The sequence below is a fragment of the Roseateles sp. genome, assembly GCF_965229315.1.
Taxonomy (GTDB): domain Bacteria; phylum Pseudomonadota; class Gammaproteobacteria; order Burkholderiales; family Burkholderiaceae_C; genus Pelomonas.
The window spans coordinates 1-57,671 of the sequence record NZ_CBDDJA010000001.1; the positions used below are offsets into that span (position 1 = coordinate 1).

Consider the following 57,671-nt stretch of genomic DNA (forward strand, 5'->3'; position numbering starts at 1 on the left):
ACGCTGTTCTTCGAATTCCACGGCAGCGAGCCCGAGGTCGCGCACCAGGTGAAGGTGGTGCGCGAGATCGCGGCCTCGCACGGCGGCCAGGACTTCGCGTGGGCGCACCGGCCCGAGGACCGCAGCCGGCTGTGGCAGGCGCGGCACGACATCTGGTGGGCCAACAAGGGCCTGCGCCCCGGCGCCGAAGGCCTGCCCACCGACGTCTGCGTGCCGATCTCCGAACTGGCCGACCAGATCGAGGCCGCACAGCAGGACGTGCGGGCCGAAGGGCTGATCGCGCCGATCTGCGGCCATGTCGGCGACGGCAACTTCCACCTGTGTTTCATGGTGGACCCGTCGGACGCCGCCGAGATCGCGCGCGTGAAGGCCGCCTATGCACGGATGATCCGGCGCGCGCTCGCGGTCGGCGGCACCTGCACCGGCGAGCACGGCATCGGCCACGGCAAGGTCGAGTTCCTTCGCGAGGAGGCCGGCGGCGGCTTTCGCGTCATGCAGGCGTTGCGCGCCGCGCTCGATCCGCTCGGCATCCTGAACCCCGGCAAGGTCACCGGGTTCTTCTGAGTTCATCGACCCCCTCAACCCCTGGAGATCTTCCCATGATGAAACGCCCCTTCCGGGTGGCGCTGCTCGCGCTCGTCCTCGCTCCTTTCGCCGCGCTGCCGGCGCACGCCGCCGATGCGCGCGTCAGCGTCACGGCCATCGTCGACCACCCCGCGCTCGATGCGGCGCGCCAGGGCATCGTCGAGGAACTCGCCGCGGCCGGTTACGTGGTCGGAAAGAACCTGCGCCTGGACTACCAGAGCGCGCAGGGCAACACCGCGACCGCGGCCCAGATCGCGCGCAAGTTCGTCGGCGACCGGCCCGACGTGATCGTCGCGATGTCCACGCCCTCGGCGCAGACCGTGGTCGCGGCGACGCGCGAGATCCCGATCGTGTTCAGCGCCGTGACCGATCCGGTCGCCGCGAAGCTGGTCAAGTCGTGGGAGGCCACGGGCGGCAACGTCACGGGCGTGTCGGACCTGCCGCTGCTGGACAAGCACCTGGCCCTGCTGCGCCAGGCGCTGCCGGCCGCCAAACGCATCGGCGTGGTCTATAACCCCGGCGAGGCCAACTCCGTCGCCGCGATCGCGCAGCTGAAGAAGCTCGCGCAGCCGGCCGGCCTGAGCGTGATCGAGAGTGCCGCGCCGCGCACCGTGGACGTGGCGAGCGCGGCCCAGAGCCTGGTGGGCAAGGTCGATGCGATCTACGCGCCGACCGACAACAACGTGACCTCGGCCTTCGAGGCCCTGGCCAAGGTGGCGGACCAGGGCCGGGTGCCGCTGATCGCGGCCGACCCCTCGCTCGCGGCGCGCGGCGCGGCGCTGGGCATCGGCACCAACTACCACGACCTCGGCCGCCAGTCGGGCAAGCTGGTGGTGCGCGTGCTCAAGGGCGAGTCGCCCGGCAGCATCGCCTCGCAGGTGAGCCCGACGCTGGAGCTGCTCGTGAACCAGGCCGCGGCGCGGCGGCAGGGGCTGGCGCTGTCCGACGCGCTGCTCAAGTCCGCGACCCGCGTGATCGACTGAGCGCCGGCCGGAGCATCGATGTCCCTCATCGCTTTCCAGGGCTCGCTCGAGGTGGGCCTGATCTTCGCGCTGGTCGCGCTCGGCGTCTTCATCTCGTTCCGGGTCGTGAACTTTCCCGACCTGACCGTCGACGGCAGCTTCCGCGCTCGGCGGCGCGGTGGCCGCGACCCTGCTGGTGGGCGGCTGGCATCCGCTGGCCGCGACGGCGGCCGCCTTCGCCGCGGGCGCGCTCGCGGGCCTCACGACCGGCTGGCTGCACGTCAAGCTCAAGATCATGCAGCTGCTCGCGGGCATCCTCGTGATGATCGCGCTCTATTCGATCAACCTGCGCGTGATGGGCAAGCCCAACGAGCCCTTGCTGGGCGCGTCCACCGTATTCAACACGCCGCCGCTCGAGGCGCTGCCCGGGCCGTGGACCACCGCGCTGGTGCTGCTGGCCGTCACCTTGGCGGTCAAGTTCGCGCTCGACCGCTACTTCGGATCGGAGGCCGGCCTGGCCATGCGCGCCACCGGCGGCAACGCACGGATGGCGCGCGCGCTGGGCGTGTCGACCGACCGGCTGTCGCTGTTCGCGCTCGCATTGTCCAACGGCATCGTGGCGCTGGCGGGCGCGCTGTTCGCGCAATCGCAGGGTGGGGCCGACGTGTCGATGGGCATCGGCACCATCGTGATCGGGCTGGCGGCCGTGATCATCGGCGAGACCCTGCTGCCCATGCGCAGCATCGCCTGGGCCACGCTCGGCTGCGTGGTCGGCGCGGTGCTCTACCGCATGCTGGTGGCGCTGGCGCTCAACAGCGACTTCATCGGCCTGAAGGCGCAGGACCTCAACCTCGTCACGGCCGTGCTGGTGACGCTCGCGCTCGTGATGCCGGCCTCGAAGCGTTTCCTGGCCCGGCGGCGCGGTGCCCTTGGCGCATCGAAGAAGAAGGAGGCCGGCGCATGCTGAAGGCAATGGACCTGCGCGTGACCTTCCATGCGGGCACGCCGATGGAGAACCGCGCGCTGCGCGGGCTCGACCTGAGCATTCCGCGCGGCGAGTTCGTCACCGTCATCGGCTCGAACGGTGCCGGCAAGTCGACCCTGCTCAACGCGCTCAGCGGCGACCTGCTGGTCGACAGCGGCCGCATCTTCATCGACGAGGTGGAGGTCACGCGCCTGAGCGCCTGGCAGCGCAGCGGCCTCGTGGCGCGTGTGTTCCAGGACCCGATGGCCGGCACCTGCGAGGCGCTGACCATCGAGGAGAACCTCGCGCTGGCCTGGCGGCGCGGCGAGCGGCGCGGGCTGCGCGCGGCACTGCGGGGCGAGCTGCGCCAGCTGTTCCGCGACCGGCTGCGCAGCCTCGACCTGGGCTCGAGCAGCGGCTGAACGACCGCATGGGACTGCTGTCGGGCGGGCAGCGGCAGGCGGTGAGCCTGCTGATGGCATCGCTCAAGCCCTCGCGCATCCTGCTGCTCGACGAGCACACGGCCGCGCTCGACCCGAAGACCGCGGCCTTCGTGCTCGCGCTCACGCAGCGGATCGTGGAGGAGCAGCAGCTCACCGCGATGATGGTCACGCACAGCATGCGGCAAGCGCTGAGCCATGGCTCGCGCACGCTGATGCTGCACGAGGGCCGCGTCGTGCTCGACGTGAGCGGGCCGCAGCGCGCCGGCATGGGCGTGCCCGACCTGCTGCAACTGTTCGAGCGCACGCGCGGCGAGGCGGTGGCCGACGACGCGCTGCTGCTCGGATGAGCCCCGCGCGCATCGGGCTTTCGCGCGTTGCCGGCGCGGCGCATGAAACATGCCGCGGCCGCCTCGACCCAGCCCAAAGCGCCATTAAATATGCCGGCTGGACGGCTTAATATTTTTCGTTCGACCATGAACCACTACCTGCAAGCGCATTGCATCGACGACTTCCGCGAACTGGCCCGGCGCGCGCTGCCGCGCATGGTGTTCGACTACATCGATGGCGGCGCGGGCTCCGAGTCGAGCGTGCGCGGCAACCGCAGCGCCTTCGACCGCATCCGGCTGCTCGGCTCCGCGCCGGTCGACGTCTCGCAACGCAGCACCGCGATGCAGCTGTTCGGCCGCTCGTGGACCCTGCCGCTGATCATCGGGCCCACCGGGCTGGCGGGCGCGGCCTGGCCGGGCGCCGACCGCTGCCTGGCGCGGGCCGCTCGCGCCTTCGGCATTCCCTTCGTGATGAGCACGGCCGCCACCGCGACCATGGAAGCCGTGGCCGAGGCGGCGCAGGGCAACGCCTGGTTCCAGCTCTACGTGTTCCGCGATCGCGCGATGAGGCGCGCGCCTGATCGACCGGGCGCGCGACCTCGACTTCGCGGCGCTCGAGGTGACCGTGGACAACCCGGTCGCGGGCCGGCGGCTGCGCGACGAGCGCAACGGCTTCAGCCTGCCGCTGCGCTGGACCCGCGCAAGCTCGCGAGCGTGCTCGCGCGGCCCGGCTGGGCCTGGCGCTCGCTGCGCGCCGGCGCGCCGCGGCTCGAGCTGATGGCCGGCGAGCTCGGCCTGCGGGCCACCCATACCATCGCGCAGACCATGCAGGCCCAGCTCGACCCGTCGCTGGGCTGGGACGACATCGCCTGGGTGCGCGAGCGCTGGCCCGGCAAGCTGATCGTCAAGGGCCTGCTCGATCCCGCGCAGGGCCGCCGCGCGCAGCAGCTCGGCGTCGATGCCATCGTGATCAGCAACCACGGCGGGCGGCAGCTCGACGGTGCCGTCGCGCCGATCGAGATCCTGCCCGAGTTCGCGAGCGAGACCGGTGGCCGCCTGCCGCTGCTGCTCGACAGCGGCGTGCGCACCGGCAGCGACATCGCACGCGCGCTCGCACTGGGCGCCACCGCCGTGCAGATCGGGCGGCCCACGCTCTACGCGGTCGCCTCGGGCGGGCGAGCCGGCCGTTGCCAGGGCGCTGGCCCTGCTCAAGGAGGAATCGGTGTTGCTGCCCGTGCTCAGCCGTGCGGCGGGCGCGGGCGCCAGCGCACGGCTGCAACTGGTCGTGCAGCAGCTCGAATCCTGCGACGGCCGCAAGCATCCGGAGGTGGTGCACCACAGCGCCGGGGGCCGGCTGGCCTGGCACGGCCAGGACGCCGCGCGCCTGAGCCTGACGCTGCACGCCCCCGCCACGCCGCCGCCCGACCCCAAGCTCGGCCCGGCCGGCATCGGCCATGGCGAGCCGCCGGATGCGCAGCGCGTGGCGCTGGCCAGTTGCGGCGTGCGCAACGCCGGCGCACCGCTGGGCAGCCTGGACATCGGGCTGCAGGTGCACGCCGCCACGCAATGCCTCGTCGAAGTGCGGCACGGCACACAGCCCGCGCTGGCCTGGCCGGTGGAGGGCGAACTGCCTGCGGTCAACGCGGCCGGCACGGCCTGCCGCCTCGAAGCCGACGGCCAGACGCAGCCTGTGCCCGTCTGGCTCAGGGCCTGGCAGGGGCTGCAGCCGCAGTCGCGCGCCGGCCTGGAGAAGCTCTTCAACGCCTGGAGCCGCCAGATGAGCGGCACCAGCGGCCGGCTGGAGGCCGAGCTGTCGCCGATGGTGGGCCAGGCCGGCGTCGCCTGGGGCTGGCAGCACGAGGCGGACGGCGCCATCGCCGTGCGGGCGCAGGGCACGATCAACTTCGCCGCGCTGGTGATGGACCTGCGCCTGACCGGCGAGCTCGACTGGGCCGGCAGCCGCGCCCGCGTGCAGCTGCGCGCCCAGGGCCGCAGCGAGTGGCGCATGACGCTGGACCAGCGCGGCGCGCAAGCCGCCGAAGGCCACGGGCTGGATCAGGCCAAGTGCAGCTGGCGCCATCCCTTCGCATTGAGCATCGAGGCCATCGCCACGGGCGACCCGGCGCTGCTGTCGGCCGGCCCGCTGGCCGAGCCGCTGCGCGGCGCCGTGGTGGGCAGCTGCGGCCTGCGCCCGCGCCCCGATGGCCGCGGCCACCAGTGGTTCTACCGCCTGGCCGTCGAGCCCGTGCACGTCAACCTGCTGAGGCAGGACCCCGCCGGCGGCACGCAGGCGCAGCGCCGCGAGCTGCTGCCGGCCATCACGCTGATCGACTGGAGCGCAGGGTGATGGGCCCCTCGTCCCACGCGTACGTGGGCCGGTCCCCCGAGGGAGCGGCGATGCTTGCCGGTTCGACCGCCAAGCACATCGCCCAGGGCGGGCCGGCCGGAGCGCGGCCCGCAACACGGGAGGCGCGCTGATGGACCGCGTCATGTGCCTGCATGTGCAGACCAGCGGCGAGCCGGTGGAGGTGCACGTCAACGGCGTGCCGGTGCTCAGCCTGCCGGCGGGGCCCGGCAGCCAGTCGGTCACCGTGCACGAATACCTGCAGAACGGCAGCAACCGCATCAGCCTCGTCATCGCGCCGCCGCCCATCGCGATGGCCGTGGCCGCACCCGACGCGCCGGCCCAGCCGCGCATGGCCTCGCGCGCCGCACAGGCCCGCGCACGCCTGGTGCTGCTGCGCCAGGGCAAGAGCCTGGCCGACGAGGCCGTGCGCGTGCTCGCCGAGGTGAACTGGGCGGTGGAGGAAGGCACCCCCTTCGAGGCGCCCACGACCGTGCACCAGGACCTGGAGCTGCCGGTGGGCTTCCCGCGCTGGCGCTGGCTGGACGCGCCGGTGCTCAGCCCGACACCGCAGGGCCGCCAGACCGTGCTGGCCCTGATCCAGCGCATCGCCTACGACCTGTCGCGCGGCAACCCGGACGCCTGGCTGGCCGCCTGCCGGCTCAAGCTGGAGGAGCTGGACCATGCCTATCAGCGCAACGCCGGCCACAGCGCCGCCGCGCTGCGCGAGCAGGTGCAGCGGCTGTGGCAGGCCGGTGTGCTGGCCACGCTGCAACCGCCCACCGCCGAGACGCTGATGCTGCGGCCCGTGGCCGGCGGGCGCCTGCTGGCCTGCGTCAACCCGCTGGGCGCGCCGGTGCTGAGCAGCGCGAATGACGACGTGACGCCCGGCAACATCGCCTGGCCCTTGCGGCTCACGCTGATCGAGGGCAAGGTCTATGTCCTGCGCTGAACACTCGCACTCACGAAGACACTACGGCCCATGATCCGCCTCAACGTCACCACCTTCAACGGCCTGCCGCTGAGCCCGCCGCTGTCCGCCCAGTTCGACGAACTCGGTGGCGACATCGGCCGGGCCGACACCAACCAGCTCGTGCTGCCCGACCCGGAGCGCACGATCTCTCGCGTGCATGCCCGCGTGCTGTTCCGCGCCCACAGCGGCTTCGGCATCGTCGACCAGGGCAGCAACGCGATCAGCGTCAACGGCGTGCAACTCGGCAAGGGCCGCGAGGCGCCCATCAAGCCGGGCGACCGGGTGCAGATCGGCGGCTACCTGCTGGTGGTCGAGGAAGGCGCCGCGCCGGGCAGCGCTGCGGCCGACCCGTTCGCCGACTTCTTCGGCATGGCGCCCGCCGCGGCCGCCACGACGCCCGGCGTGCGCCGCGAAACGCTCGCCGCCGACCCGCTCGGTCTCTTCGGCGCCGCCACGCCGCCAGCCGCCGCGCCGGCCTTCCCGCCCGCCGCCGCGCACGCCGCCTCACCCTTCGCCGCGGCACCGCCCCCTGCGGCCCTGGGCGGCATCCCGGCCGACTGGGACCCGTTCGCGCCCGCCGCCGCGCCCCGGCAGTCGCAGGCAGCCGCCCCTTCGGCCGGCGCCCGCGCGCTCGGCCTGGACCTGGGCGCCGGCGCGCCGGCGCCCCTCATCCCCGACATGCCCACCGGTGGCGGCCGAGGCGGCGGCGGCGATTCCCTGGACGCGCTGTTCGGCCTGGGCGCGCCCACACCGGCCGGCAACCCGCTGGCGAACTCGCTGCTCGGCGAGGCCATCGTCGCACCCAACATGGCCGGCCATTCAGACCCGATGCAGGCGCTGCGCATGCTGCCCGCCGCGGCCGGCCAGGCCATGGCGGATACGACGTCGGAACTCAACCGGCCCTTCATGCCGCCGGGCAGGCCGGCTGTCGCGCCGCCACCACCGGCTGCCGTGGAGCCACCGCCGGATGCGATGGCTGCGCTGAACAAGCTCGACCCGACGGACACGCTGCCGGGCGCCGTGGTGTCCTGGAGCGACGGCGCCGCCGAAGGCCGCACCATCATCCGCGCCGGCCGCAAGGCTGCAGCCCCGGCGCCGGTGTCCGAGTCCACCGTGGCGCCTGTACTGCCAGCGCCAGCGCCGCCTGCGGTCGCCATGCCTGCTGCCGCGCCGTTCTTCGCACCTGTGTCTGCACCGCCAGCCGCGGCACCTGCGGTGCCGCAGGCCGCCGTGCCGGGCGGGCCGGCCGACCAGGCCGCGCTGCTCGCCGCCTTCCGCGAGGGCCTGGGCATGCCCGACCTGCCCCACAACCTGGCCCAAGGCGGCCTGACGCCCGACTTCATGCGCCTGCTGGGCCAGCTGATGCACGAGTCGGCCCGCGGCACCGTGGACCTGCTGGTGGCGCGCGCCGCGCTCAAGCGCGAGGTGCGGGCGGAGTCGACCATGATCGTCGCCAAGGAGAACAACCCGCTGAAGTTCTCGCCCACCGCCGAGGTGGCGCTGGGGCATCTGCTCGGGCCGGCCGTGCGCGGCTTCATCCCGCCGCAGCAGGCCATGCGCGATGCCTTCGACGACCTGCGCGCCCACCAGCTCGCCTTCCTGGCCGGCATGCGTGCGGCCCTCGAAGGGCTGCTGCAGCGCTTCGACCCGGCTGCGCTGGAATCGCGGCTGAGCCAGAAGTCGGTGCTGTCCAGCCTGCTGCCGTCGGCGCGCAAGGCACAGCTGTGGTCGGTGTTCCAGCAGGAGTACCAGCAGATCGCCGGCGAGATTTCGGATGACTTCCACCAGGTCTTCGGGCGCGAGTTCCTGCGCGCCTACGAAGCCCAGCTCGACGCGCTGCAGTCGGGCCGCACCGAGAAAACATAAAGGACCCTTGTGCAGATCGAGCTGGCATTGATGTCGGAGCGCGGCGGGCGCGACTACAACGAAGACGCCTGCGGCCATTGGCACTCCGAGCGCTACCTGTGCTGCGTGCTCGCCGACGGCGCGGGCGGGCATGGCGGCGGCGACGTGGCGTCCAAGCTCGCCGTCAGCCACGTGCTGCAGGGCTATGCCAACTCGCCGGCCCACCACCCCCAGGCGCTGCAAGCGCTGCTGCTGGACACGAACCGCGAGCTGCTGGCCCACCGCGCCGACAACCCCAAGCTGCGCAACATGCATTCGACCGTGGTCGTGCTGTCCATCGACCTGCGCGACCGCCAGGCGCTGTGGGGCCATTGCGGCGACTCGCGCTTCTACGCCTTCCGCGACGGCCAGCTCGTGCAGCGCACGCGCGACCACAGCCTGGTGCAGTCGCTGATCGATGCCGGCCTGCTCGACGAAGCCGGTGCGCGCGCTCACCCGAAGCGCAGCGAGCTGTACTCGGCGCTGGGCACCGAAGGCAGCGACCTGCAGATCAGCGTGTCGCAGGCGCCCTTGCCGCTGTCCGGCCGCGAGGCGCTGATGCTGTGCACGGACGGCCTGTGGGAGTGGGTGCCCGACGAGGACATCCTGGCTGCCCTGGCCGCCGCACCCGAGCCACAGGCCTGGCTGAACGACCTGCAGCAACGCGTGCTGCGCGCGGCCGAGGGCCATCCGAAACACGACAATTTCACCGCCCTGGCCCTCTGGCTGGGTGCGGACTGAGGAGTTGCCACCATGCCCCAGCATTGCTGCACCGGCGCGATGATGACCTGCCCCTTCGGGGTGGCGCCCAGCACGCTGAACGTGCTGCCGAAGAACAAGATGCTGACCAGCAACATGGCGGCGGCCAACATCATGGACAACATCCCGATGGTGAACATCCCGCCCTTCGGCATGTGCAGCAGCCCGTCCAACCCGACGGTGGCCGCCGCCACCGCCGCGGCGCTGGGCGTGCTCACGCCCATGCCGTGCGTGCCCGTGTTCCCCGCACCGTGGGCGCCCGGCACGCCCACCGTCATGCTGGGCAACATGCCCGTGCTCAACAACACCTCGACGCTGAACTGCGCCTATGGCGGCGTCATCACCTTCAGCATGCCGGGGCAGATGACCGAAATGACGCCCTGACCCGGAAGGCAAGAAGTCGCCACTCGGGGATCCAGCCAGGCTTGCGCGCGTTCAGCGCCGCAAGACCGGGCAAGGGGCTTCAGTTCCTGCCGATCTCCACGCGACGGTTCTCGTCGGCATTCGGCTTGGCGGCGTTCTTGGGGTCGCTGGCGCCCACGCCCTCGACCACCAACAGCGCCGGATCGGCGCCCTTGCTGACGAGGTAGTTGCGCACCGACTCGGCGCGCTTGACGGACAGCGCCTGGTTGGCCGCCGGTGTGCCGGAGGCGTCGGCATGGCCGATGACGCGCACCTTGCGGTCGCTGCTCTTCTTCGTCTTGAGCACGTCGGCAAAGACGTCGAGCTGGCGCTTGAGCACCGGCGGCAGTTCGGCCGAACCCACCTTGAAGGCCGTGGCCGGCAGCGAGTACTTGAGGGCCGGCTTGAAGCCCATGCACTTGAAGCCCGAGGCTTCGAGTTCCTTGCACTTGTCGTCGGGGAACAAGCCTTCGGCGATGGCTTCGGCCGTGGGCACCGTCTTGCCCAGGTCGATGGCTTCGGGGGCTGAGGCGGCGGGGTCAGGCGTCTGCGCGGCCACCCAGGAATTCAGGGCAAGCCCGCACAATGACAGGGCGACAAGGGAGCGAAGCTGCTTCATGACGGGCACTCGGGTCGGCGGATGAGTCAATCGCTCGTTGAGTGACCGCCAGCGCCGAATGGTTCCCGACGGGACCGGGAACCAAGCCGGGGTCGCAGTCACTCACTGTCTGATCGCACGCCGCCAAGGCTGCTCCCTGTCCGTTTTGCTTTGCTCCCTTCGTTCCCATGAGGCAATCCCATCCATGACCTGGCGTGACCGAGTGATCTGGACGGAGGGCATGTTCCTCCAGCCGCAGCACTTCCAGCAACATGACCGCCACTGGGAACACCAGTGGCGCCAGCGCCTGCAGCAGGCCGTGGCCTATGGCTGGGGCTTCGCGGCGCTGAGCCTGGACGAGGCCTCGCTGACACTGGGCAAGGTGGCGCTGGCCTCCGCGCAAGGCCTGCTGCCCGACGGCACCGCCTTCGCCGCGCCCGGCAGCGACGCGACGCCCGCCGCGCTGGACATCCCGGCCGACGCCCGCAACGAGATCGTCGTGCTGGCCGTCACGCTGCAGCGCCCGGGCGTCGTCGAGACCGATGCTGAGGCCGCCGCCAGCGCCATGGGCGCGCGCTTCGTGACCGCCGAGGTCAACGTGGGCGACAGCAACTCGCAGGTCGACCGCGACGCCGCGCTGCAGGTCGGCCGCCTGAACCTGCGCCTGATGCTGCAGCGCGACGCCGGCGAGGGCTTCGCGACGCTGGGCGTGGCCCGCGTCGTCGAGCGCCGCGCCGACAACCGCATCGTGCTGGACCCGGCCTACGTGCCGCCGCTGCTGCACGCGCCCGCCCACCCCGTGCTGGACGGCTATGTGCGCGAGCTGTGCGGCCTGCTGAACCAGCGTGGCGAGGCGCTCGCCGCCCGGCTGGCAGCACCGGGGCGCGGCGGCGTGGGAGAGATCGCAGACTTCCTGCTGCTGGAGGCCGTCAACCGCAACCAGGCGCTGTTCAACCACCTGCGCGCCGTGTCGCTGCTGCACCCGGAGCGGCTGTACAGCACCTGCCTGTCGCTGGCCGGCGACCTCGCCACCTTCCGCGACAGCCGCCGTCCGTCGGCCTATGCCGACTACGTGCACGACGACCTCGCCGCCACGTTCAAGCCCGTCATCGACGACCTGCGCCAGTCGCTGTCCATGGTGATGGAGCAGACCGCCATCCCCATCGAGCTGCAGGACCGCGCCTACGGCATCCGCGTGGCCCTCATTCCCGACGTGCAATTGCAGCGGGCGGCCACCTTCGTGCTGGCCGTCTCGGCGCAGCTGCCCGGCGACGCGCTGCGCGCCCGCTTCCCCACGCAGGTCAAGATCGGCCCGGTCGAGCGCATCCGCGATCTCGTCAACCTGCAGCTGCCCGGCGTCACGCTGCGCCCGCTGCCGGTGGCGCCGCGCCAGATCCCGTACCACGCGGGCCACAACTACTTCGAACTCGAAACGCGCGGCAACGACCTGTGGAAGCAGCTCGAAACCTCGGGCGGCCTCGCCATGCACATCGCCGGCGAATTCCCGGGGCTCGAACTCGAGTTCTGGGCCATCCGCGCCTGACGCGCCCGACCCCACCTGACCGGTCCGCCCCATGAGCGATCCCAACAACGACGATCCCTTCGCCGCCTTCGGGCAGGACCGCACGGTCATCAAGCCCAGCGCCGGCCGCCCCGCCGCGGCAGGCCAGCCCCAGCCCGGCGCGCGGCCGGCGGGGATGCCTGCCGGCCAGGCGCCCGCGGGCCTGCCCGCCGGCCCTGCCGGCAAGGAAGCGCCGATGGCGCTGGACGCGCTGACGACCGCCAGCATGAACCCGCTGGTGGCTGCCGCGATGCCGCTGCTGTCGGCCGCGCCGCGCATCCGGCACAGCGCCCAGCATCCCAACCCGGCCGGACTGAAGGAGGCACTGGCCGAAGGCATCCGCGCCTTCGAAGCCAAGGCCCGTGCCGAGGGGCTGCCCAACGAGCAAGTCGTCGCCGGCCGCTACATCCTGTGCACGCTGCTGGACGAATCCGCCGCCAGCACGCCCTGGGGCGGCTCCGGCGCCTGGGCCGCGCAGAGCCTGCTGGTGCAGTTCCACAACGAGTCCTGGGGCGGCGAGAAGGTCTTCGCGCTGATGGCCAAGCTGGCCGAGAACGTGCCGGCCAACCGCAACCTGCTGGAGCTGCTGTACGTCTGCCTGGCCTTCGGCTTCGAGGGCCGCTACCGCGTCATGGACAACGGCCGCGCCCAGCTCGACGGCGTACGCGCTCGCCTGGCGCAGATGCTGCGTCAGGGCAGCAACCCCGACCCGGCGCTGTCGCCGCGCTGGCAGGGCGCTTCGGCCCAAGAGCGGGGCCTGCGCCAGCGCCTGCCGCTGTGGGTGGTCACGGCCGCTGTCGCGCTGCTGCTGATGACCGTCTACATGGTGCTGCGCTTCAGCATCAACGGTGCGTCGGACAACGGCTTCGCGGCGCTGCGCGGCTTCGACGTGAAGACCGCCGCCGTCGCCGCACCCACGCCCCCGCCGGCCGCGCCGCGCCTGGCCGGGCTGCTGGACCTGGACATCAAGGCCGGCCTCATCCAGGTCAATGACCTGGCCGACAAGTCCGTCGTCATCATCAAGGGCGACGGGCTGTTCAACCCCGGCAGCGCCGAGGTGTCGTCCGAGCTGCGCCCGCTGGTGCTGCGCATCGGCGAGGCCATGCAGCGGCTGAAGGGCTCGGTGCTCGTCACCGGCCATACCGACAACCAGCCCATCCGCTCGCTGCGCTTCCCGTCCAACTGGCATCTGTCGCAGGCCCGCGCCGAGGCCTTCCGCAACCTGCTGGCCGAGCGCGTGGAGATCGGCCGCGTGCGTGCCGAAGGCCGCGCCGACGCCGAGGCCGTGGCCGACAACGCCACGCCCGCCGGACGCGCCAGGAACCGCCGCGTCGAGGTGACGCTGATGGTGCAGGACCGCTGATCATCATGAAGAAATTCCTGTCCATCCTCTTCCACCCGATCACGCTCGCCGTGTTCGGCCTGCTGGTGATCTCGGCGCTGGTCTGGTGGGTCGGCCCGCTGATCGCGTTCGGCGAATGGCGTCCGCTGGACACCAGCCTCTCGCGCTGGATCGCGCTGGCCGTCGTCTGGCTGCTGGGCGTCCTGCGCCTGGCATGGGTGCTGGTGCGCCGGCGCCGCATCAACGCCGCGCTCGTCAAGGGCATGGGTGCCGGCCCGTCGGCCGCCGCCAAGGAAGACGCGGTGCTGCAGGAGCGCTTCTCGCAGGCCATCGGCCTGTTGAAGAAGTCCCCGGGCGCGAAAAAGGGCTTGTTCAGCGGCGGCACGTCGCTGTACGAGCTGCCCTGGTACGTCTTCGTCGGCGCGCCGGGCTCGGGCAAGACGACGGCGCTGCTGAACGCCGGGCTGAACTTCCCGCTGGCCGACAAGCTGGGGCAGGCCAGCGTGCGCGGCGTGGGTGGTACGCGCAACTGCGAATGGTGGTTCAGCGACGAGGCCGTGCTCATCGACACCGCCGGCCGCTACGCCACGCAGGACTCCGACAAGGAGACCGACGCGGCCGCGTGGGACACCTTCCTCGGCCTGCTGCGCAAGGCCCGCCCGCGCCGGCCCATCAACGGCGTGCTGCTGACGGTGAGCATCCAGGACCTGCTGGCCCTGCCGCCCGACCAGCGCAAGGAGCAGGCGTCGCGCGTGCGCGGCCGCATGCAGGAGCTGCAGCAGCGCCTGGGCGTGCGCGCGCCGGTCTACGTGATGGTCACCAAGTGCGACCTGCTGGCCGGTTTCAACGAGACCTTCGGCCCCATGGGCAAGGAGGAGCGCGACCAGGTCTTCGGCTTCACGTTCCCGCTGGCGGCGCAGCCGGGCGAGGAGGTCATGACCAACTTCGGCAGCGAGTTCGCCTCGCTGGAGAAGCGCCTGCGCGAGCGCCTCATCGAGCGCATGGAGGCCGAGAGCGATCCGCTCAAGCGCGCCGTCATCTTCGCCTTCCCGCAGCAGTTCGGCGGGCTGCGCGGCCTGCTGGGTGGCTACCTGGAGACCGTGTTCGGCGGCGGTGGCGCGCTGGACGAAGCCCCGCGCCTGCGCGGTGTCTACTTCACCAGCGGTACGCAGGAAGGCACGCCCATCGACCGCGTGCTGGGCGCGCTGGCGCGCACCTTCGGCGTCGAACGCCGCCTCACGCCGCCAGCCGCGGCCAAGGGCAAGAGCTACTTCCTGCACCACCTGCTGCGCAAGGTGGTGTTCGCCGAACAGGGCCTGGTGGGCCACAACGCCCAGGTCGAGCGCCGCCAGGCGCGCTGGCGCCTGGCGGGCCTGGCCGCGCTGGGCCTGGTCACGGTGACGCTGCTGGTCGGCTGGGGCTTCAGCTACTTCGGCAACCAGCGCTACATCGCCGACATCGAGGCCAAGCTGCCGGCGCTGAAGGACACCGTCGCCGCGCTGCCGCCCACCAGCGGCAGCGACCCGTCCGCGCTGCCCGAGGCGCTGGCCGCCATCCGCGATGCCGCCCAGCCGCCGGGCTTCGCGCTGAACAACCCGCCGCTGTCGCTGGGCTTCGGCCTGTTCCAGGGCGACAAGCTGGACGCCGGCGCGCAGGTCTCCTACCACCGGCTGCTGCAGCGGGCACTCGCCCCGCGCGTGGCGGCCCGGCTGGAGGAGCGGCTGCGCACCGCCAACCGCGACAACCTGGAGTTCGCCTACGAGTCGCTGAAGGCCTACCTGATGCTCTACACGCCGGAGCACCTGGACGCGCCGGGGCTGCAGGCCTGGGTGGGGCTGGACTGGGACGCCAACCTGGAAGGCAGCCTGGGCGCCGAGAAGGTCGCGCTGCTGAAGAACCACCTGGACGCGCTGCTGTCGCGCGGCGCCTTCGAGGTAGCGCAGCCGATGGACAAGACGCTGGTGGCCAGCGTGCGCGAGATGCTGGGCGCCTACCCGCTGGAGTACCGCATCTTCAGCCGGCTGCGCCGCGCGCAGATCGACGGCGACCTGCCGCCCTTCACCGTCGCCGCGGCCGCCGGCCCGCAAAGCCCCAACGTGTTCGTGCGCGCCAGCGGCCAGCCGCTGACACAGGGCATCCCGGGCATGTTCACCAAGGACGGCTACAAGAAGGCCTTCCAGACCTCGGTGGACCGCACCGCCAAGCAGCTCGCCGAGGAAGAGGCCTGGGTGCTGGGCACCAACCCCGCCACGGCCAAGCGCCAGGCGGCCGACAAAACGCTGGTGGAGCGTGTGCGGCGCCTGTACCTGGAGGAGTACGTCAAGGTCTGGGACGCCTACCTCGCCGACGTGCGCCTCGTGAAGCTCACCGGGCTGGACCGCGGCATCGCCGTGTCGCGCCTGCTGTCGGCGGTGGACTCGCCGCTGGCCGCCTTCCTGCGCGCCGCGTCCAGGGAGACCACGCTGATCGACCCGGTCAGCAACGACAACACGATCAACAAGGAACTGAACAAGCGCACCGACGACGCCGTGTTCGCCAAGGGCGGCGAGCTGGCCCGCCTGGCCGGCAACCAGGCCCGTGCGCCGGCGTCCCTCTCGCGTGACGGCCCGCTGGAGAAGATCGTCGACGACCACTTCGCCTCGCTGCGCCGCCTGGTGACCGGCACGCCGCCGCCGCTGGACGATGTGATGAAGATGTTCAACGAGGTCTACGTGCAGCTCAGCGCCGTGCAGGAGGCGCTGAAGAGCAAGTCGCCGCCTCCGGCCGGTGGCGGCGGCGGCAAGCTCAAGGCCGCGGCCGGCCAGCAGCCCGAGCCGCTGCGCGGCGCGCTGGAGACGCTGGCCGACGCGGCCGACAACCAGAGCCGGCTGGTGGAACGTCAGAGCCTGACCGGCGAGCTGCAGCCCGTCAGCGAGTTCTGTGCGAGGGCCATCGCGGGCCGCTATCCGGTGGCGCAAGGCTCCAAGGTGGACGTGCTGCCCGAGGACTTCGGCCAGTTCTTCGCGCCCGGCGGCGTGATGGACGACTTCTTCACCCGCAAGCTCAGCGCCCTGGTCGACGTGGGCACCAACCCGTGGAGCTTCCGGCCCACGGGCGACGGCACCAAGCCGGTGTCGCCCGCCGCGCTGGCCGACTTCCAGCGCGCCACCCGCGTGCGCGAAGTCTTCTTCCGCGGCGGCGGCAAGGCGCCGGCCTTCCGCGTCGACGTGCGGGCGCTGGAGCTGAGCGACGGGCTGAAGGAGCTGACGCTGGACATCGACGGCCAGGTCAGCAAATTCACGCCGGGCAGCAACCAGGTCGTCAGCCTGCAGTGGCCTGGTGCGCGGCTGAGCTCGCAGATCAAGCTGACCGGCCAGCCGGGCGGCACGCCCATCACCTTCGACGGCCCGTGGGCGCTGTTCCGGCTGTTCGACCGCTTCGAGGTGCAGGGCTCGCCGCAGCAGCCCGAGCGCTTCATCGTCGTCATGAACCTGGACGGCCACCGCGCCCGCCTGGAAGTGACGGCCAGCAGCGTGTTCAACCCCTTCCGGCTGCGCGAGCTGCAGCAGTTCCGCTGCCCGGGGGCGCTGTGATGCCGTCGCCCGTGTTTGCGCGGGCCGAGCGCTGGGCCGCTCCCGAGCCGGCCCGTCTGGCGATGTGCTGGCGGCTCGAAGCCACCAGCATCGCCGTCCCCTCGGGGGCTGAGGCCGGACACGGCAAGTCCTGTGGACTTGTCGTGCCTGCCGAAGGGCAGCGGCTCTGTCCGCTGCGCGGTCTGCAAGACCGACCGGCGTACCCACCGGGCGAGGGGCTCACATGATTGCGGGGTGGTACGGCAAGCTGCCGGCTCTCGGCGACTTCGCGTCTCGCCGCCTGGCACCGGAGTGGATCGCGCAATGGGATGGCTGGCTCGCCGCCGGCCTGCACCAGTTGCGCGAGGCCGCGCCCGACACCTGGCTGGACGACTACCTCGCCAGTCCCGCCTGGCGCTTCGCGCTGCTGCCGGGGTCCTTGCCCGATGGCTCGGGGGACGGGCTGCGCGTGGGCGTGCTGGTGCCGTCGGTGGACCGCGTGGGCCGCTACTTCCCGCTCGTCGTCGTCAGCGCCCCGCTGCCCCGGCCGGCCGACGGCGTGCACGTCGCGGCGCTGTGGCAGTGGGCCGGCCAGATCGAGGAGATCGCCGTCCAGGCCCTGCAGGATGACTGGAGCGCCGAGGCGCTGGACGCGGCGCTCGCCGGCATCCAGCCCCCCGCCGCGCAGCCGCCGGCCACGGCCGTCCCCGCGGCCCTGACCACGCTCATCAGCCAGGCCGCCTGGGACGGCCTGCAGGGCTGCAGCCTGTGGCTGCATGCCGGCAGCGGCCCCAGCGTGCAGCCGGCCCTGCCCCAGGGCGCTGCATTCGCCGCGCTCTTTCGACCGAACTGAGGATTTCGCACCATGGCCCACAGCGACTGGACCCCCAACTACGGCGAACTCGACGCCACGGCCCCCACCTGGGCGGCCAAGCGCCCGGTGCGCATCGCGCTGCTCGGCGACTTCGGCGCCGGCGCCGCGGCCGGCCGGCTGGACACCGGCGACGACCTGGCGCGCCACAAGCCGAAGTCCGTCGAGTTCGATTCCCTGGAGGACTGGCTGGGCCAGCAGGACCTGACGCTGACACTGCCCATCGGCAGCAAGCGCGGCGGCGTGAAGGTGCCCATCACCGACCTGGAGTCCTTGCACCCCGACACGCTGTTCCGCGAGCTGGACCTGTTCCGCAAGCTCAACGACCTGCGCAAGCGGCTGAACAACACCGCCACCTTCGACAAGGCCGCGGCCGAGGTCGCCAAGCTGGCCGGCGTGAAGAAGAAAGCCTCGCGCGCCGGCCGCGGCGTGCGCGCCCGGGGTTCGGCACCCGCAGCCGGCGCCAAGCTGGACGACTTCGCGCGCCTGACCGGCCGCACCAGCGTGCCGGCCAGCGACGGTGGCATCGACGCGCTGCTGCGCGACGTCATCGGCCCCTTCGTCGTGCCCTCGGCCAAGCCCGAGAAGGTCGCGCTGCTGAAGACGCTGGACAGTTCCATCGCCGACGGCATGCGCGCCGTGCTGCACCAGCCCGACTTCCAGACCACCGAGTCGCTGTGGCGCGGCGTGGACTTCCTGCTGCGCCGCCTGGAGACCGGGCCGATGCTGCAGGTGCACCTGATCGACATCAGCGCCGAGGAGTTTGCTGCCGACCTGAGCGCCGCGGACGACCTGACGGACAGCGGCCTGTACCGCCTGCTCGTCGAGCAGCCCAGCCAGTCCAAGGACGGCGGCTACACCTACATCGCCGGCCTCTACGAGTTCGAGGCCACGCCGCCGCACACCGAGCTGCTGGGCCGCATGGCCAGGATCGCCGACGCGGCGGGCGCCACGTTCTTCACCGCGATGGCCGTGGACGACCTGGCCAACCCGAAGAAGCCGCCGCACCCGCTGGTGGCCGACGCCTTCGACGCGCTGAAGGCGCTGCCCGCGGCCAAGCGCCTGAGCCTGCTCGGCCCGCGCTTCATGCTGCGCCATCCCTACGGCAAGAAGAGCGACCCGATCTCGTCGTTCGCCTTCGAGGAGTTCACGGCGGCCGACGGCCTGGCCGGCATGCTGTGGGGCCACCCGGCGCTGCTGGCGCTGACGGTGCTGGCCGGCCAGGGCGGCACGCCCACGGTGAACGACCTGCCGTTCCACCACTTCGTCGATGCCGACGGCGACAGCACGGCGCTGCCCAGCACCGAGCGCTTCATCTCGACGGCCGCGGTGTCGGCGCTGGGCGGCTGGGGCATCGGTGCGTTGGTGGCGCACAAGGGCGAGCCCAGCGTGCGGCTGTCGGGGCTGGGCAGCATCGCCGCGGCGGGCGCGGCGTCCAAGGCCGGCGCGCGCGCGGGCATCGAGATGAGCGTGCGCGCCAAGCTGGCCGAGGATGCGGCCCAGCCGGCCAAGCGCGGCAAGTCGGCGGAGGCCGACGAATCCGGCAGCGACAACGCCGGGGCATCGTCCAGTTCGGACGAGCTGGACTTCAGCAGCAGCGACGACTCGTCGTCGGGGTCCAGCGACGACACCGACCTGGACGCGCTGCTCGCCGGCCTGGGGGGCGACGACGACAGCAGCGGCGACACGCCGTCCGACGACAGCGCGTCGTCGTCCTCGGATGACGACATGGATCCGGAACTGGCGGCGCTACTGAAGTCGCTGGGCTGACGCGGGCCCGTCCTGCGCGCCAATCACCCGGCGATCCGGGCGCTGCGATGGCGCACGTCGCCCTGTCATGTCGTCTGTTGAAGCAGCGGCTTCGCGAACGGCCCTGAAGCGATGCTGCGCTGGAACCAGCGTGGCGCGTTTGCCACCAAGGAACGACGCGATCAGGGCATGCGCCGCGTGATCGCATGCCGACCCGCTGCAACCCAACCCAAGAGCACAGCGATGAAACTCACCTTCGACGACACCTTCAACATCTCGGCCTACGGCGGCAAGCTCTTCCAGGCGGACCCGCTGAAGCTGGACTACTCGCTGGACATCCCCGACGTCGAGACCGCCACGCCCGAGGGCAAGGAGGTCCAGAAGCTGGTCAATGCGGCCTGGTCGGCCAAGATGGCCGCGTGGAAGAAGGACAAGGAGAAGGAATACAAGGACATCCTGAAGCTGACCGAGAAGGCGCTACTGGAAACGGCCAAGAAGAAAGGCCCCGAGTTCCTGAAGGCGGCCAAGGGCGACAAGACCCTGGCTTCGAACAAGCTGATGCAGTGGCTCAGCGAAGAGGCCAAGGGCGCGAACGTGATGATCAAGAACGCGCTCTCGACCTTCGAGGGTGTGTGCCAGAAGTACATGCTCGAGTTGTGGGCCAAGGTGGGCGCCAGCATCGACAAGAAGTTCAAGACGGCGATCACCAAGGCCAAGGTCAAGGCGGTGCTGAAGATCGTCGGCCTGTCCATCGTCATCGTGGCCGCTGCGGCGCTGACCATCGCCGGTGCCATCCTGGCCGCCTTGGCCGCGCCGTCCGGCGTCGGCATCATTGCCGGCCTGGGCCTGGCAGCGGGCGGCATCGCCACCATCGCCAGTGCCGTCGGCCAGATCTACGGCGTCGTGGACAAGACCTGGCCGGACCACAAGAAGGCGGCCAAGAACGTGCGCGACAAGCTCATCGTGCTGAAGGATGCGCTGGTCTATGAAGAGGCCAAGATGGACAAGAAGAGCGACGGCACCAAGCTCGGTCCGAAGGAGAAGCTCAAGCTGCTGCTGGGCAACGTGAAGGGCAAGCAGAAGGACGTCAACGATGGCCTGAAGGCGCTCGCCATGTGGACCGGCAAGATGCTCATCGACATCGAGAAGAGCGGCCAGGCGGAACTCAAGCTCGAGAGCAAGCTCGACGAGTTGGACGAACTGCTCAAGAAGGCGACCGACGAGAAGCAGATCGCCGACATCAAGAAGCAGCAGGCCGCAGGCGTCAAAGAGATTTTTGCATTGCGCGGTGCCCGCGAGAATGCCCGCCGCTACCTGAAGCGCTACAACGAAATCTGCGATGAAGCCATCAAGGTGATGGCGGAAGAAGAGAAGCTGACCGCCAGCAAGCTCGGCACCGTGGTGAGCAAGATCGAAAGTGTGATGGCCTCCAAGGAAATGGAGACGCTGATCACCATCGGCAAGGGCACGGTCGAATTCATGAAGGGGTTCATGAAGTTCGCCAAGATGTGACGGCCGTGCGGGCTCACGGGGCTCGCGGCAGCCTGATCGAAGAACCCGCCATCGGCGGGTTCTTTGCATTGCGCGGCCTGGCTACTTGCGCACGTTGTCCAGGTCCGGCGGCGGGGTGTAGCCCAGGTCGCGGGCACGCGACTCGAACTGCGAGGCCAGCAGCGGCTGGCCGGTGTTGCGGAAGTGCACGGCCAGCTCGTAGCTCGCGATGCCGTTGCCCAGAGCGACCGCGAACTGCATCCAGCCTTCGTAGCGCGACTGCGTCGCCGACGAGCCGTTGAACGCGCGAAAGCGTTCCGCCATGCGCGCCGCCGCATCCTTGTCGCCACGGCCGCAGCGCAGCAGGTCCTGGCGGTGATCGGTGGGCAGGGTGTCGCTCAGCGAGAAGGCCGATTTGTACAGCCGCACGTCGTTGCGCTGCAGTGCCTTGACGGCCACCCGCGCGCCATCACGCGCCACCTGCACGCCGGGCGCGAAGCGGCTGTCCGGTCGCGCCTTCAGGAACATTTCCGCCGCCTGTGCCACCTCGGCCGGCCAGGCGATCTGCTCCAGCGTCTTCAGCAGCGTTTCCTCGTCGGCGTCGCTGATCTCCGGCGTCGCGGGTGCGCCCACACGCCGCGGCTCGACGGTCAGTCGCACGCGGGTGTGGTCGGCGATGAACGGGTCCTGGGCCAGTTGCCGGACCGCGGCGACCGGGTGGTTGAGCATGGTCTCGCGCACGTCGGTGCGCACGAGTTGCATCAGTTCGGGGAAGGTGGTCTCGCCCGACACGCTGCCCAGCAGCTTGACCAGCGAGCCGGTGTAGAACGTGTTCTGCGTCTCCACCGCGGGCGCGATGGCGGGCTTGCCGGCGCCGGTGGAGAAGCTGATCAGGCAACCCGGCGGCGCCTCGACCTGGTTCAGCCCCGCCACTTCACCCGCGCGCAGGCCGGTGCGGCAGGCGTCCACCACGGCGATCAGCATGCCGTCGCGCCGCGGCGGCAGGCGGCGCACCACGTCGCTGAGCAGTTGCACGCTGCCGACCTGCAGCGCCTCGCCCTTGGACGACGGGTTCAGCCCTGCGGGCAGCAGCAGGTTGGACGCGTCCACCTGCACGCCGTGGCCGGTGAAGTAAAAGAAGATCGTCGCGTCCGGCGGGCTGGCGGCGGCCTCGGTGATGAAGTTCTCCAGCGCGCGGCGCGAGGCCGGCAGATCCAGGTCCAGCGCCGACGTGACCTTGAAGCCGCGCTGCTCCAGCGCCCCCTCCAGGTCGCGCAGGTTCTTGGGGATGGGCGGCAGGTCGAACGGCGTCGGGTAGTTGCGGTTGCCCAGCAGCAGCGCGAGGCGGATCTCGCTGCTCGGCGACTTCGCGGCATTGCCGTAGCCCGGCGCGGCCGCGCGGGCAGCCGCCGGCAGCAGCGGCGCGGCCAGGCCGCCCAGCAAGGACGTGCACAGCACGCGGCGCCCCAGCTGGGGCACGGGAGAGTTGGCATCGGTACAGCTCATGGCGCAGGCTGGCAGCTCAGCACAGGTTGGGTCGCGGGCGTGCAGGAGACGGGCGGACGCGCGCCTTCGCTGCCCTGGGTGGATGGCCGGCCGGGGCCGACCTCGGCAATGACGCCGGAGCGCAGGCGCACGGTGACATTCTCCGTCCGCACGGTGTCCTGGAAGCGTGCACGGCGCGCGTCCTCGGCATCGCCGTTGATGGAAGACAGCGCGCCGGACGCTGCCGGCGTCAATGGCAATACCCCGTTGTAGACCACCGGGATCTCGGCTGCCTGGCTGGCACCGTCGTGGAAGAAGCGATAGGGCGCGCCGCCCTGCACCTGGCTGCCCACCTTGGGGCCGGCCAGCACGATGACGGACGAGCCCTGGGCGCCGGCCTTGGGCAGCACGGTCAGGTAGCCGGCGTTGGGGCCGGCGGTGCGCGCGCCGGTCTCGGTGGAGCCGACCTCGACGTTGATGGGCTGGCCGGCGATGGCACCGAACGCCCCAGCAATGCCGAAGGCCCCAGCCGCCAGCTCCAGCGTCATGCCGGGCGCGGACAGCGACTTGCCGAGCAGGAACTCGTCGAACGGCAGCCGGGCCACGAGCTTGGCATCGCCAACGGTGGCGAGCTGGTCGGCGCGGATGTAGACCATGTCGGCCTCGATGCCGCTGCCGCCCACCATCACCTGCTGCCCGGACACATGCACCAGCGACTGCACGCCCTGGCTGCCCTTCACGTTGGGCACCCAGGCCGTGCCATAGCCGGCGCCGCTGAGCACCGAGAGCTGGCCCTTGAAGCTGTTGGCGTCCTGCGCCATCACCACCGAGCCGCCGCCGCTGGCCTGCACGCTCAGCCTGGCGCCTTGGGCCAGCGTGATCGCACCCGCGCTGCTCTGCTGCACGGTGGCCTCGGCCACGGCCAATGCCACGCCGGCCACCGGGACCTGGGCCGTGCCTTGCGGCTTGGCCTTGGCGTCATCGGGCGCAGCGGTGGCGGTCAGGTTCAGGCTGCCGCCACCAAGCTGCATCTTGCCGTTCAGCGCCAGGCGGTCGGCCGAGATGCTGCCCCCGCTGGACAGCGTCACGTCGCCGAGCTGCAGGTTCTCCTTGACCGTCACCAGCGCCTGCCCGCCGCTCAGGCCCAGCGGCGTGCCGCTGAACTGGTTGGTGCTGCGGCTGGCGTCGATCAGCGTGCCGCTCAGTGTGATGCCGGCCGGGTTCGCCAGCGTCAGGCTGCCGGTGTAGACCTGCTCGGCGCGCGTCGTCAGGTTGCCTGCGAGGCGCACGCTGCCGGCGGCCTGCAGCGACGCGAGGGTTTCGCTGCCGCCGAGCTGCAGTTGCGCGCCTGCGGCCACCTGCAGGGCGCTCGCATCCGGCAGCCGCTCGGCCGCCGTCGTGATGAGGCTGCCACCCAGCACCTGCGTGGCACCGCTGTAGCTGTTGCCGCCGTTGGACAACGTCACCTGCCCTTGCGTGATGACGAGGCTGCCGCGGCCACTGATGGCCTGGTCCAGCGTGAAGGCGTCGCTGCGCTCCAGGCTCAGCACGCCCTGGTTGCGGATCTCGCCCGAACCCAGGCTGCCGCTGCCGGTCAGCCGCACGGTGCCGGCCTCGATGGCGGTCGCGCCGCTGTTGCTGGCGGCGGCCGTCAGCGTCAGCGTGCCGGCGCCCTGCTTGACGAGGCCGCCGCTGCCGCTGACGGCGCCGTCGAAGCGGCTGTCGCGGCCATCGGCGCCGGCCGCCAGGTTGCCGCCATTGAGCGCCAGGCTGCCCGCGCCGTTCAGCGAGGCGACGGCCTGGTCGGCATCGGCCCGCACACGCGCGCCGGCGTCGATGGACAGCGCCGTGGCGCCGGCCAGCGCCTGCGCAGTGGCGAGCGCCAGCGTGCCGCCGCTGACCTGCGTGCGGCCGGTGTAGAGGTTGCGCCCGCCCAGCGTCACGCTGCCCGTGCCGGCCTTGATGAGATTGCCGCTGCCGCTGATGACGCCGTCGAAACGGCTGTCCAGCCCGCTGGCACCCAGCGTCAGCGTGTAGGGATTGAGCAGCACCCGGCCGCTGCCGGACAGCGCGCCCAGGCCCTGGTCGGACAGCAGCTCCAGCGCAGCGCCGCCCGCCACGCCGATGCCCACCGTGGCCGGCAGCACGCCCGCGCCCAGCAGTTGCAGCGTGCCTGCATCCACCTGCACGTTGCCCGCCAGCGTGTGGAGGCCGGCCAGCGTGAAAGTGCCGCTGCCCAGCTTGGCCAGGCCGCCACTGCCGACGATGGCGCCGTCGAAGCGCGTGCTGCCGCCATTGCTGCCGACGCTGAGCTGTGGTGCCAGCAGGTTCACCGTGCCTGAGCCCGCCAGGGACCCGAGGCTGGCGCTCTGCTGCACCGTCAGCGTCGCGCCGCTCGCCACGGCCACCGCCGTGGTCGCGTTCAGCGCCGCGCCGCTGGCGAGGATGAGGTTGCCCGCCACGACCTGCGTGGCGCCGGTGTGGGCGCCGCTGCCGGCCAGCGTGAATGCGCCGGCGCCGAGCTTGGTCAGCCCGCCCGTGCCGTCGACGCTGCCGCTGAACGCCGTGTCCGCGCCATCCGCACCGACGCCGAGCGTGTAGCGGTCCAGCGCCAACCGGCCGTCACCGCTCAGCGAGCCGGCCGTCTGGTCGTGGCCCAAGGCCAGCACGGCGCCGGCATGCAGCCGCACGGCGCTCGCCGCCGACAGCGAGCCCGCGCCGTTCGCGCGCAGCGTGCCGGCCACGATGTCGGTCACGCCGCTGTAGCTGTTGCTGCCGGTCAGCGTCAGCGAACCCGCACTGCCCAGGCGCACACCCTCAGTGCCGCCGATGGCACCGGAGATCGTCAGCCCAACGGCCCCGGCGGCCGGAAGGAAGGTCGTCAGCGCCTGCAGCGTCACCGCGCCGGCCAGCGTGCCGGTGCCTGACGTGTTGAGCACATTGCCGCCCTGCCCCACGAGCGCCGCACTGAGGGCCGCACCATCGCGCAGGTCCAGCTCGCCGTTCGCGCCGAGCTGCACATCGCCGCTGCCGGCGCTGGCCGCCGGTCCCTGCAGCACGACGCGGCCGGACTCGATGCGCGTGCCGCCGCTGTAGCCCTGCGAAGAGCCGATGGTCAGGCTGCCAGTGCCGTTCATGACCAGCTCGCCGGTGCCGGACAGCGGCCCGGCGAGGTTGATCGCGCCAGCGCCGCCGAGGTCCAGGCGCGTCGCCACCTGGCTGGCGTTGATGGTGTAGTTCCCCGCACTGACGAGCGTGGCGATGTCGGCGCTGCCGACGGTGATGCTGGGCAGGCTGTTGTCAGCGCGAGCGAGCGTCAGGACGCCGGCTCCCGCCTTCAGCGTCGTGAGCGCGCCGACGGCCAATGCGCCGCTCTGCGTGATGGCAGCGCCCGTCGCGCTGGTGTCGGCCAGCAGGTTGCCGTAGCTGCCGCCGCCGAGATCCAGCGCGCCGGCCGACGTGACTTCGAGGCCGCCCGCATCGCCGGTGACCTGCAACCCGTCGCGACGCACGGCATCGCCATCGCGCAGCTGCACCCGGCCGAAGCTGCCGCCGTTCTGCGCCTTCAGCAGGACCGCGTTGAAGTCGTTGCCCGCACCCGTGGTGGCGAGGTCGACCGGCATGGCCGGGCCGTTGGCGATCAGCGTCGTCAGCCCGCTCACCACCAGCGGGCCGGTGCCGACGATGCCGTTCTTCGCGCCGGCCGTCAGCGTCGTGCTCTGGCCGCCGCCCAGGGTCAGCGTGCCGCCGCTGTTGAGCACCAGCGTTTGCACGTCGCCGCTGAAGGTCAGGCTCCCTGAACTGCTGACGCTGGCGTTGGCAAAGCCGCCGCCGTTGATGCCCAACACGTTGAACGAGCCCAACCACTGGTTGCCGGGGTTGTTCAGCGCCAGCGTCACCTGACTGCCATCGGCAATGAAGGTGGCCGCGCCCGTTACTGTGAGCGCGCCCGTCTGGCCGATTCCGGTGCCGCGCGTGGTGGCGGTCAGGTCGCCACTGGCGGTGCCCATCCCGAGGTTGATGTCGCCGTCGGCGTTGAGCCTGAGGTCACGCGTCGTGAAGCTGCCCAGTTGCAGCGCGCCGCTGTTGAACAGGCTCACATCTCCGCCCTGCAGGCTCACCGAGCCAGCGAACCCATTGGCGGTTTCGTTGAGCTGGATGCTGGCGCCGCCTGCGTTCAGTGCGGTCGCGCCATAGACGCTCAGGCCGCCAAGGGCCTGGGTGATGGCGCCACCGCTGTGCGCGGTGAGGTCTCCGCCGACAACCCCGGAGCCGAGCTGCAGGCGCCCTGTCGATGCCACCGTCAAGCCACCGACCTGGAGACTCCCCAGTGTGAGTGCGCCGGCGTTGTTGATCACCGTCTGGCCGCCGTGCAGATCAACCGTGCCGCCGAAGGTATTGCCCGCCCGGTCCAGGGTGATGGGGGCGTTTCCGGCGTCAAGGCTCGTCGCGCCGGTGATGGCGAGCGCACCGCTCTGCGTGATGGCGCCGACGCTCTTTGCGCTCAGCCCTGCGCCCACATTGCCTGCGCCGAGGTTCAGCGTACCACCCACGTTCAACGACAGGCCGCCAACGGTCAGCGCGCCGAGCCGCAGGTCGCCCGCGTTGTTCAACGCGGTGTCGCTGCCGCTCAGGTTCACCAGGCCTTGCAGGTTGTTGCCAGAGGCGGTCAGCGTGATGGCTGACTGGGCTTGCAGCATTGCCGTGCCGGCTACGCCAATGCCGTCACCGGCCTGGGTGATCGAGCCACCCAACGCGTGCGCCGTCAGTGCGCCGCCCACACTGCCGCTGCCGAGCACGATGCTGCCGTTGCTGGTCGCCTCCAGGCTGTTGGCGTTGATGCTGCCGAAACTGAGGCTTGCCTGGTTGAAGACTGACACCTCATTGCCGACCACGCTCAACGCGCCGATGAACTGGTTGCCCGCGTTCATCAACGTGATGTTGGCGCCGCCCGCATTGAGCGTGGCGCTGCCCGTCACCAGAAGCGCGCCGGCCTGGGTGATGGCGTTGCCGTTGCTGGTGGCGGCCAGGTCGCCGCCCACACGGCCCTGGCCGAGGTTGAGGGCGCCAGTCGATATCGCGGCAAGGCTGCCCGTGTTGAGCATGCCCAGCGTCAGCGCACCCTGGCCGGTGATCCGCGTGGTACCACCAGTGAGTTGCACGGCGGAGCGCCAATGGTTGCCCGCATCCGCCAGCGTGATGGCGCCGGAGCCCGCCTGCAGGTTGACAAGACCGGCGACGTCCAGCGCGCCGCTCTGCGTGATGTTCGCGCCGGTCGCGCTGGCGTCGGCCAGCAGGCTGGCGTAACTGCCGCCGCCGAAGTCCAGAGCGCCAGCGGACGTGACCTGCAGATTGCTGGCGTCGCCAGTGACCTTCAGCCCGTCATGCCGGCTGGCATCGCCATCGCGCAGCTGCACGCGGCCGAAGCTGCCGCCGTTCTGCGCCTTCAGCAGGACCGCGTTGAAGTCGTTGCCCGCACCGGCGGTGGCGAGGTCGACCGGCATGGCCGGGCCGTTGGCGATCAGCGTCGTCAGCCCGCTCACCACCAACGGGCCGGTGCCGACGATGCCGTTCTTCGCGCCGGCCGTCAGTGTCGTGCTCTGGCCGCCGCCCAGGGTCAGCGTGCCGCCGCTGTTGAGCACCAGCGTTTGCACGTCGCCGCTGAAGGTCAGGTCCAGCGCGCTGCTGAGGTTGACGCCGATGAAGCTGCCGCCGTTGATGCCGCGCATGTTGATCGCGCCCAGCAACTGGTTGCCAGGGTCGTCCAGCACCAGGTTGATCTGGCTGCCGTCGGCGATGAAGTTGGCGGCGCCCTTGACGATCAGCGTCGCGGACTGGCTGATCGCGGTGCCGCGGGTGGTGGCCGTGAGTTCGCCGTTCACCGTGCCGCCACCCAGGTCGATGTCGCCGCCGGCCGCCAGCTGGAGGTCATGGGCCGTGTAGCTGCCCATGCGCAGCGCACGCTGGTTGACGAGGCTCACGTCGCCGCCCTGCAGCGTGACCGCGCCGACGAACCCGTTGGCCGCCTCGTTGAGCACGATGTTCGCGCTGCCCGCCTGGAGCTGCGATGCGCCGCCGACCGACAGGCCACCGGACGCCTGTGTCAGTTGGCCGCCGCTGCTGGCATCGAGCGCGCCGCTGACGGAACCCCGGCCCAACTGCAGCGCGCCGGAGGACTTGACCGTCAGATCGCCGACGCCGAGGGTGCCCAAGCGCAACGCACCGCTGCCATTGATGACGGTGTTGCCGCCCTGCAAGTCCACCGCACCGGCGAACGTGTTGCCGGACTGGCCCAGCGTGATGCTGCCGCTCGCGCTCAAGCTCGATCCACCGCCGACCGACAGCGCGCCGGTCTGCGTGATAGTGCCGCCGCTGGTCGCGCTCAGGCTGCCGGCGCTGCCGGACCCCAGGTCCAGGGCGCCACCGGCACGCAACGTCAGTGCGCCGGTGGCCAGCGTGCCCATCCGCAGCGCACCGGCATTGGTCAGCGCACTGTCGCCGCCGCTCATGTTGACGACGCCGCCGAACTGGTTGGCCGCGTCGGCCAGCGTGATGCCCGAGGAGGCCTGCAGCGTGGCCGTGCCACCCACGCTGAGGCCGCCGGCAATCTGCGTGATCGTGCCGCCCAGTGCGCGCGCCGTCAGCGCGCCGCTGAGCGCGCCCTGGCCCAGCACGATGCTGTGGTTGCTGGTGGCGTCCAGGCTGTTGAAGCTCAGCGTGCCGAAGTTCAGGCTCAGGTCGTTGAACACGGCGACGGCGTTGCCGGTCAGGCTCAGCGCACCGAGGAACTGGTTGCCGGAATTCGTCAACGTGATGTTGGCGCCGGTGGCGGTGAAGGTGGCGCCACCCGTCACGTGCAGCGCGCCGGCCTGCGTGATGGCCCCACCACCGCTGTTGGCGGTGAGGTCCCCGGCGATGCTGCCCTGGCCCAGGTTGAGCGCGCCCGACGAAGCGACGATGAGGCTCCCGGTGGCGAGCTGGCCCAGCGTCAGCGCGCCGCTGCTGATGAGCCGTGTCACACCGCCCCCCAGCCTGACCGTGTTGCGCCATTGGTTGCCCGAGCTGGCCAGCGTGATGTCCCCGGCACCTGCCTGCAGATTGCTGGCACCGGTCACGTCCAGCGCACCGGCCTGCGTGATGGCGCCGCCATGGCTGCTGGCCGTCAGCCCGCCGCTGCCGATCGTGCCCTGGCCGAGGTTCAGCGCGCCGGTCACGTCCACGGCGAGCGAGTTCACGGCCAGCGTGCCCAGCGTCAGGCCGGCGTTGCTGTTGACCTGCGCGACGCCGCCGCCCAGGCTCAGCACGCCGCCCCACTGGTTGTTGCCTTGCGTCAGCGTGATGTTGCCGCTGCCCGACTGGATGCTGGCGTTGCCGGTCACGTTCAGCACGCCGGCCTGGGTGACGGCACCGTTGCCGCTGGCGGCGGTGAGGCCCCCGGCGATGCTGCCCTGGCCGAGGTTGAGCGCACCGGCCGACTGCACGGTGAGGTCGCCCGTGTCCAGCGTGGCCAGCGTCAGCGCGCCCTGGGTGCGGACCTGCGTGGTGCCGCCGCTCAAGGTGACGTTGCCGTTGAGCTGGTTGCCCGCGTTGTTCAACGTGATGGCCGCCGGGCCCGCGTCCACGCTCAGCCCGCCATTCACCGTGATGCCGGAAGCGCCCTGGGCCACTGCACCGCCCGCCGCCAAGGTCAGCGAACCGACGTCGACGCTGCCCAGCGTGACGGCGCCCAGGCTCTTGAGCTGCGTCGCTGCGCCCGCGAGGCTGACGGCCCCGCCCCACTGGTTGGCAGACGCCGCCAGCGTGATGGCACCGGTGCCGGCGTTGATGTTGGCGGTGCCGGCCACGTCGAGGCCGGCGCCAGTCTGCGTGATGGCGCCGGTGGATCTGGCGACCAGGTTGCCACCGACGGTACCGGCTCCCAGCTGCAGCGTGCCGTTGCCGGCTTCAGCGCGCAGCGCGCCGGTGGCGAGGTCCGCCAGCTTGAGGGCATTGCGGCTGTAGACCTGCGTCGCGCCACCGGTCAACGAGACGGCATCCTGGAAATCGTTGTGCGTGCCGTTCAGCGTGATGCTCTGGCTGCCGGCATCGAAGCTGCTCGTCCCGGCGACGACGAGGTCGCCGGCGGTCTGGTTGATCGTGCCGTTGGTGCCTTGCACGATGAGGTCGCCACTGGCTGTGACGTTGTGCGCCAGCGTGACCGACACGCCGCGCAGCGTCACGTTGCCGCCCTTGAGCGTGCCGAAGGTGCTGAAGACGCCGCCGCGGCTGGCCAGGGTCAGCGCGCCGCTGCCCGTGTCGATGTCTTGTGTGCCGGCCGGCAGGAACAGCGTGCCGCCGGCGTCCAGCACCAGCGCCTGGTTGGGCAACTGCGTCAGCGACACGAGACGGAGGTCGTTCGCGCTGCGCAAGGACACCCCGCCCCCGGTGGCCGTGATGGCACCCTGCAGGTCGTTGTGCGCGTCGTCGAGCGTGATGGCCGCATTGCCGGCGTTCAGCGTGATGGCGCCGGTCAGCGTCAACGCGCCCGTCTGCTTGATGAGGTGGCCGTTGGCCTGGGCGTTCAGCGTGCCGGCCACTGTGCCCTCGCCGAGATCGAGGTCGCCGTGCGACGTGGCGGTCAGGTTGCCCGTGTGCAGCGTGCCCAGCGTCAGCGCGCCGCTGCTCTGGACCTGCGTGGCGCCGCCGCGCAGGCTGACGGCACCCTGGAAATCGTTGGCCGAGCGGTTCAGCTGGATGGCCGACGTGCCGGCATCGACCGATGCGGCGCCCACCGCGCTGATGCGGCCGCCCGTCTGCGCGATGCCGCCGCTGCCAGTGGTGAGCGCGAGCGTGCCGCTGGCGGTGACGTTGTCGCTCAGCGAGAGGCCGCTCTGGGCCGTCAGCGCGATGTCGTGGCCAGTGAGCTTGCCGGCGGCCGTGAAGCTGCCGCCCAGGCTGGTGAGGCTGAGGTCGCCGGTGCCGGTGTTGATGTCCAGCGTCGAGCCCAGGTTGAGGTTGCCCTGGGCCGACAGCGTCAGCGACTGGTTGGCCGCGAGCGTCAGGCTCTGGACGCCGAGGTTGCCGGCGGAGAACAGGTCCAGCGACCGGGCGTTGATGCTGACGCCGTTCCAGTGGTTGTGGGTGTCCGTGAGGCTGATGTCGCCGGTGGTGCCCGCGTTCAGCGTCGCCAGGCCGTTGACCGTGAGGCCGCCCGCCACCTGCGTGATGTTGCCGCTGGTGCTGACCCCGAGCGTGCCGCCCACCGAGCCCGTGCCCAGCGTGACCATGCCGCTGCCCGTGGTGATGCCGAGGTTGGCGCTGCCGCCGGTGGTGCTGAAGCTGCCCAGCGTGACGCTGCCGCTGGTGGCCGTCAGCGTGGCCGCGCCGTTCACGGTGACGGCGCTGCTGGCGGCCTGGGCGATGTTGCCGCTGGTGGCTGTGGCGGTGAGCGAGTTCACGCTGCTGTTGCCCAGCGTCAGCGCAGCGCTGCGCAGCGTCGTGGCGCCACCGCTGGCACTGACTGCGCCCTGCAGGTTGTTGCCGGTTTCGTTCAGCGTGATCGCACCGCTGCCGGCCGTGAGGCTGGTCGTGCCGCTGACGACCAGGGCGGTGCCGGCGGCCTGCGTGAGGTTGCCACTGCTGGCGGCTGCGGTCAGCGAGCTGACGCTGCTGTCGCCCAGCCGCAGGCCGGCGCTGGTCAGCGTCGTGGCGCCACCGCTGGCGCTGACGGTGCCTTGCAGGTCGTTGGCGGCGGCATCCAGCATGATCGCGCCGTTGCTGGCCGTGAGGCGGATGCTGCCGGTGACGGCCAGGCGGGTGCTGGCGGCCTGTGCGATGTCGCCGTTCTCGGACGTCGCCATGAGCGAGGCGACCATGCCGTTGCCCAGCACCAGCGTGCCGCCGTTGCGCAGTGTCGTGGCGCCGCCGCTGACGCTGACCGCGCCCTGCAGGCCGTTGCCGGTTTCGTTCAGCGTGATGGTGCCGGCACTGGCCGTGAGGCTGGTCGCACCGCTGACGGCGACGCTGGTGCCGGCCGCCTGCGCGAGGTTGCCGCTGCCCGCCGTGGCGGTCAGCGCGCTGACGTTGAGGGCGCCCAGCGTGAGCGCGGCGCTGCGCAGCGTCGTGGCGCCGCCGCTGGCGTTCACGGTGCCCTGCAGGGTGTTGCCGGCGCCGTTCAGCGTGATCGTGCCGCTGCTGGCCGTCAGGTCGGTGGTGCCGCTGACGCCGATGCTGGTGCTGCCGGCCTGGGTGATGCTGCCGCTGAGCGAGCGTGCCGTGAGCGCGCTGACGCTGCTGTTGCCCAGCGTCAGCGTGCCGGCATTGAGCAGGCTCGCGGCACCGCCGCTGACGCCGACGGCGCCCTGCAGGTTGTTGGTGGCGGCGTCCAGCGTGATCGCGCCACTGCTCGCCGTGAGGCTGGTGGCGCCGCTGACGCCCAGGCGGGTGCCCGACGCCTGCACGATGTCGCCGGCGGACGCCGTCGCCGTGAGCGAGCTGACCGTGGCGTTGCCCAGCGTGAGGCTGCCGGCGTTGACCAGCGTCGTGGCACCGCCGCTGGTGGTGACCGCACCTTGCAGGTTGTTGGTGGTCAGGTCCAGCGTGATCGCGCCGCTCGCCGTGAGGTCGGTGGTGCCGCTGACGCTGAGCTGCGTGCCGGACGCCTGCGTGACGTTGCCGCTGCCCGCCGCGGCTGCCAGCGAACTGACGTTGACGTCGCCCAGCCGCAGGCTGGCGCTGGTCAGCGTCGTCGCGCCACCGCTGGCGTTGACCGTGCCTTGCAGGGTGTTGGTGGCGGCGTCCAGCGTGATCGTGCCGCTGGCCGTGAAGCTCGCCGCACCGCTGACGCTGAGGCGGGTGCTCGCCGCCTGGGTGATGTCGCCGCTGGTCGCCGTGGCGCTCAGCGAACCGGCGGTGACGTTGCCCAGCGTGAGTGCGCCGGCGTTGGTCAGCGTCGTGGCCCCACCGCTGGCGCTGACGATGCCCTGCAGGCCGTTGGTGGCCGCATCCAGCGTGATCGCGCCGCTCGCCGTCAGGTCGGTGGTGCCGGCCACGCTGAGGTGCGTGCCGGTGGCCTGCGTGATGCTGCCGCTGGCCGCCGTGGCCGTGAGCGAGCTGACGGTGCTGCCGCCCAGTTGGAGGCTGGCGCTGGTCAGCGTCGTCGCGCCGCCGCTGGCAGTGACCGTGCCCTGGAGGTTGTTGGCCGTGCCGTCCAGCGTGATGGTGCCACTGCTCGCCGTGAGATCGGTGGCGCCGCTGACGGCGATGCTCGTGCCGGCAGCCTGGGCCAAGTTGCCGCTGCTGGCCGTCGCGCTCAACGAGCTGACGCTGCTGTTGCCCAGCGTCAGCGTGCCGGCGTTGAGCAGGCTCGCCGCACCGCCGCTGACGCCGACGGCCCCCTGCAGGTGGTTGGTGGTGGCGTCCAGCGTGATCGTGCCGCTGCTCGCCGCGAGGGTGGTGGCGCCGCTGATGCTCAAGCCGGTGCCGCCCACCTGCGTGATGTTGCCGCTGCCCGCCGTGGCGGTGAGCGAATTGGCGGTGACGTTGCCCAGCACGAGGGCGCCGGCATTGGTCAGCGTCGTGGCGCCGCCGCTGGCAGTGACCGTGCCTTGCAGGCTGTTGGTGGTGGCGTCCAGCGTGATCGCGCCACCCGCCGTCAGGCCCGTCGCACCGCTGATGCCGAGGCTGGTGCCGGCCGACTGCGTGATGCTGCCGACGTCGGCCGTGGCGTTGAGCGAACTGGCGGTGACGTTGCCCAGGAGCAGCGCACCGGCGTTGCGCACGGTCACCGCGCCACCGTTGACGCCGACCGCGCCTTGCAGGCTGTTGGTGGCGGCGTCCAGCGTGATCGCGCCGCTGGCCGTGAAGCTGCTGGCGCCGCTGACGCTCAAGCTGGTGCCGCCGGCCTGCGTGATGCTGCCGCTGACGGCGGTGGCCGTGAGCGAACTGACCGTGGTGCTGCCCAGCACGAGGACTCCAGCGTTGGTCAGCGTCGTCGCACCGCCGCTGGCGCTGACGGCGCCTTGCAGGTTGTTGGTGGTGGCATCCACCGTGATCGCCCCGCTCGCCATGAGGCTGGTGGCGCCACTGACGCTCAAGCTGGTGCCGCCGGCCTGCGTGATGCTGCCGCTGACGGCGGTGGCCGTGAGCGAACTGACCGTGGTGCTGCCCAGCACGAGGGCTCCAGCGTTGGTCAGCGTCGTCGCACCGCCGCTGGCGCTGACGGCGCCTTGCAGGCTGTTGCCGGTGGCGTCCAGCGTGATCGTGCCGGCGCTGGTCGAGAGGCTGGTGGCGCCGCTGACGCTGAGGGCGGTGCCGCTGGCCTGCGCGATGCTGCCGGTGGTGGTGGTGACGCCCAGGTCGATGCTGCTGCCCAGACTGCCCAGCGTGACGCTGCCGGCAGCCGCATCGAGGGTGGCACCCGCAGTGCTGAGGCTACCGGCGGCCTGGGTGATGGCGCCACCGCCGGTGGTCACGCCCAACAGGCCGCCGATGGTGCCGGTGGGCAGCGTCACGGCGCCGCCGTTGCTGGCGATGGTCAGCGCGCCGCTGTTCACGCTGCCCAGCGTGACGGCGCCATGTGCGGTGACGCCCAGCGTGCCGCCGTTGGTCTGGATGGACGTGGCGCTGACGCCAGCGCCGGCCAGCAGGCTGACATTGAGCGCCCCCCCGGTGGCGCTGATGGAGCCGCCGCCGGTGAAGCCGATGCTGCCCACGGCATCGAGCGTGAGCGAGCCGCCATGGGTGCCCTGGATGGCCGCATCCACGATGATGTCGCCGGTCTCGGCGGCGGTGCCCGCGCCGGACGTGGTCCTGACGGTCACGCCGGTGCCCGCGGCCAGCGCGTTGTTGAGGACCGTCACGCTCAGCACGGCGCCATCGGCGCTGGGCTCGAAGGGCGATGCGCCGGACGAGCCGCTGGACGAGGCATTCGAGATGGTCAGGTTGGCCGGATCGAGCAGCCAATGGCCGGCACGCCCGCGCACTGCACTGACGTCCACGCCGCCACTGGGCATGTTGAGCTGCTGCAGCCCCGACGTCTCGACCATGCCGCCATGGCCACCCAATCGCCCGCCTCGGGCCGAGATGCGGCCCAGCATGTCGGTGCGCAGGTCGGCCCAGATGGCGACGCTGCCGCCATCGCCCTGCTCGGTCGCGTCGGCGCGCAGTTGGGCGCCGGCGGCGATGTAGGTGCGCTCGGCGTTGTGGTCGGTGCCTTCGCCGTGGAAGCCGCCGCCGACCTGGATGCTGCCACCGCCCTGGGCGCCAGAGGCGTCCAGAACGGCGGGGTCCAGCACAGCCACGCGCTGGCCCAGCACGGTGATGCTGCCGCCTCGTTCACCGCCGGCATCCAGCGTGCCGTTGACGTAGGTGTCGCCGGCCGTGCCGCCGTCGATGACGATGCGTCCGCCTTGCTGGCGCAGGCCGCGCGCCTGCACGACGCCGTCCATGTTCAGCACCTGGCCGGCCGCGCCGGCGCGCGCCTGGGCGCGCAGCTCGGTGCTGCCGCCCTCGGTCTGGATGCGGCCGCTGAACTTCAGCGCCACGTCGAGGTGGTCGTCGTTGCGCAGGTTGAACAGCACGAGGCCGTCGCCTTCGACGTCCACCTGCACGGCGCTGGCCGCCGCCAGGCCCACGCGGCCCGCCTGGATGCTGCCGCCCACGCTGAGCTGCGGGGCGACGAGCGCGACGGTGCCGCCTGGCGCGGCGATGCTGCCGTCTGCCTGCAGGCCGCCGGCGCCCGGACCAGCCTTGAAGCGGTATTCACCGGCCAGGAAGGCGGCATCGGACAGGTCCAGCGTGGAGGCGACGAGGCCGCCCACGTTCACCTGCGAGCCGCGGCCGAAGACGATGCCGCGCGGGTTGAGCAGGAAGACCTGGCCGTTGGACGCCATGCGACCCAGGATCAGCGACGGGTCGCCGCCAACGACGCGGTTGAGCAGCACCGAGTTGACACCGGGCTGCTCGATGCGCAGCGACTCGTGGGCGCCGATGGAGAAGCTCTGCCAGTTGATGACGGCCTTGTCGCTGGCCTGCTGGATCAGCCCCTGGCCGGCCTGTGGCGTGGACACCTTGACCTGCCCCTGCGCCACCTGGGCACCCTGCGGCAAACCTTGCGCAGCCGGATAGGCGAGCGCGAGGCACAAGGCCAGGCCCAGGGGCCGCAAACGGGAGCGCGCTCTCATGCCAATGCCTCTGCGCGGACAGCCGGGTTTTCGGGCCGAGCGCTGGGCCGCTCCTGAGCCGGCCCGCCTGGCGACGCTTGGGGCTCAATGCCACAAGCGTCTGCGTCCCCACGGGGGACCGGCTGGGCGCGCCCGCGTTCAGCGAGGCGAGACCGGACGAGGGGCTTCAGCTTCATTTCAGAAGCTCCAGGAGCCCTGCGCGTACAGGCGCAGCTTGCGGTTCTTGCCTTCGCCGACGGCCACGCCCTGCACGGGCGTGGCCAGGCTCATGCGCAAGGCGTAGGCGTTGCCGCGCGCCCAGACCAGCGACAGCCCGGCGCCGCCCAGCGTCGTGTGGTTGACGTAGCTCGGTTCACGCTGGACGAGGCTGGGGTCGTGCCGGTACTGGATGAAGGCGCCGTCGTAGAACGCGGCCAGCACGAGTTCGCTGGCCCATTTGCCGAACAGGCTGGACGGCGGCAGCCAGCGCAGCTCCAGGCTGGCCACGGCGCCGGAATCACCCGTGCCCTCGCCGGGCGCGAACGCGCGCACGCCGTTGGGGCCGCCAGCGCGGAACTGCTCGGTGGAGTCCAGGTTGGACAGCGCGTACTGACCGCGCACGGTGAGGTAGGCGAGCAGTCGGCCGTTGATGAGGTTCTGAAGGCGCGACGCGGCGAAGTTCACCTTCCTGAACGTCGCCGCATCGTCGCTGCCGCTGGGGGTGCCGTCGGCGAAGTTGAGCCGGCCCTGTGCCAGGTTCAGCTCGAAGGTGTTGACGCTGCCGGTCAGCAGGCTGTCGCGGAAGTCGCCGCTGACGCCGATGTTGATGTCGTCGACCCGCTTGCGCGTGGCCAGCGAGGCGACGTTGTCGAGGTAGCTCTTGGCGTCGCCCGCGCCGAGCACGAACAGGTTCAGGTTGCGCGAGCGCACCCAGGGATAGAGGGCGAACACGTTGATCGTGGTGCCGGTGCCGTGCAGGTCCAGCGGGAACTCTTTCTTGTCGAGCTGGTAGCGCACGGCCGACAGCGACGCGCCGGCCTTGAAGCCGTCCGCACCGATGGGGCTGGTGTAGCCCAGCAGCGCGAACATCAGCCCGCCGGTGGCCGAGCTGAGCACCGAGCCGGACAGGCCGTCGCCGCGGCCCAGCGGGCTGGCCATGATGACCTGCGCGCCCAGCCGCTGCGCGCCGATGACCCTGGAGCCGTTGAAGTCGCCGTCGACGCTGCCGCTGTAGCGCGCCTCGGCGCGGGGCGTGAATTCGAGGATGGCCGTGCCGGGCGTGGCACCGACCTTCACTTCGGCGCGCGTGACGATGCCGCGCAGGTCGTTGATGAGGAAGACCGTGCGCTCGACGGCGTCCACCGTCAGCACGTCGCCCGGCTTCAGCCGCTGCAGGTAGGCCTCGACGACCTCGCGCTTCACCGGCAGGCCTTCGCTCCAGTTCAGCACGACGCGGTCCAGGCGCCCTTCCAGCACGGCGATGCGCACGGACTGGCCGTCGAACACCTGTTCGGGGATGTAGGCGTAGCCCAGGTAGTAGCCGAGGTCGCGCTGCAGGAAGCGGGTGACCTCGTTGGCGGCGTTCACGAGATCCTCGAAGCCGCGTTCCTTGCCGACAAAGGCGGCGGTCAGCCGCGGCAGCGCCTCCCGCAGTGCGGCAGGGGCGTCAGCGCTGACGGCATACGCCTGCACGTCGATCTTGAGCTCGTCGTCCGGCTTGCCCAGCTCGCGGGCAGCCGGCGGACGTTCCGGCGGCAGTTCGACACTGCGGCTGGGCTCGGGCGGGCGGGCAAGTTCGCTGGGGGGCGGCACGACCGGTGGCGTGCCCACCGCCCATGCCGGCATCGCAGCCAGCAGGCCGGCACTCAGAACGGCCAGCAGCCCAGCGCGGCAGCCGCGGCGCAGCGAGGGACGGAGCAGGCGAGCAAGCAGCAAGTTCGGGGTCCGTGCGGCAGGGTTGAGGCAATGAAGGGCCAGCCGCCCCACGAAGCCTCTGCCGGAGTCCTGGCCTGCCCCTCGACCTGGCGGTCGTTCTCAGCGTGTGAGTAGCGCTGGCATCGATTGAGTTCCGGGCGGTCCCCCCGCGAATGAAAGGGTCGGGACCGCAGGGACGGCGGCGCGTCTTTCAGGCGGGCGCGCTTGCGGCGCCTGCCAGATGGCTGCGAGCGCGGCTGGGCTGACGCCAGACGTAAAAAAGCCCGCGCAAGGCGGGCTTTGATCGAAACAGGCGTGGGCCTGATTACTCGACGGCTTCTCCAGCGGTCTCGCCTTCGGCGCGATCCACCAGTTCAACGAAAGCCATGGGCGCGTTGTCGCCGACGCGGAAACCCATCTTCAGGATGCGGGTGTAGCCGCCCGGGCGCGCCTTGAAGCGCGGGCCCAGTTCGTTGAAGAGCTTGGTGACGATGTCGCGGTCACGCAGGCGGTCGAAAGCCAGGCGGCGGTTGGCCAGCGTGGGTTCCTTGGCCAGGGTGATCAGGGGCTCGACCACCTTACGCAGTTCCTTGGCCTTGGGGACCGTGGTCTTGATGGCTTCGTGCTGCAGCAGCGAGACGCACATGTTGCGCAGCATCGCCTGGCGATGGGAGCTGGTGCGGTTGAGTTTGCGGAGGCCGTGACGGTGACGCATGGTGCTATTCCTTTTTCACTTTGTTGATGCCGGCAGCCGTGTCAGGTACTGCCGGGTGCACGATCAAACGCCCGAAGTTTGAGCTTCATCGCGTTTGTCATCCGATGACGGCCTTCAGGCCGTCTCTTGTGTTGGCGCGCAGCGGATTACCGCTTGTCCAGCCCTTGGGGCGGCCAGTTTTCCAGGCGGGCGCCGAGCGTGAGACCGCGGGAAGCCAGGACTTCCTTGATCTCGTTGAGCGACTTGCGACCCAGGTTGGGGGTCTTCAGCAGCTCGGTCTCGGTACGCTGGATCAGGTCGCCGATGTAGTAGATGTTTTCGGCCTTCAGGCAGTTGGCCGAACGCACGGTGAGTTCGAGCTCGTCGACCGGACGCAGCAGGATCGGGTCGAAGCTGCTGGAGCGCTGGGCCGGCTGGTCGAAGGCGTCGACCAGGTCCGTGCCTTGCAGCTGGGCGAACACGGCCAGTTGCTCGACGAGGATCTTGGCGGACGCGCGGATCGCTTCCTCGGGCGAGATGGCGCCGTTGGTCTGGATCTCCATCACGAGCTTGTCGAGGTCGGTACGCTGCTCGACGCGGGCGTTCTCGACCGCGTAGCTGACGCGGCTGACCGGCGAGAAGGACGCGTCGAGGACGATGCGGCCGATGCTCTTGGTCGGCTCGTCGCCGAAGCGGCGCATCGTGCCGGGCACGTAGCCGCGGCCCTTCTCCACCTTGATCTGCATGTCCAGCTTGCCGCCTTGCGACAGGTGGGCGATGACTTGCTCGGGGTTGATGATCTCGACGTCGTGCGGGGTCTGGATGTCGGCCGCGGTGACGGGGCCTTCGCCTTCCTTGCGCAGGACCAGGGTCACTTCTTCGCGGTTGTGCAGGCGGAAGACGACGCCCTTGAGGTTCAGCATGATGTGAACCACGTCCTCTTGCACGCCGTCGATGGCCGAGTACTCGTGCAGCACGCCGGCAATCGTCACTTCGGTCGGCGCATACCCCACCATCGACGAGAGCAGCACACGGCGCAGGGCGTTGCCCAGCGTGTGACCGTAGCCGCGTTCAAACGGCTCCAGCGTGACCTTGGCGCGATGACCGCCCAGGGGCTCCACGTTGATGGACTTGGGTTTGAGCAAGTTGGTTTGCATGAGGTCTTTCTTTCAATACCCTCGGTTCGTTACACCGATAAGGCTGAGGACCAGCCGGGCAGAGCCTTCGAAGGGCTTGGAGGCCCGGACGAGGAAACGCCGGCCGCGCTCTTGCGAGCGCGGCCGGCGGGGGAAAACATTAACGCGAGTACAACTCGACGATCAGCGATTCGTTGATCTCGGCACCGAACTCGTCGCGGTCGGGAGCCTTCTTGAAGACGCCTTCCAGCTTCGTGCCGTCCACGGCCACCCAGGCCGGCAGGCCGATGGAGTCGGCCAGCTTGAAGGACTCCGTCACGCGCAGCTGCTTCTTGGCCTTGTCGCGCACCGCGACGGTGTCACCCGCCTTGACCGAGTAGGACGCGATGTTGACGACCTCGCCATTCACCGTGACACCCTTGTGCGACACCAGTTGGCGTGCTTCTGCGCGGGTGGAGCCGAAGCCCATGCGGTAGACGACGTTGTCCAGGCGCGATTCCAGCAGCTGCAGCAGGTTCACGCCGGTCGAGCCCTTGCGGCGCTCGGCTTCGGCGAAGTAGCGGCGGAACTGACGCTCCAGCACGCCATACATGCGCTTGACCTTCTGCTTTTCGCGCAGTTGCAGGCCGAAGTCGGACGTGCGCTGGCCGGAGGTGCGGCCATGCTGGCCGGGCTTGGAGTCGAACTTGACCTTGTCGCTGATGGCGCGGCGGGCGCTCTTCAGGTAGAGGTCGGTGCCTTCACGGCGGGAAAGTTTGCCCTTGGGGCCGAGGTAACGTGCCACTTTGCGTGTCCTTGATCAATCTGACGCCGAAAGTCGTCGCTTTCACGACGGCGTCCTGCGCGAGTCCAGCCGGTGTTGTTGTGGGCTTGGACGGTGGGCTTAAGCGTCGGCTCGCAATGAAGCCGGCTCAAAACTGAAGCCGGCGCGGCACCTGAGTGCCCGCCGGCTCCGGGAAAACACGCGATTATCGCACTGTCATCCGAATCTGCAATATCCCTGTCACCGGAAGGTGGGGCTCAGATGCGGCGAACTTAGATGCGACGACGCTTCTGCGGACGGCAGCCGTTGTGCGGCACGGGCGTCACGTCAGAGATCGAGTTGATGCGGATGCCCAGCGCTGCCAGGGCACGCACCGACGACTCACGACCCGGGCCGGGGCCCTTGATCTTGACGTCGAGGTTCTTGATGCCCTGCTCTTGAGCAGCGCGGCCGGCCACTTCAGCCGCCACCTGGGCTGCGAAAGGCGTCGACTTGCGCGAACCCTTGAAGCCCTGACCACCCGACGAAGCCCAGGACAGGGCGCCGCCTTGCCGGTCGGTGATGGTGATGATGGTGTTGTTGAACGAGGCGTGGACGTGCGCGATGCCGTCAGCAACGTTCTTGCGAACCTTCTTGCGAACGCGTTGAGCCGCCGAATTGTTGGGAGCCTTTGCCATATTGACCTTCTTTCAGTTCGGGCAGCTTACTTCTTGCCGGTCGCAGCCGACTTGCGCGGACCCTTGCGGGTGCGGGCATTCGTGCGGGTGCGCTGGCCGCGCATCGGCAGGCCGCGGCGGTGACGGAAGCCACGGTAGCAGCCCAGATCCATCAGACGCTTGATGTTGATGGACTGCTCACGACGCAGATCGCCTTCGATGGTCATCTGGTTGACGACGTCACGGATCTTTTCGAGATCGGAGTCGTTCAGGTCCTTGACCTTCTTGTCGAACGGGATGCCGCAGGTCGTGCAGATCTTCTGGGCGGTCGTACGGCCAATGCCGTAGATCGAGGTCAGACCGATCTCAGTGTGCTTTTGCGGCGGAATGTTGATACCAGCAATACGTGCCATGGTTGTCCTCTAGTCCTGTCGTGCGCGCGGGGGCTCAGCCCTGGCGCTGCTTGTGGCGCGGGTCGGTGCAGATCACACGCACCACGCCCTTGCGGCGGATGATCTTGCAATTGCGGCACATCTGCTTCACGGATGCCGAAACTTTCATGGTCTGCTCCTTGGCCTAACTTCTTTTGCGCTCACACGCGTCCGGGGGTTCAAACAGCTCACTTCGCCCGGAACACGATGCGAGCACGACTCAAATCGTAGGGCGTCAATTCCACAGTCACTTTGTCGCCGGGGAGGATACGGATGTAGTGCATCCGCATCTTGCCGGAGATGTGTCCGAGGACGACATGCCCGTTCTCTAACTTCACACGAAACGTTGCGCTGGGGAGGTTTTCAACAATCTCGCCCTGCATCTGAATGACGTCGTCTTTCGACATGCCAAAACTTCGTGTGGGTTAAAACAGATATTTCCTTAGAACAGCTCTCCACCCTCAGTTGGGCTTGAAGCTGGCCTTCTTCAGCAGTGACTCGTACTGCTGACTCATGATGTAGCTTTGCACCTGGGCCCAGAAGTCCATCGTGACGACCACGATGATCAGCAGGGATGTGCCACCAAAGTAGAACGGAACGTTGTACTTGAGTGTCAAGAATTCGGGCAGCAGGCAGACCAGCGTGATGTAGATCGCGCCGGCAAGCGTCAGCCGCGACAAGATGCGGTCGATGTGCTTGGCGGTCTGCTCGCCCGGACGGATGCCCGGAATGAACGCGCCGCTCTTCTTCAGGTTGTCCGCGGTCTCACGGCTGTTGAACACCAGCGCCGTATAGAAGAAGCAGAAGAAGATGATGGCAGCGGCGTACAGCAACACATAGATCGGCTGGCCCGGGCTGACCATGGCAGCCAGGTCCTTCAACCAGCGCAGGCCGTCGCCCGTCGCAAACCAGCTCACCACCGTGGTCGGCAGCAGGATGATCGACGACGCAAAGATCGGCGGGATCACGCCCGACATGTTCAGCTTCAGCGGCAGGTGCGACGACTGGCCGCCGTAGACCTTGTTGCCGACCTGGCGCTTGGCATAGTTCACCAGGATCTTGCGCTGGCCACGCTCGACGAACACGACGGCGAAGGTCACCAGCACGACCAGGGCGATCACGACCAGCGCCGAACCGTAGCCCATCGCGCCGGTACGCACCAGCTCGAACAGCCCACCGATCGCACCGGGCAGACCTGCGGCGATACCGCCGAAGATCAGGATCGAAATGCCGTTGCCCAGACCCCGCTCGGTGATCTGCTCACCCAGCCACATCAGAAACATCGTGCCGGCCACCAGGCTGGACACCGCCGTGAGGCGGAAGCCGAAACCAGGATTGAGCACCAGGCCCGCAGAACCTTCCAGCGCCAGCGCGATGGACAGGCTCTGGAACAGCGCCAGGCCCAAGGTGGCGTAGCGCGTGTACTGCGTGATCTTGCGGCGGCCCGCCTCGCCTTCCTTCTTCAGCTGCTCCAGCGTCGGGACCACATAGGTCATAAGCTGCAGCACGATGGAAGCCGAGATGTACGGCGTGATGCCCAACGCGAACACGGTGAAGCGCGACAGCGCACCGCCCGAGAACATGTTGAACAGGCTCAGGATGCCACCCGCCTGACCCTTGAAGAATTGGGCGAGCTGGTTCGGGTCGATACCGGGCACGGGGATATGCGCCCCGATGCGGTACACGACCAGCGCCAGCAGCAGGAAGACAAGCCGGCGACGCAGGTCACCGAACTTGCCACTCTTGGCCAGCTGATTCGCGTTGGTAGCCACGCTGAGTCAGTTCCTTTTGGACAGCAATTAAGCGACCGAGCCGCCAGCCGCCTCGATGGCCGCCTTGGCGCCCTTCGTGGCGTTCACGCCCTTCAGCGTGACCTTGCGCTCGATGGCACCGGACAGGATGACCTTGACCGACTTGGCCAGTTGCGGCACCAGGCCGACGGCCTTCAGCGTCGACACATCGACCTCTTCGCCGGCCAGGACTTGCAGGTCCGACAGCGTGATCTCGGCGTTGTACTTCAGCGTCAGCGACTTGAAGCCACGCTTGGGCAGGCGACGCTGCAGCGGCATCTGACCGCCTTCGAAGCCGACCTTGTGGTAGCCACCAGCGCGGGACTTCTGGCCCTTGTGGCCGCGACCTGCGGTCTTGCCCAGGCCGGAGCCGATGCCACGGCCGACACGGCGCTTGGCATGCTTGGCGCCCTCTGCGGGCTTGATCGTGTTGAGTTCCATCGTCTTGTCCTCGATGTGCGCGGTGCTCAGAGCACCTGCACCAGATAGGCGATCTTGTTGATCATGCCGCGCACGGCGGGCGTGTCTTCCAGGGTGCTTTGGCTGTTCAGCCGACGCAGACCCAGGCCGACCACGGTGGCACGGTGCGAGGCACGGCAGCCGATGGGGCTACGCACCAGCTTGACCGTCACGGTTTTTTTGTCAGACATGTTGTGCTCCGCTGTGGCGATCAGTTGAAGATTTCTTCAACCGTCTTGCCGCGCTTGGCCGCGACCGAGGCCGGCGTGGTGGAACGCTTGAGGGCGTCCAGCGTGGCGCGGACCATGTTGTACGGGTTGGTGGAACCGTGGCTCTTGGTCACGATGTCGGTCACGCCCATCACTTCGAAGACAGCGCGCATCGGGCCGCCGGCGATGACGCCGGTACCGGCAGGTGCCGGGGCCATGATGACGTGCGCAGCACCGTGCTCACCCACCACGTTGTGATGGATGGTGCCGTTCTTCAGGCTGACCTTGACCATGTTGCGGCGAGCCGACTCCATGGCCTTCTGCACCGCGACCGGCACTTCCTTGGCCTTGCCCTTGCCCATGCCGATGCGGCCATCGCCGTCACCGACCACGGTCAGCGCTGCGAAGGACAGCGTGCGGCCGCCCTTCACCACCTTGGTCACGCGGTTCACCGCGATCATCTTTTCCTTCAGGCCGTCGTCATTGCCTTCGGTCTGCGCGCGGGGTTGAAACTTTGCCATTTCTTATTCCTTGATGCGTCAGAACTGCAGGCCGGCTTCGCGAGCGGCCTCGGCCAGTGCCTTGACACGGCCGTGGTAGGCGAAACCCGAGCGGTCGAACGCGACCTTCTCGACACCTGCGGCCTTGGCCTTCTCGGCGATCAGCTTGCCCACCAGCGTAGCGGCGGCAACGTTGCCACCCTTGCCCTCGGCACCCAGCTGCTCGCGCACCGACTTTTCGGCGGTGGACGCTGCGGCCAGCACCTTGTCGCCGTCTTCCGACACGACTTGGGCATAGATGTGCAGGTTGGAGCGGAACACCGTCAGACGGGCCACACGCTGGATCGCGATGCGGGCACGGGTCTGGCGCGAACGACGCAGTCGTTGTTCTTTCTTGGTCATCATGGCGCGGCTCCTTACTTCTTCTTGGTCTCTTTGAGGGAGACCTTCTCATCCGAGTAGCGGATGCCCTTGCCCTTGTAGGGCTCGGGGGGACGGAAGGCGCGCACCTCAGCGGCGATCTGGCCGACGACCTGGCGGTCAGCACCCTTGATGATGATTTCGGTCTGCGTCGGGCACTCGACCTTGATGCCGGCCGGCATGTCCTTCACCACGGGGTGAGAGAAACCGATCTGCAGGTTGAGCTTCTGACCCTGGGCTTGGGCGCGGAAACCCACGCCAACCAGGTTCAGCTTCTTCTCGAAACCCTTGCTGACACCGTTGACCATGTTGGCCACCAGTGCACGCATCGTGCCGCTCATCGCGTCGGCATCAGCCGACTCATTGGCGGGAACGAAATTCAGCTTGCCGCCTTCGCTCTTGACGTCGACGAGCTTGTTGGCCGGACGCACCAGCGTGCCGAGCGAGCCCTTGACGCTGATCGAGTCAGCCGACACGGTCACATCCACGCCTTGCGGGATGGAGACCGGCATTTTTCCTACGCGGGACATTGTTCGTCTCTCCTTCTCGCTTAGGCGACGTAGCAGAGCACTTCGCCACCGATACCGGCAGCGCGCGCCTTGCGGTCCGTCATCACACCCTGCGGCGTGGTGACGATCGCGACGCCCAGGCCATTCATGACCTGAGGAATGTCGTGACGGCCCTTGTAGATGCGCAGGCCGGGGCGGCTCACACGCTCGATACGCTCGATGACCGGACGGCCAGCGTAGTACTTCAGCGAAATTTCCAGCTCGGGGCGAGCGGCTTCACCACGGATGGCGAAGTCATCGATGTAGCCTTCATCCTTCAGGACCTTGGCGATCGCTGCCTTCAACTTCGACGACGGCATGACGACATTGGGCTTCTCAACGATCTGGGCGTTGCGAATCCGGGTCAGCATATCGGCGATAGGATCACTCATGCTCATTTGCGATTTCTCCTAATCGAGCCGATTACCAGCTGGCCTTGACGACACCGGGGATGTCGCCCTTGAAGGCCAGCTCACGGATCTTGTTACGGGCCAGACCGAACTTGCGGAAGGTGCCACGCGGACGGCCGGTCAGCTCGCAGCGGTTGCGCAGGCGAGTCGGGTAGGCGTTGCGGGGCAGCTTCTGCAGCTCGAGGCGAGCGAGGTAACGCTCTTCATCCGACTTCTTGCTGTCGTCGATGATGGCCTTCAGTTCTGCGTACTTCTTCGCGAACTTGGCGACGAGTGCTTCGCGCTTCAGTTCACGTTGCTTGATGGAAGTTTTAGCCACAGATCACCTCAGTTCTTGAACGGGAACTTGAACGCAGCCAGCAGTGCCTTGGCTTCGTCGTCCGTCTTGGCAGTCGTCGTGATGCTGATGTTCAGACCACGCAGAGCATCCACCTTGTCGTATTCGATCTCGGGGAAGATGATCTGTTCCTTGACGCCGATGTTGTAGTTGCCACGGCCGTCGAACGAACGACCGGAGATACCCCGGAAGTCACGCACGCGCGGCAGCGCGATCGTCACGAAGCGGTCCAGGAATTCATACATCTGGACACCACGCAGGGTCACCATCGCGCCGATGGGCACGGCGTCACGGATCTTGAAGCCGGCAATCGCCTTCTTCGACTTCGTGACGACAGGCTTCTGGCCGGCGATCTTGGTCAGGTCACCCACAGCGTGGTCCATGACCTTCTTGTCGGCAACAGCTTCGCTCACGCCCATGTTGAGCGTGATCTTGGTGATGCGGGGCACCTCCATGACCGACTTGTAGCCGAACTTTTCGACCAGGCCGGGCACGATTTTTTCGCGGTAATGCGTTTGAAGACGAGCCATGAGGGACCTCTTAAGCCTTGATCTCTTCGCCGGTCGACTTGAACACGCGCACCCGCTTGCCGTCGACGAGCTTGACGCCCACACGATCGGCCTTGCCGGAGGCGGCGTTGAAGATCGCCACGTTGGATTGATGGATGGGCATGGTCTTGTCGACGACGCCACCGGTGGTGCCCTTCATGGGGTTGGGCTTGACGTGCTTCTTGACGACATTGATGCCGTCAACCACAACGTGGTCGACATCGGTGCGGGCGGACACGGTGCCGCGCTTACCCTTGTCGCGGCCGGTCAGCACGATGACCTGGTCGCCGGTACGAATCTTGTTCATGGCTTACCTCAGACAGTGGGGGCTCAAAGCACCTCGGGCGCCAGCGACACGATCTTCATGAAGCGCTCGGTACGCAGTTCACGCGTGACCGGGCCGAAGATGCGGGTGCCGATCGGCTCCAGCTTGGCGTTGAGCAGCACGGCGGCATTGCCGTCGAACTTGACGAGCGAGCCGTCCTGGCGGCGCACGCCCTTGGCGGTACGAACCACCACGGCGCTGTAGACCTCGCCCTTCTTCACGCGACCACGCGGGGCAGCTTCTTTGATGCTGACCTTGATGATGTCGCCAATGTGCGCATAGCGGCGCTTGGAGCCGCCCAGCACCTTGATGCACTGAACGGACTTCGCGCCAGTGTTATCCGCGACATCGAGCCGCGATTGCATTTGAATCATGTCTGTCCCCAACTTGCCCCGAGTTGCAGCGCCTTGAAGGCACCGCGCGTCGGTCAGTCTTGGGCCCGTAAGTCAAACAGCCGGGCGACTGGCGCCCTGCTGCCCAACGGTTGAGGGCGGATCCGAAACCAGCTTGAGGCTCCTGCGTGGCAGAAGCACTGGCGTTCGGCGAAGCTGCGCATTATGCAGTGAGAACCCTCGGGGCGTCAATGCCTGCGCAGAAGTTTTTTGCAGGGGCCTGCTCGGGCAGCCCCCGCGGATGCGCGCGACTCAGGCCGACTTGGCCTGCGCCAGCAGCGTGCCGGCATCGCTGACCTCGAACTTGCCGGGTGCTTCGACGTTGAGCGCCTGGACGACACCATCCTTGACCAGCATCGAGTAGCGCTGCGAGCGCACGCCCATGCCGCGCGCCGTCAGGTCCAGCGGCAGGCCCACGGCCTGGGTGAAGGTGCCGCTGCCGTCAGCCATCATGCGGACCTTGCCGGCTGTCTGCTGGTCACGACCCCAGGCCCCCATGACGAAGGCGTCGTTGACGGAAACACACCAGATCTCGTCGACACCCGCGGCCTTGAGCTCATCGGACTTCTGCACGTAACCGGGCACATGCTGTGCCGAGCACGTCGGCGTGTAGGCGCCGGGGAGCGCAAAGATGGCCACGGTCTTGCCGGCCGTGGCCTTCTCGATGTCGAAGCTGTTGGGGCCGAGCGAGCAGCCCTCACCCTCGACGTCAATGAACTCCTGCAAGCTGCCCGCCGGGAGCTTGTCGCCAACCTTGATCATGGTGTCCTCCAATGTTTGGATGCTGGAAAAGGAAAACCGGCGCGCCAGTTTCCCAGCGCGCCGGCTTGTTCGGCGGTCATGCCACCGAAAGTCTTCAGACGATCTGGGCCTTTTCGACCAGACGCGTCACAGCCCAGGCCTTGGTCTTGGAGACCGGGCGGGTTTCGCTGATCTCGACGACGTCGCCGATCTTGTACTCGTTCTGCTCGTCATGCGCGTGGTACTTGCGCGAGCGGGCCACGATCTTGCCATAGAGCTCGTGCTTGGCACGGCGCTCGACGAGCACGGTCACGGTCTTGGCGCGGGCGTCGCTGACGACCTTGCCGACCAGCGTGCGCACGTTCTTCACTTGGGCCTCAGTCATTTCGTGGCCTCCTTCTTCTTTTGTGCCAGGACAGTCTTGGCACGCGCGATGTCGCGGCGGGTCTTGCCCAGCTGGCTGTGGTTGGTCAGCTGCTGGGTGGCCTTTTGCATGCGCAGGCCGAAGTGGGCCTTCAGCAGATCGGTCACTTCCTTTTCGAGGGCAGCGACATCCTTGGCGCGGAGTTCAGTTGCTTTCGTCATGGTGTCTTCCTCAGGTACCGACCTGCCGGGCCACGAAGGTGCAACGCAGCGGCAGCTTGGCAGCAGCCAGCGTGAACGCCTCGCGGGCCAGCACTTCCGGCACGCCGTTGATCTCATAGAGCACCTTGCCGGGCTGGATCTCGGCCACGTAGTACTCCGGGTTGCCCTTGCCGTTGCCCATACGGACTTCGGCAGGCTTTTGCGAGATGGGCTTGTCCGGGAAGATGCGGATGAAGATCCGGCCACCACGCTTGATGTGGCGCGAGATCGCGCGGCGAGCCGCTTCGATCTGGCGGGCCGTCAGGCGGCCGCGCTCGGTGGCCTTCAGGCCGAAATCACCGAAAGACACCGCGGCGCCTCGGGTCGCAACACCAGTGTTGCGGCCCTTCTGCTCCTTGCGGTATTTACGACGAGCGGGTTGCAGCATGCTTATTCTCCTTTGGCCTCACCGGCAGCAGCGGGGACCTTGCGGACCACGCGCTTGGCGGCGGGCTTGGCTGCGTCACCCGTGGGGGCGGCGGCAGCGGGCTGATCTGCTCCGTCACGCGGGCCACGGTCGCCACCCGGGCGGCCACGGCCGCTGGGAGCACCCGGACGGGCGTTACGGCGCGGGCGACGATCGTCTTCGGCGCCAGCGGGGGTGTTGATGACCGGCGCATCGCCATTGGCCAGGCGGTCACCGCGGTAGACCCAGACCTTGACGCCGATGACGCCGTAGGTGGTCTTGGCTTCGGAGAAGCCGTAGTCGATGTCGGCCTTCAGGGTGTGCAGGGGCACACGACCTTCGCGATACCACTCGGTACGGGCGATTTCGATGCCGTTCAGACGACCCGCGCTCATGATCTTGATGCCCTGGGCACCCAGACGCATCGCGTTCTGCATCGCGCGCTTCATGGCGCGGCGGAACATGATGCGCTTTTCGAGCTGCTGCGTGATCGAATCGGCGATCAGTTGGGCATCGACTTCAGGCTTGCGCACTTCTTCGATGTTGACCGCGACGGGCACGCCCAGACGGCGGGTCAGCTCGGCCTTTAGCGCCTCGATGTCTTCGCCCTTCTTGCCGATCACGACACCCGGACGAGCCGAGTAGATCGTGATGCGGGCGTTCTTGGCGGGGCGCTCGATGAGGATGCGCGAGACGGCGGCATTCTTGAGCTTGGTCTTCAGGTATTCACGAACCTGCAGATCTTCGGCCAGCATCGTGGCGAAGTTCTGGTTGTTCGCGTACCAGCGCGAAGCCCAATTGCGGGTGACAGGCAGGCGGAAGCCGGTCGGGTGGATTTTCTGTCCCATGTTCTTCCTTGCGCCTCAGTTGCCGACAGCCACGAAGATGTGGCAGGTGGGCTTGCTGATGCGATTGCCGCGGCCCTTGGCGCGAGCCGAGAAGCGCTTCAACGTGGCACCCTGCTCGACGTAGATCGAGGTGACCTTGAGCTCATCAATGTCAGCGCCGTCGTTGTGCTCGGCGTTGGCGATGGCGCTTTCCAGCGCCTTCTTGATGATCACGGCCGCCTTCTTCTGGGTGAATTCCAGGATGTTCAGCGCTTGGTCCACCTTCTTGCCGCGGATCAGGTCAGCCACGAGGCGACCCTTGTCACACGAGAGGCGAACGCCGCGAACGATTGCTTTGGTTTCCATCGTTGGCATCCTTACTTCTTCCCGGCCTTCTTGTCGGCCGGGTGGCCTTTGAAGGTGCGGGTCAGTGCGAATTCACCGAGCTTGTGGCCGACCATCTGGTCAGACACATAGACCGGCACGTGCTGCTTGCCGTTGTGCACGGCGATCGTCAGACCGATGAACTCGGGCAGGATCGTCGAGCGGCGCGACCAGGTCTTGATGGGCTTCTTGTCTTTGATGGCAACAGCCTTGTCGACCTTGGCCATCAGATGGTGGTCAACGAAGGGGCCCTTCTTCAGCGAACGAGTCATGGCCTAGCCCTTACTTCTTGCGACGCGAGACGATGAACGTCTGCGTGCGCTTGTTGTTGCGAGTGCGGTAGCCCTTCGTCAGGGTGTTCCACGGCGACACAGGGACCTGGCCCTCGCCAGTGCGGCCTTCGCCACCACCGTGCGGGTGATCCACCGGGTTCATCGCCACACCGCGAACGGTCGGGCGGATACCCTTCCAGCGGATCGCGCCGGCCTTGCCGTACTGGCGCAGGCTGTGCTCTTCGTTGCTCACTTCACCGATGGTGGCGCGGCAGTCGATGTGCACTCGGCGGACTTCGCCCGAGCGCAGACGGATCTGGGCGTAGACACCTTCGCGAGCCATCAGCACGGCAGAGGTGCCGGCCGAACGGATCATCTGGGCACCCTTGCCAGGCTGCAGCTCGATGCAGTGGATGGTCGAGCCCACCGGGATGTTGCGGATCGGCAGCGTGTTGCCCGCCTTGATCGGCGCCTCGGCACCGCTCAGCAGCGTGGCACCCACTTCCAGACCGCGCGGGGCGATCACGTAGCGGCGCTCGCCGTCGGCGTACACCACCAGCGCAATGTGGGCGGTGCGGTTCGGGTCGTACTCGATGGTCTCGACCTTGGCCGGAATGCCGTCCTTGTTGCGCTTGAAGTCGACCACACGGTAGTGGTGCTTGTGACCACCGCCCTTGTGGCGAATCGTGATGTGGCCGTTGTTGTTGCGGCCGGAGTTCTGGATTTGCGGCTCAAGCAAAGCTGCATGGGGCGCGCCCTTGTGCAGGTGCTTGTGCACCACCTTGACGACGCCACGGCGACCGGGCGACGTCGGCTTGACTTTGACGATGGCCATTTACGCGGCCTCCCCGGAGAAATTGAGCTCTTGACCGGCCTTGAGGGCGACGTACGCCTTCTTGACGTGGTCACGGCGGCCGGCACGGCCACCAAAGCGCTTGGTCTTGCCCTTGACCTGGACGACGTTGACCGACTCGACCTCGACCTTGAACATCAGTTCAACAGCGGCCTTGATTTCGGGCTTGGTGGCGTCGCGCAGGACCTTGAACAGGACCTGGTTGTGCTTCTCGGCAACCTGCGTGGCCTTCTCGGACACGATGGGCGCAAGCAGCACGGAGGCCAGGCGGCCTTCGGAGTATTTGGTGACGCTCATGCCAGCATCTCCTTGAGTTGCTCGACCGCAGCCTTGGTCACCAGCACCTTCTTGTAGAAGACGAGGGACAGCGGGTCGGCGTAGCGCGGCTCGACGACCAGCACGTTGGCCAGGTTGCGCGAAGCCAGCAGCAGGTTGTCATCGACGATGTCGGAGATGACCATCACCGAGTCCAGGCCCATGGCCTTGAACTTGGCGGCCAGCAGCTTGGTCTTGGGGGCTTCGACCGAGATCGAGTCCACCACGGCCAGGCGGCCTTCGCGGGCCAACTGCGACAGGATCGCAGCCATGCCGGCGCGGTACATCTTCTTGTTCAGCTTGTGCGAGAAGTTCTCGTCAGGCATGTTCGGGAAGATGCGACCGCCCCCGCGCCACAGCGGCGACGAGGTCATACCGGCGCGAGCGCGGCCGGTGCCCTTCTGGCGGAAGGGCTTCTTGGTCGAGTGATGGACCTGTTCGCGGTCCTTCTGGGCACGGGTGCCTTGGCGGGCGTTGGCCTGGAAGGCCACGACCACCTGGTGCACCAGGGCTTCGTTGTAGTCGCGAGCGAAGACGGTGTCAGGCGCGTCCACTTTGGAAGTGGCCTGACCTTGCTCGTTCAGGAGCTCGAGCTGCATCAGTTGGCTCCCTTCTTGACTTTGACCTTGACGGCCGGGCGAACGACGATGTGGCCGTTCTTGGAACCCGGGACCGCACCGCGGACCAGCAGCAGTTGACGGGCTTCGTCAATGCGCACGATGTCCAGGTTCTGGGTGGTGACGGTTTCGTCGCCCATGTGGCCGGTCATCTTCTTGCCCGGGAACACACGGCCCGGGTCTTGGGCCATCGAGATCGAGCCCGGCACGTTGTGCGAACGGCTGTTGCCGTGCGACGCGCGCTGCGAGCTGAAGTTGTGGCGCTTGATGGTGCCCGCGAAGCCCTTGCCGATGGACGTGCCCTGCACATCGACCAGCTGGCCGGTGGCGAACAGCGTCACCGGAACGGTCGCGCCAGCCTTGTACTGCGCAGCGACGTCGGCTTCGACGCGGAATTCCTTGAGGATTTCACCGGCTTCGACACCTGCCTTGGCGAGGTGGCCGGCTTCAGGCTTGGTCACGCGCGAAGCTTTGCGCGCACCGAACGCCACTTGAATGGCGCTGTAGCCGTCGGTCTCTTGGGTCTTGACCTGGGTCACGCGGTTGTTGGACACGTCCAGCACCGTCACAGGGATGGCATCGCCATCGTCCGTGAAGATGCGCATCATGCCCACCTTGCGGCCCAGCAAACCGAGACGGTTGCTCAGACTCATGTTTTTCTCCAGCCCCCTCGGCTCACGCCTCGGAAGCTATTGCGAACACCCGACATCGATTGGCCGGGCTGACCTGTGCAGCACCTCTTGCGAGGCGCTGCGCGAATATCCGAGCGGGCATGGCCCAACCCGGAAAAGCTGGCGAGTATAGCCCGAGGGGAAGTCCCGACGCAAGCCCTGATCAGCACCCGCCAAAAGACAAGGCCCCGGCCTGTCGAAACAGGGCCGGGGCCTTGCATTCCTGGCCCGAAGGCCTCGGATTACTGCAGCTTGATTTCGACGTCGACGCCGGCGGGCAGGTCGAGCTTCATCAGCGCGTCGACCGTCTTGTCGGTCGGGTCGACGATGTCCATCAGGCGCTGGTGGGTGCGGATCTCGAACTGGTCACGGCTCGTCTTGTTGACGTGCGGCGAACGCAGGATGTCGAAACGCTCCATGCGCGTCGGCAGGGGCACGGGGCCCTTGACGATGGCACCGGTGCGCTTGGCGGTCTCGACGATCTCGAGTGCCGACTGGTCGATCAGCTTGTAATCAAACGCCTTCAGGCGGATGCGGATCTTTTGCTTTTGCATGGCGATTCCTTAAAGAGCAGGCTAGCAACCGCACGCAGGGCGCGCGGCGCGAAGCAAAAGTTGATTACGCGAGGATCGTGGCGACGACGCCGGAGCCGACGGTGCGGCCACCTTCACGGATGGCGAACCGCAGGCCGGTTTCCATCGCGATCGGGGCGATCAGCTTCACGGTGATGCCGACGTTGTCGCCAGGCATGACCATTTCCTTGTCCTTGGGCAGCTCCACCGCACCGGTCACGTCCGTCGTGCGGAAGTAGAACTGGGGACGGTAGTTGTTGAAGAACGGCGTATGGCGGCCGCCCTCTTCCTTGCTCAGAACGTAGATCTCAGCGGTGAAGTGGGTGTGCGGCTTGATCGTGCCGGGCTTGGCCAGCACTTGGCCGCGCTCGACGTCTTCGCGCTTGGTGCCGCGCAGCAGGATGCCGACGTTGTCGCCCGCTTGACCTTGGTCCAGCAGCTTGCGGAACATTTCGACGCCCGTGACCGTGGTCTTCTGGACTTCGCGGATGCCCACGATTTCGATTTCTTCGCCGACCTTGATGATGCCGCGCTCGACGCGACCGGTCACCACCGTGCCACGGCCGGAGATGGAGAACACGTCTTCCACCGGCAGCAGGAATGCGCCGTCAACGGCACGGTCCGGCTGGGGGATGTAGGTGTCCAGCGCATCGGCCAGGCGCATGATGGCCTGCTCGCCCAGGTCGCCCGTGTCGCCTTCCAGCGCCAGCTTGGCCGAACCCTTGATGATGGGGGTGTCGTCGCCGGGGAAGTCGTACTTGCTCAGCAGCTCGCGCACTTCCATTTCGACGAGCTCAAGCAGCTCGGCGTCGTCGACCATGTCGCACTTGTTCAGGAAGACGATGATGTACTTCACGCCGACCTGGCGAGCCAGCAGGATGTGCTCGCGGGTTTGCGGCATCGGGCCGTCAGCGGCCGAGCACACCAGGATCGCGCCGTCCATCTGGGCGGCACCGGTGATCATGTTCTTGACGTAGTCGGCGTGGCCGGGGCAGTCAACGTGCGCGTAGTGGCGGTTGGCCGTCTCGTACTCGACGTGCGCGGTGTTGATCGTGATGCCGCGGGCCTTTTCTTCCGGCGCTGCGTCGATCTGGTCGTAGGCCTTGGCCTCGCCGCCGAACTTCTTCGACAGAACCGTCGCGATCGCCGCCGTCAGCGTCGTCTTGCCGTGGTCAACGTGACCAATCGTGCCCACGTTCACGTGCGGCTTGGTCCGTTCAAACTTGCCTTTTGCCATTTCAATTCTCCAAAAAGAGCATCTCGCCAGTCTGTTGGTTTAGCGTTTCCGCGACGCCCGTGATTCCCGCCGACTGGCGAAACGGGCGGGCTGCCGCGAAGACGATTCGGTCAGAAGCGGATCAGGACTTGCCGCGCGCGGTGATGATCGCGTCGGCCACGTTCTTGGGCGCTTCGGAGTAGTGCTTGAACTCCATCGTGTACGTGGCGCGGCCTTGCGTGGCCGAGCGCAGCGACGTGGAGTAGCCGAACATTTCGCTCAGCGGCACTTCGGCCTTGATGACCTTGCCGCCGCCGACCATGTCGTCCATGCCCTGCACCATGCCGCGACGGCTGGACAGGTCGCCCATGACCGTACCGGCGTAGTCTTCCGGGGTCTCGACTTCCACGGCCATCATCGGCTCCAGGATGACGGGGCTGGCGCGGCGGCAGGCTTCCTTGAAGCCCATCGATGCGGCCATCTTGAACGCGTTTTCGTTCGAGTCCACGTCATGGTACGAACCGAAGGTCAGCGTGACCTTGACGTCCACGACCGGGTAGCCGGCCAGCACGCCATTCGGCAGGGTGTCGATGACGCCCTTCTCGACCGCGGGGATGTACTCGCGAGGAACGACACCGCCCTTGATGGCGTCGACGAACTCGAAGCCCTTGCCCGGCTCTTGCGGCTCGACGGTCAGCACGACGTGGCCGTACTGGCCCTTGCCGCCGGACTGGCGAACGAACTTGCCTTCGACGTCGGTCGCGGTCTTGCGGATGGTTTCGCGGTAGGCCACTTGCGGCTTGCCGACGTTGGCTTCCACGCCGAACTCGCGCTTCATGCGGTCGACGATGATTTCCAGGTGCAGCTCGCCCATGCCGGAGATGATGGTCTGGCCGGACTCTTCGTCGGTGCGCAGGCGGAACGACGGGTCTTCCTTGGCCAGACGGCCCAGCGCGATGCCCATCTTTTCCTGGTCGGCCTTGGTCTTGGGCTCGACGGCCTGCGAGATCACGGGCTCGGGGAAGATCATCTTTTCCAGCGTGATGATGGCTTCCGGATCGCACAGGGTTTCGCCCGTGGTGACATCCTTCAGGCCCACGCAGGCGGCGATGTCGCCGGCCAGAATTTCCGAGATTTCTTCACGCTGGTTGGCGTGCATCTGCAGGATACGGCCGATGCGCTCCTTCTTGCCGCGGATCGGGTTGTAGACCGAGTCGCCGGACTTCAGCACACCCGAGTAGACGCGCACGAAGGTCAGCTGGCCGACATAGGGGTCGGTCATCAGCTTGAAGGCCAGCGCGGCGAACTTCTCGCTGTCATCGGCCTTGCGGACGACTTCCTTCTCGTCCTCGTCGGTGCCCGGCACCGGCGGCACGTCAATGGGCGACGGCATGAAGTCGATGACGCCGTCCAGCATGCGCTGCACGCCCTTGTTCTTGAAGGCGGTGCCGCAGAACATCGGCTGGATTTCAGCGGCGATGGTGCGCTTGCGGATGGCGACGATGACTTCCTCTTCGCTCAGGTCGCCCGACTCCAGGTACTTGTTCATCAGCTCTTCGCTGGACTCAGCGGCGGCTTCGATGAGGTTCTCGCGCCACTTGACGGCATCGGCCTGCAACTCGGCGGGGATCTCCTCGTAGCTGAACTTCATGCCCTGCGAGGCTTCGTCCCAGATGATCGCCTTCATCTTGATGAGGTCGATCACGCCAGTGAAGTTTTCTTCAGCGCCGATGGGAATGACGACGGGCACGGGGTTGGCCTTCAGGCGCAGCTTCATCTGGTCGTAGACCTTGAAGAAGTTCGCGCCGGTGCGGTCCATCTTGTTGACGAACGCCAAGCGGGGCACCTTGTACTTGTTGGCCTGACGCCAGACGGTTTCCGACTGCGGCTGCACGCCACCCACGGCGCAATAGACCATGCAGGCACCGTCCAGCACGCGCATGGAGCGTTCGACTTCAATCGTGAAGTCCACGTGTCCGGGCGTGTCGATGATGTTGATGCGGTGCTCGGGGCGAGCCAGGTCCATGCCCTTCCAGAAGCAGGTCGTGGCAGCGGACGTGATCGTGATGCCACGCTCCTGCTCCTGCTCCATCCAGTCCATCGTGGCGGCGCCGTCATGCACCTCACCGATCTTGTGGTTCACACCGGTGTAGTAAAGGATGCGCTCGGTCGTGGTGGTCTTGCCGGCATCGATGTGCGCGGAGATACCG

49 protein-coding genes and 3 pseudogenes (1 of these 52 running past the window's edge) are annotated in these 57,671 nt (G+C 68.7%); 16 read left to right on the forward strand and 36 right to left on the reverse strand.

The window, feature by feature from the left end; genetic code table 11:
* The 10 genes and pseudogenes from ACO07H_RS00005 to ACO07H_RS00050 all read left to right on the forward strand — a co-directional run.
* On the forward strand, window positions 1-564 hold a 564-nt coding region (locus ACO07H_RS00005; protein ID WP_422009848.1), incomplete at its 5' end, for an FAD-linked oxidase C-terminal domain-containing protein.
* A 38-nt stretch (window positions 565-602) separates the two neighbouring features.
* Window positions 603-1,568 (forward strand): ABC transporter substrate-binding protein, encoded by a 966-nt coding sequence (locus ACO07H_RS00010; protein ID WP_413765718.1) that lies wholly within the window; start codon window positions 603-605, stop codon window positions 1,566-1,568.
* 18 nt (window positions 1,569-1,586) lie between these two features.
* A pseudogene (locus ACO07H_RS00015) lies at window positions 1,587-2,514 on the forward strand (ABC transporter permease).
* Window positions 2,508-3,301: pseudogene (locus ACO07H_RS00020) on the forward strand (ABC transporter ATP-binding protein). The pseudogenes ACO07H_RS00015 and ACO07H_RS00020 overlap by 7 nt, the downstream one beginning before the upstream one ends.
* Before the next feature lie 195 nt (window positions 3,302-3,496).
* Window positions 3,497-4,405 (forward strand): annotated as a pseudogene (locus ACO07H_RS00025) (alpha-hydroxy acid oxidase); the annotation flags it as partial.
* Between the two features lie 97 nt (window positions 4,406-4,502).
* Window positions 4,503-5,627, forward strand: coding sequence for a hypothetical protein (locus ACO07H_RS00030; RefSeq protein WP_422009850.1), 1,125 nt, complete (start codon window positions 4,503-4,505; stop codon window positions 5,625-5,627).
* Between the two features lie 130 nt (window positions 5,628-5,757).
* The gene (locus tag ACO07H_RS00035) at window positions 5,758-6,576 is read left to right on the forward strand and encodes a hypothetical protein (protein WP_422009852.1); all 819 of its coding nucleotides are present in this window, start codon (window positions 5,758-5,760) and stop codon (window positions 6,574-6,576) included.
* A 30-nt stretch (window positions 6,577-6,606) separates the two neighbouring features.
* Window positions 6,607-8,463 (forward strand): type VI secretion system-associated FHA domain protein TagH, encoded by a 1,857-nt coding sequence (tagH, locus tag ACO07H_RS00040; RefSeq protein WP_422009854.1) that lies wholly within the window; start codon window positions 6,607-6,609, stop codon window positions 8,461-8,463.
* A 9-nt stretch (window positions 8,464-8,472) separates the two neighbouring features.
* Window positions 8,473-9,222 (forward strand): PP2C family protein-serine/threonine phosphatase, encoded by a 750-nt coding sequence (locus ACO07H_RS00045; protein WP_422009856.1) that lies wholly within the window; start codon window positions 8,473-8,475, stop codon window positions 9,220-9,222.
* Window positions 9,223-9,234: 12 nt separating this feature from the next.
* Window positions 9,235-9,624 (forward strand): DUF4280 domain-containing protein, encoded by a 390-nt coding sequence (locus ACO07H_RS00050; protein WP_422009858.1) that lies wholly within the window; start codon window positions 9,235-9,237, stop codon window positions 9,622-9,624.
* Window positions 9,625-9,703: 79 nt separating this feature from the next.
* Here the strand turns inward: ACO07H_RS00050 and ACO07H_RS00055 are convergent, their stop codons facing one another.
* Entirely contained in the window at window positions 9,704-10,201 is a 498-nt protein-coding gene (locus tag ACO07H_RS00055) for an OmpA family protein (RefSeq protein ID WP_422009860.1), read from the reverse strand.
* Between the two features lie 244 nt (window positions 10,202-10,445).
* Here ACO07H_RS00055 and tssK point away from each other — a divergent pair, with 244 nt between their 5' ends.
* From tssK to ACO07H_RS00085, 6 genes are all read left to right on the forward strand, one after another.
* Window positions 10,446-11,783, forward strand: a complete 1,338-nt coding sequence (gene tssK / locus ACO07H_RS00060) for a type VI secretion system baseplate subunit TssK (protein ID WP_422009862.1) — start codon at window positions 10,446-10,448, stop codon at window positions 11,781-11,783.
* 31 nt (window positions 11,784-11,814) lie between these two features.
* Entirely contained in the window at window positions 11,815-13,164 is a 1,350-nt protein-coding gene (locus tag ACO07H_RS00065; RefSeq protein WP_422009864.1) for a DotU family type VI secretion system protein, read from the forward strand.
* Window positions 13,165-13,169: 5 nt separating this feature from the next.
* Window positions 13,170-16,715: a type VI secretion system membrane subunit TssM gene (gene tssM / locus ACO07H_RS00070; RefSeq protein ID WP_422009866.1), complete on the forward strand. Its 3,546-nt coding sequence runs from the start codon at window positions 13,170-13,172 to the stop codon at window positions 16,713-16,715.
* Window positions 16,716-16,938: 223 nt separating this feature from the next.
* Complete coding sequence (tagF, locus tag ACO07H_RS00075) at window positions 16,939-17,547, forward strand: type VI secretion system-associated protein TagF (protein WP_422009868.1); 609 nt, start codon at window positions 16,939-16,941, stop codon at window positions 17,545-17,547.
* 12 nt (window positions 17,548-17,559) lie between these two features.
* Window positions 17,560-19,335 carry a type VI secretion system contractile sheath domain-containing protein gene (locus ACO07H_RS00080; RefSeq protein ID WP_422009870.1) on the forward strand — a complete coding sequence of 592 codons (1,776 nt, stop codon included), beginning with the start codon at window positions 17,560-17,562 and terminating at the stop codon, window positions 19,333-19,335.
* A 222-nt stretch (window positions 19,336-19,557) separates the two neighbouring features.
* Window positions 19,558-20,826: a hypothetical protein gene (locus ACO07H_RS00085; protein WP_422009872.1), complete on the forward strand. Its 1,269-nt coding sequence runs from the start codon at window positions 19,558-19,560 to the stop codon at window positions 20,824-20,826.
* A gap of 81 nt (window positions 20,827-20,907) precedes the next feature.
* Here the strand turns inward: ACO07H_RS00085 and ACO07H_RS00090 are convergent, their stop codons facing one another.
* The 35 genes from ACO07H_RS00090 to fusA form a co-directional block, all read right to left on the reverse strand.
* Complete coding sequence (locus ACO07H_RS00090) at window positions 20,908-22,311, reverse strand: caspase family protein (RefSeq protein ID WP_422009874.1); 1,404 nt, start codon at window positions 22,309-22,311, stop codon at window positions 20,908-20,910.
* Entirely contained in the window at window positions 22,308-36,452 is a 14,145-nt protein-coding gene (locus tag ACO07H_RS00095; RefSeq protein WP_422009876.1) for a filamentous hemagglutinin N-terminal domain-containing protein, read from the reverse strand. The genes ACO07H_RS00090 and ACO07H_RS00095 overlap by 4 nt, the downstream gene beginning before the upstream one ends.
* A 177-nt stretch (window positions 36,453-36,629) precedes the next feature.
* Entirely contained in the window at window positions 36,630-38,366 is a 1,737-nt protein-coding gene (locus ACO07H_RS00100) for a ShlB/FhaC/HecB family hemolysin secretion/activation protein (RefSeq protein ID WP_422009878.1), read from the reverse strand.
* Window positions 38,367-38,670: 304 nt separating this feature from the next.
* Window positions 38,671-39,060 (reverse strand): 50S ribosomal protein L17, encoded by a 390-nt coding sequence (gene rplQ, locus ACO07H_RS00105; RefSeq protein ID WP_422009880.1) that lies wholly within the window; start codon window positions 39,058-39,060, stop codon window positions 38,671-38,673.
* Window positions 39,061-39,206: 146 nt separating this feature from the next.
* Window positions 39,207-40,196: a DNA-directed RNA polymerase subunit alpha gene (locus ACO07H_RS00110; protein ID WP_422009882.1), complete on the reverse strand. Its 990-nt coding sequence runs from the start codon at window positions 40,194-40,196 to the stop codon at window positions 39,207-39,209.
* Window positions 40,197-40,335: 139 nt separating this feature from the next.
* Complete coding sequence (rpsD, locus tag ACO07H_RS00115) at window positions 40,336-40,959, reverse strand: 30S ribosomal protein S4 (RefSeq protein WP_422009884.1); 624 nt, start codon at window positions 40,957-40,959, stop codon at window positions 40,336-40,338.
* Window positions 40,960-41,210: 251 nt separating this feature from the next.
* Entirely contained in the window at window positions 41,211-41,615 is a 405-nt protein-coding gene (gene rpsK / locus ACO07H_RS00120) for a 30S ribosomal protein S11 (RefSeq protein ID WP_056194196.1), read from the reverse strand.
* A gap of 26 nt (window positions 41,616-41,641) precedes the next feature.
* The gene (gene rpsM, locus ACO07H_RS00125) at window positions 41,642-42,007 is read right to left on the reverse strand and encodes a 30S ribosomal protein S13 (RefSeq protein WP_056264810.1); all 366 of its coding nucleotides are present in this window, start codon (window positions 42,005-42,007) and stop codon (window positions 41,642-41,644) included.
* A 34-nt stretch (window positions 42,008-42,041) separates the two neighbouring features.
* Window positions 42,042-42,155, reverse strand: coding sequence for a 50S ribosomal protein L36 (gene rpmJ, locus ACO07H_RS00130; RefSeq protein ID WP_056194202.1), 114 nt, complete (start codon window positions 42,153-42,155; stop codon window positions 42,042-42,044).
* Window positions 42,156-42,213: 58 nt separating this feature from the next.
* The gene (infA, locus tag ACO07H_RS00135; protein ID WP_422009889.1) at window positions 42,214-42,432 is read right to left on the reverse strand and encodes a translation initiation factor IF-1; all 219 of its coding nucleotides are present in this window, start codon (window positions 42,430-42,432) and stop codon (window positions 42,214-42,216) included.
* A gap of 54 nt (window positions 42,433-42,486) precedes the next feature.
* Window positions 42,487-43,797, reverse strand: coding sequence for a preprotein translocase subunit SecY (gene secY, locus ACO07H_RS00140; protein WP_422009891.1), 1,311 nt, complete (start codon window positions 43,795-43,797; stop codon window positions 42,487-42,489).
* 27 nt (window positions 43,798-43,824) lie between these two features.
* Entirely contained in the window at window positions 43,825-44,256 is a 432-nt protein-coding gene (rplO, locus tag ACO07H_RS00145; RefSeq protein WP_422009893.1) for a 50S ribosomal protein L15, read from the reverse strand.
* 26 nt (window positions 44,257-44,282) lie between these two features.
* Entirely contained in the window at window positions 44,283-44,465 is a 183-nt protein-coding gene (rpmD, locus tag ACO07H_RS00150) for a 50S ribosomal protein L30 (RefSeq protein ID WP_056194210.1), read from the reverse strand.
* 20 nt (window positions 44,466-44,485) lie between these two features.
* Window positions 44,486-45,004 (reverse strand): 30S ribosomal protein S5, encoded by a 519-nt coding sequence (gene rpsE, locus ACO07H_RS00155; protein ID WP_422009895.1) that lies wholly within the window; start codon window positions 45,002-45,004, stop codon window positions 44,486-44,488.
* 18 nt (window positions 45,005-45,022) lie between these two features.
* On the reverse strand, window positions 45,023-45,388 hold the full coding sequence (rplR, locus tag ACO07H_RS00160; RefSeq protein ID WP_422009897.1) for a 50S ribosomal protein L18: 366 nt from the start codon (window positions 45,386-45,388) through the stop codon (window positions 45,023-45,025).
* An 11-nt stretch (window positions 45,389-45,399) separates the two neighbouring features.
* Window positions 45,400-45,933, reverse strand: coding sequence for a 50S ribosomal protein L6 (gene rplF / locus ACO07H_RS00165; protein WP_422009899.1), 534 nt, complete (start codon window positions 45,931-45,933; stop codon window positions 45,400-45,402).
* Window positions 45,934-45,953: 20 nt separating this feature from the next.
* Entirely contained in the window at window positions 45,954-46,349 is a 396-nt protein-coding gene (gene rpsH / locus ACO07H_RS00170; RefSeq protein WP_422009901.1) for a 30S ribosomal protein S8, read from the reverse strand.
* A gap of 25 nt (window positions 46,350-46,374) precedes the next feature.
* Window positions 46,375-46,680 carry a 30S ribosomal protein S14 gene (gene rpsN / locus ACO07H_RS00175; protein WP_422009903.1) on the reverse strand — a complete coding sequence of 102 codons (306 nt, stop codon included), beginning with the start codon at window positions 46,678-46,680 and terminating at the stop codon, window positions 46,375-46,377.
* Between the two features lie 8 nt (window positions 46,681-46,688).
* Entirely contained in the window at window positions 46,689-47,228 is a 540-nt protein-coding gene (gene rplE / locus ACO07H_RS00180; protein WP_056194227.1) for a 50S ribosomal protein L5, read from the reverse strand.
* Window positions 47,229-47,238: 10 nt separating this feature from the next.
* A complete protein-coding gene (rplX, locus tag ACO07H_RS00185; RefSeq protein WP_056264780.1) occupies window positions 47,239-47,553 on the reverse strand; it encodes a 50S ribosomal protein L24 in 315 nt (104 codons plus the stop codon).
* 23 nt (window positions 47,554-47,576) lie between these two features.
* Window positions 47,577-47,945, reverse strand: a complete 369-nt coding sequence (rplN, locus tag ACO07H_RS00190) for a 50S ribosomal protein L14 (protein ID WP_056194233.1) — start codon at window positions 47,943-47,945, stop codon at window positions 47,577-47,579.
* 270 nt (window positions 47,946-48,215) lie between these two features.
* Window positions 48,216-48,725: a peroxiredoxin gene (locus ACO07H_RS00195; RefSeq protein ID WP_422009906.1), complete on the reverse strand. Its 510-nt coding sequence runs from the start codon at window positions 48,723-48,725 to the stop codon at window positions 48,216-48,218.
* A gap of 94 nt (window positions 48,726-48,819) precedes the next feature.
* Window positions 48,820-49,089 (reverse strand): 30S ribosomal protein S17, encoded by a 270-nt coding sequence (gene rpsQ, locus ACO07H_RS00200; RefSeq protein WP_422009908.1) that lies wholly within the window; start codon window positions 49,087-49,089, stop codon window positions 48,820-48,822.
* Complete coding sequence (gene rpmC, locus ACO07H_RS00205; RefSeq protein ID WP_422009910.1) at window positions 49,086-49,289, reverse strand: 50S ribosomal protein L29; 204 nt, start codon at window positions 49,287-49,289, stop codon at window positions 49,086-49,088. The genes rpsQ and rpmC overlap by 4 nt, the downstream gene beginning before the upstream one ends.
* 10 nt (window positions 49,290-49,299) lie before the next feature.
* Entirely contained in the window at window positions 49,300-49,716 is a 417-nt protein-coding gene (gene rplP / locus ACO07H_RS00210; protein ID WP_422009912.1) for a 50S ribosomal protein L16, read from the reverse strand.
* A 2-nt stretch (window positions 49,717-49,718) separates the two neighbouring features.
* Complete coding sequence (rpsC, locus tag ACO07H_RS00215) at window positions 49,719-50,582, reverse strand: 30S ribosomal protein S3 (protein ID WP_422009914.1); 864 nt, start codon at window positions 50,580-50,582, stop codon at window positions 49,719-49,721.
* A 15-nt stretch (window positions 50,583-50,597) separates the two neighbouring features.
* A complete protein-coding gene (gene rplV, locus ACO07H_RS00220) occupies window positions 50,598-50,927 on the reverse strand; it encodes a 50S ribosomal protein L22 (RefSeq protein WP_233374577.1) in 330 nt (109 codons plus the stop codon).
* Between the two features lie 11 nt (window positions 50,928-50,938).
* Window positions 50,939-51,217, reverse strand: a complete 279-nt coding sequence (gene rpsS / locus ACO07H_RS00225) for a 30S ribosomal protein S19 (RefSeq protein WP_056194250.1) — start codon at window positions 51,215-51,217, stop codon at window positions 50,939-50,941.
* Window positions 51,218-51,227: 10 nt separating this feature from the next.
* Window positions 51,228-52,052 (reverse strand): 50S ribosomal protein L2, encoded by an 825-nt coding sequence (gene rplB / locus ACO07H_RS00230; protein ID WP_056877738.1) that lies wholly within the window; start codon window positions 52,050-52,052, stop codon window positions 51,228-51,230.
* The gene (gene rplW / locus ACO07H_RS00235; RefSeq protein WP_056877739.1) at window positions 52,053-52,367 is read right to left on the reverse strand and encodes a 50S ribosomal protein L23; all 315 of its coding nucleotides are present in this window, start codon (window positions 52,365-52,367) and stop codon (window positions 52,053-52,055) included.
* Entirely contained in the window at window positions 52,364-52,984 is a 621-nt protein-coding gene (gene rplD / locus ACO07H_RS00240; protein WP_422009917.1) for a 50S ribosomal protein L4, read from the reverse strand. The genes rplW and rplD overlap by 4 nt, the downstream gene beginning before the upstream one ends.
* On the reverse strand, window positions 52,984-53,655 hold the full coding sequence (gene rplC / locus ACO07H_RS00245) for a 50S ribosomal protein L3 (protein ID WP_422009919.1): 672 nt from the start codon (window positions 53,653-53,655) through the stop codon (window positions 52,984-52,986). The genes rplD and rplC overlap by 1 nt, the downstream gene beginning before the upstream one ends.
* A gap of 260 nt (window positions 53,656-53,915) precedes the next feature.
* Entirely contained in the window at window positions 53,916-54,227 is a 312-nt protein-coding gene (gene rpsJ / locus ACO07H_RS00250) for a 30S ribosomal protein S10 (RefSeq protein WP_056194266.1), read from the reverse strand.
* A 64-nt stretch (window positions 54,228-54,291) separates the two neighbouring features.
* Window positions 54,292-55,482: an elongation factor Tu gene (gene tuf, locus ACO07H_RS00255; RefSeq protein ID WP_025564238.1), complete on the reverse strand. Its 1,191-nt coding sequence runs from the start codon at window positions 55,480-55,482 to the stop codon at window positions 54,292-54,294.
* A gap of 121 nt (window positions 55,483-55,603) precedes the next feature.
* Window positions 55,604-57,671 carry the 3' portion of an elongation factor G gene (gene fusA / locus ACO07H_RS00260; RefSeq protein ID WP_422009922.1) on the reverse strand. 38 nt of this gene lie beyond the right edge of the window, so the window shows 2,068 of its 2,106 coding nt (coding positions 39-2,106); its start codon lies beyond the right edge, outside the window; it ends in the stop codon at window positions 55,604-55,606.

Excerpts from the sequence above, each read along its gene's own strand:
- rplQ (WP_422009880.1), bottom strand. The coding sequence starts at position 39,060 with ATGCGTCACCGTCACGGCCTCCGCAAACTCAACCGCACCAGCTCCCAT.
- tssK (WP_422009862.1), top strand. The coding sequence starts at position 10,446 with ATGACCTGGCGTGACCGAGTGATCTGGACGGAGGGCATGTTCCTCCAG.
- rplW (WP_056877739.1), bottom strand. The coding sequence starts at position 52,367 with ATGAGCGTCACCAAATACTCCGAAGGCCGCCTGGCCTCCGTGCTGCTT.
- rpsC (WP_422009914.1), bottom strand. The coding sequence starts at position 50,582 with ATGGGACAGAAAATCCACCCGACCGGCTTCCGCCTGCCTGTCACCCGC.
- rpsJ (WP_056194266.1), bottom strand. The coding sequence starts at position 54,227 with ATGCAAAAGCAAAAGATCCGCATCCGCCTGAAGGCGTTTGATTACAAG.
- rpsK (WP_056194196.1), bottom strand. The coding sequence starts at position 41,615 with ATGGCAAAGGCTCCCAACAATTCGGCGGCTCAACGCGTTCGCAAGAAG.
- ACO07H_RS00095 (WP_422009876.1), bottom strand. The coding sequence starts at position 36,452 with ATGAGAGCGCGCTCCCGTTTGCGGCCCCTGGGCCTGGCCTTGTGCCTC.
- tagH (WP_422009854.1), top strand. The coding sequence starts at position 6,607 with ATGATCCGCCTCAACGTCACCACCTTCAACGGCCTGCCGCTGAGCCCG.
- ACO07H_RS00090 (WP_422009874.1), bottom strand. The coding sequence starts at position 22,311 with ATGAGCTGTACCGATGCCAACTCTCCCGTGCCCCAGCTGGGGCGCCGC.
- rplP (WP_422009912.1), bottom strand. The coding sequence starts at position 49,716 with ATGCTGCAACCCGCTCGTCGTAAATACCGCAAGGAGCAGAAGGGCCGC.
- rplX (WP_056264780.1), bottom strand. The coding sequence starts at position 47,553 with ATGAACAAGATTCGTACCGGCGACCAGGTCATCGTGCTGACCGGCCGC.
- rplE (WP_056194227.1), bottom strand. The coding sequence starts at position 47,228 with ATGGCTCGTCTTCAAACGCATTACCGCGAAAAAATCGTGCCCGGCCTG.
- ACO07H_RS00050 (WP_422009858.1), top strand. The coding sequence starts at position 9,235 with ATGCCCCAGCATTGCTGCACCGGCGCGATGATGACCTGCCCCTTCGGG.
- rpsM (WP_056264810.1), bottom strand. The coding sequence starts at position 42,007 with ATGGCACGTATTGCTGGTATCAACATTCCGCCGCAAAAGCACACTGAG.
- ACO07H_RS00110 (WP_422009882.1), bottom strand. The coding sequence starts at position 40,196 with ATGCAAACCAACTTGCTCAAACCCAAGTCCATCAACGTGGAGCCCCTG.
- ACO07H_RS00065 (WP_422009864.1), top strand. The coding sequence starts at position 11,815 with ATGAGCGATCCCAACAACGACGATCCCTTCGCCGCCTTCGGGCAGGAC.
- rplV (WP_233374577.1), bottom strand. The coding sequence starts at position 50,927 with ATGGAAACCAAAGCAATCGTTCGCGGCGTTCGCCTCTCGTGTGACAAG.
- rpsQ (WP_422009908.1), bottom strand. The coding sequence starts at position 49,089 with ATGACTGAGGCCCAAGTGAAGAACGTGCGCACGCTGGTCGGCAAGGTC.
- tuf (WP_025564238.1), bottom strand. The coding sequence starts at position 55,482 with ATGGCAAAAGGCAAGTTTGAACGGACCAAGCCGCACGTGAACGTGGGC.
- tagF (WP_422009868.1), top strand. The coding sequence starts at position 16,939 with ATGATTGCGGGGTGGTACGGCAAGCTGCCGGCTCTCGGCGACTTCGCG.
- rplB (WP_056877738.1), bottom strand. The coding sequence starts at position 52,052 with ATGGCCATCGTCAAAGTCAAGCCGACGTCGCCCGGTCGCCGTGGCGTC.
- rpmD (WP_056194210.1), bottom strand. The coding sequence starts at position 44,465 with ATGTCTGACAAAAAAACCGTGACGGTCAAGCTGGTGCGTAGCCCCATC.
- ACO07H_RS00195 (WP_422009906.1), bottom strand. The coding sequence starts at position 48,725 with ATGATCAAGGTTGGCGACAAGCTCCCGGCGGGCAGCTTGCAGGAGTTC.
- rpsS (WP_056194250.1), bottom strand. The coding sequence starts at position 51,217 with ATGACTCGTTCGCTGAAGAAGGGCCCCTTCGTTGACCACCATCTGATG.
- rplD (WP_422009917.1), bottom strand. The coding sequence starts at position 52,984 with ATGCAGCTCGAGCTCCTGAACGAGCAAGGTCAGGCCACTTCCAAAGTG.
- ACO07H_RS00080 (WP_422009870.1), top strand. The coding sequence starts at position 17,560 with ATGGCCCACAGCGACTGGACCCCCAACTACGGCGAACTCGACGCCACG.
- ACO07H_RS00085 (WP_422009872.1), top strand. The coding sequence starts at position 19,558 with ATGAAACTCACCTTCGACGACACCTTCAACATCTCGGCCTACGGCGGC.
- rpmJ (WP_056194202.1), bottom strand. The coding sequence starts at position 42,155 with ATGAAAGTTTCGGCATCCGTGAAGCAGATGTGCCGCAATTGCAAGATC.
- tssM (WP_422009866.1), top strand. The coding sequence starts at position 13,170 with ATGAAGAAATTCCTGTCCATCCTCTTCCACCCGATCACGCTCGCCGTG.
- ACO07H_RS00035 (WP_422009852.1), top strand. The coding sequence starts at position 5,758 with ATGGACCGCGTCATGTGCCTGCATGTGCAGACCAGCGGCGAGCCGGTG.
- rplR (WP_422009897.1), bottom strand. The coding sequence starts at position 45,388 with ATGATGACCAAGAAAGAACAACGACTGCGTCGTTCGCGCCAGACCCGT.
- rpsE (WP_422009895.1), bottom strand. The coding sequence starts at position 45,004 with ATGGCAAAGTTTCAACCCCGCGCGCAGACCGAAGGCAATGACGACGGC.
- rplO (WP_422009893.1), bottom strand. The coding sequence starts at position 44,256 with ATGGAACTCAACACGATCAAGCCCGCAGAGGGCGCCAAGCATGCCAAG.
- rpmC (WP_422009910.1), bottom strand. The coding sequence starts at position 49,289 with ATGACGAAAGCAACTGAACTCCGCGCCAAGGATGTCGCTGCCCTCGAA.
- ACO07H_RS00010 (WP_413765718.1), top strand. The coding sequence starts at position 603 with ATGAAACGCCCCTTCCGGGTGGCGCTGCTCGCGCTCGTCCTCGCTCCT.
- rplN (WP_056194233.1), bottom strand. The coding sequence starts at position 47,945 with ATGATTCAAATGCAATCGCGGCTCGATGTCGCGGATAACACTGGCGCG.
- infA (WP_422009889.1), bottom strand. The coding sequence starts at position 42,432 with ATGTCGAAAGACGACGTCATTCAGATGCAGGGCGAGATTGTTGAAAAC.
- rplF (WP_422009899.1), bottom strand. The coding sequence starts at position 45,933 with ATGTCCCGCGTAGGAAAAATGCCGGTCTCCATCCCGCAAGGCGTGGAT.
- rpsH (WP_422009901.1), bottom strand. The coding sequence starts at position 46,349 with ATGAGCATGAGTGATCCTATCGCCGATATGCTGACCCGGATTCGCAAC.
- rplC (WP_422009919.1), bottom strand. The coding sequence starts at position 53,655 with ATGAGTCTGAGCAACCGTCTCGGTTTGCTGGGCCGCAAGGTGGGCATG.